The 57,671-nt window shown below is 71.2% G+C and carries 52 protein-coding genes and 2 tRNA genes (2 of these 54 only partly in view); 23 read left to right on the top strand and 31 right to left on the bottom strand.

Features of this window, described 5'->3' with window-relative positions:
• The 3 genes from NYZ95_RS12980 to leuC all read right to left on the bottom strand — a co-directional run.
• On the bottom strand, positions 1–235 hold the 5' end (the start) of the coding sequence (locus NYZ95_RS12980) for an HU family DNA-binding protein (protein WP_262851736.1). It extends 512 nt beyond the left edge of the window; the window shows 235 of its 747 coding nt (coding positions 1–235); the start codon lies at positions 233–235; the stop codon falls past the left edge of the window.
• Between the two features lie 265 nt (positions 236–500).
• Complete coding sequence (leuD, locus tag NYZ95_RS12975; protein ID WP_262851735.1) at positions 501–1,100, bottom strand: 3-isopropylmalate dehydratase small subunit; 600 nt, start codon at positions 1,098–1,100, stop codon at positions 501–503.
• A 17-nt stretch (positions 1,101–1,117) separates the two neighbouring features.
• Positions 1,118–2,524, bottom strand: a complete 1,407-nt coding sequence (gene leuC / locus NYZ95_RS12970) for a 3-isopropylmalate dehydratase large subunit (RefSeq protein WP_262851734.1) — start codon at positions 2,522–2,524, stop codon at positions 1,118–1,120.
• Positions 2,525–2,633: 109 nt separating this feature from the next.
• Between leuC and NYZ95_RS12965 the strand changes: the two genes are divergently transcribed.
• On the top strand, positions 2,634–3,353 hold the full coding sequence (locus NYZ95_RS12965) for an IclR family transcriptional regulator (protein WP_167007961.1): 720 nt from the start codon (positions 2,634–2,636) through the stop codon (positions 3,351–3,353).
• Positions 3,354–3,365: 12 nt separating this feature from the next.
• Here NYZ95_RS12965 and NYZ95_RS12960 read toward each other — a convergent pair whose 3' ends face one another.
• The 9 genes from NYZ95_RS12960 to recO form a co-directional block, all read right to left on the bottom strand.
• Entirely contained in the window at positions 3,366–3,845 is a 480-nt protein-coding gene (locus NYZ95_RS12960; RefSeq protein WP_262851733.1) for a methylated-DNA--[protein]-cysteine S-methyltransferase, read from the bottom strand.
• On the bottom strand, positions 3,842–5,332 hold the full coding sequence (locus NYZ95_RS12955) for a DNA-3-methyladenine glycosylase 2 family protein (protein WP_262851732.1): 1,491 nt from the start codon (positions 5,330–5,332) through the stop codon (positions 3,842–3,844). The genes NYZ95_RS12960 and NYZ95_RS12955 overlap by 4 nt, the downstream gene beginning before the upstream one ends.
• 141 nt (positions 5,333–5,473) lie before the next feature.
• Positions 5,474–5,546, bottom strand: a tRNA-Glu gene (locus tag NYZ95_RS12950).
• A gap of 45 nt (positions 5,547–5,591) precedes the next feature.
• A tRNA-Gln gene (locus NYZ95_RS12945) sits at positions 5,592–5,663 on the bottom strand.
• Between the two features lie 280 nt (positions 5,664–5,943).
• Positions 5,944–7,431 carry a glutamate--tRNA ligase gene (gltX, locus tag NYZ95_RS12940; RefSeq protein ID WP_262851731.1) on the bottom strand — a complete coding sequence of 496 codons (1,488 nt, stop codon included), beginning with the start codon at positions 7,429–7,431 and terminating at the stop codon, positions 5,944–5,946.
• On the bottom strand, positions 7,424–8,203 hold the full coding sequence (locus NYZ95_RS12935; RefSeq protein ID WP_262851730.1) for a fumarylacetoacetate hydrolase family protein: 780 nt from the start codon (positions 8,201–8,203) through the stop codon (positions 7,424–7,426). The genes gltX and NYZ95_RS12935 overlap by 8 nt, the downstream gene beginning before the upstream one ends.
• A gap of 10 nt (positions 8,204–8,213) precedes the next feature.
• A complete protein-coding gene (locus tag NYZ95_RS12930; RefSeq protein WP_262851729.1) occupies positions 8,214–8,573 on the bottom strand; it encodes a YchJ family protein in 360 nt (119 codons plus the stop codon).
• A complete protein-coding gene (locus NYZ95_RS12925) occupies positions 8,570–9,337 on the bottom strand; it encodes an isoprenyl transferase (RefSeq protein ID WP_262851728.1) in 768 nt (255 codons plus the stop codon). The genes NYZ95_RS12930 and NYZ95_RS12925 overlap by 4 nt, the downstream gene beginning before the upstream one ends.
• 34 nt (positions 9,338–9,371) lie before the next feature.
• Positions 9,372–10,100 carry a DNA repair protein RecO gene (gene recO / locus NYZ95_RS12920; RefSeq protein WP_262851727.1) on the bottom strand — a complete coding sequence of 243 codons (729 nt, stop codon included), beginning with the start codon at positions 10,098–10,100 and terminating at the stop codon, positions 9,372–9,374.
• A gap of 92 nt (positions 10,101–10,192) precedes the next feature.
• Between recO and NYZ95_RS12915 the strand changes: the two genes are divergently transcribed.
• Positions 10,193–10,801, top strand: coding sequence for a DUF305 domain-containing protein (locus NYZ95_RS12915; protein ID WP_262851726.1), 609 nt, complete (start codon positions 10,193–10,195; stop codon positions 10,799–10,801).
• Positions 10,802–10,804: 3 nt separating this feature from the next.
• Here the strand turns inward: NYZ95_RS12915 and NYZ95_RS12910 are convergent, their stop codons facing one another.
• Positions 10,805–11,194, bottom strand: coding sequence for a winged helix-turn-helix transcriptional regulator (locus NYZ95_RS12910; RefSeq protein ID WP_262851725.1), 390 nt, complete (start codon positions 11,192–11,194; stop codon positions 10,805–10,807).
• Between the two features lie 164 nt (positions 11,195–11,358).
• Between NYZ95_RS12910 and NYZ95_RS12905 the strand changes: the two genes are divergently transcribed.
• Together NYZ95_RS12905 and NYZ95_RS12900 are read left to right on the top strand one after the other, a co-directional pair.
• Positions 11,359–12,189 (top strand): alcohol dehydrogenase catalytic domain-containing protein, encoded by an 831-nt coding sequence (locus tag NYZ95_RS12905; protein ID WP_262851724.1) that lies wholly within the window; start codon positions 11,359–11,361, stop codon positions 12,187–12,189.
• 27 nt (positions 12,190–12,216) lie between these two features.
• A complete protein-coding gene (locus tag NYZ95_RS12900; protein ID WP_262851723.1) occupies positions 12,217–13,833 on the top strand; it encodes an MFS transporter in 1,617 nt (538 codons plus the stop codon).
• A 5-nt stretch (positions 13,834–13,838) separates the two neighbouring features.
• Here NYZ95_RS12900 and NYZ95_RS12895 read toward each other — a convergent pair whose 3' ends face one another.
• The gene (locus NYZ95_RS12895; protein WP_262851722.1) at positions 13,839–16,637 is read right to left on the bottom strand and encodes an Ig-like domain repeat protein; all 2,799 of its coding nucleotides are present in this window, start codon (positions 16,635–16,637) and stop codon (positions 13,839–13,841) included.
• Positions 16,638–17,107: 470 nt separating this feature from the next.
• Between NYZ95_RS12895 and NYZ95_RS12890 the strand changes: the two genes are divergently transcribed.
• A complete protein-coding gene (locus tag NYZ95_RS12890) occupies positions 17,108–19,744 on the top strand; it encodes an ATP-binding protein (RefSeq protein ID WP_262851721.1) in 2,637 nt (878 codons plus the stop codon).
• A gap of 67 nt (positions 19,745–19,811) precedes the next feature.
• A complete protein-coding gene (locus tag NYZ95_RS12885; protein ID WP_262851720.1) occupies positions 19,812–20,159 on the top strand; it encodes a hypothetical protein in 348 nt (115 codons plus the stop codon).
• A 38-nt stretch (positions 20,160–20,197) separates the two neighbouring features.
• Here NYZ95_RS12885 and leuA read toward each other — a convergent pair whose 3' ends face one another.
• Complete coding sequence (leuA, locus tag NYZ95_RS12880; RefSeq protein WP_262851719.1) at positions 20,198–21,913, bottom strand: 2-isopropylmalate synthase; 1,716 nt, start codon at positions 21,911–21,913, stop codon at positions 20,198–20,200.
• A 189-nt stretch (positions 21,914–22,102) separates the two neighbouring features.
• Between leuA and NYZ95_RS12875 the strand changes: the two genes are divergently transcribed.
• The 3 genes from NYZ95_RS12875 to NYZ95_RS12865 all read left to right on the top strand — a co-directional run bounded on the left by NYZ95_RS12875 (position 22,103) and on the right by NYZ95_RS12865 (position 24,485).
• Positions 22,103–22,597, top strand: a complete 495-nt coding sequence (locus NYZ95_RS12875; protein ID WP_262851718.1) for a flavodoxin family protein — start codon at positions 22,103–22,105, stop codon at positions 22,595–22,597.
• 34 nt (positions 22,598–22,631) lie between these two features.
• The gene (locus tag NYZ95_RS12870) at positions 22,632–23,459 is read left to right on the top strand and encodes a septum formation family protein (RefSeq protein ID WP_262851717.1); all 828 of its coding nucleotides are present in this window, start codon (positions 22,632–22,634) and stop codon (positions 23,457–23,459) included.
• A 117-nt stretch (positions 23,460–23,576) separates the two neighbouring features.
• Positions 23,577–24,485 carry a septum formation family protein gene (locus NYZ95_RS12865; protein ID WP_262851716.1) on the top strand — a complete coding sequence of 303 codons (909 nt, stop codon included), beginning with the start codon at positions 23,577–23,579 and terminating at the stop codon, positions 24,483–24,485.
• Between the two features lie 92 nt (positions 24,486–24,577).
• On the opposite strand, the gene era is transcribed toward NYZ95_RS12865, so the two are convergent.
• From era to hrcA, 7 genes are all read right to left on the bottom strand, one after another.
• A complete protein-coding gene (gene era / locus NYZ95_RS12860; RefSeq protein WP_262851715.1) occupies positions 24,578–25,495 on the bottom strand; it encodes a GTPase Era in 918 nt (305 codons plus the stop codon).
• The gene (locus NYZ95_RS12855; protein WP_262851714.1) at positions 25,492–25,848 is read right to left on the bottom strand and encodes a cytidine deaminase-like protein; all 357 of its coding nucleotides are present in this window, start codon (positions 25,846–25,848) and stop codon (positions 25,492–25,494) included. The genes era and NYZ95_RS12855 overlap by 4 nt, the downstream gene beginning before the upstream one ends.
• A gap of 24 nt (positions 25,849–25,872) precedes the next feature.
• Complete coding sequence (locus tag NYZ95_RS12850) at positions 25,873–27,180, bottom strand: hemolysin family protein (RefSeq protein ID WP_262851713.1); 1,308 nt, start codon at positions 27,178–27,180, stop codon at positions 25,873–25,875.
• Entirely contained in the window at positions 27,177–27,656 is a 480-nt protein-coding gene (gene ybeY / locus NYZ95_RS12845) for an rRNA maturation RNase YbeY (protein WP_262851712.1), read from the bottom strand. Before ybeY ends, NYZ95_RS12850 begins: the two co-directional genes overlap by 4 nt.
• Entirely contained in the window at positions 27,634–28,623 is a 990-nt protein-coding gene (locus tag NYZ95_RS12840) for a PhoH family protein (RefSeq protein ID WP_262851711.1), read from the bottom strand. Before NYZ95_RS12840 ends, ybeY begins: the two co-directional genes overlap by 23 nt.
• Positions 28,624–28,720: 97 nt before the next feature.
• Positions 28,721–29,863, bottom strand: a complete 1,143-nt coding sequence (dnaJ, locus tag NYZ95_RS12835; protein WP_262851710.1) for a molecular chaperone DnaJ — start codon at positions 29,861–29,863, stop codon at positions 28,721–28,723.
• 16 nt (positions 29,864–29,879) lie between these two features.
• Positions 29,880–30,899 carry a heat-inducible transcriptional repressor HrcA gene (gene hrcA, locus NYZ95_RS12830; protein ID WP_262852039.1) on the bottom strand — a complete coding sequence of 340 codons (1,020 nt, stop codon included), beginning with the start codon at positions 30,897–30,899 and terminating at the stop codon, positions 29,880–29,882.
• A 132-nt stretch (positions 30,900–31,031) separates the two neighbouring features.
• Between hrcA and NYZ95_RS12825 the strand changes: the two genes are divergently transcribed.
• Together NYZ95_RS12825 and hemW are read left to right on the top strand one after the other, a co-directional pair.
• Positions 31,032–31,886, top strand: a complete 855-nt coding sequence (locus NYZ95_RS12825; RefSeq protein WP_262852038.1) for a DUF3097 domain-containing protein — start codon at positions 31,032–31,034, stop codon at positions 31,884–31,886.
• Positions 31,887–31,931: 45 nt separating this feature from the next.
• The gene (gene hemW / locus NYZ95_RS12820) at positions 31,932–33,164 is read left to right on the top strand and encodes a radical SAM family heme chaperone HemW (RefSeq protein ID WP_262851709.1); all 1,233 of its coding nucleotides are present in this window, start codon (positions 31,932–31,934) and stop codon (positions 33,162–33,164) included.
• A 189-nt stretch (positions 33,165–33,353) separates the two neighbouring features.
• Here hemW and NYZ95_RS12815 read toward each other — a convergent pair whose 3' ends face one another.
• A complete protein-coding gene (locus NYZ95_RS12815) occupies positions 33,354–35,189 on the bottom strand; it encodes an AMP-dependent synthetase/ligase (RefSeq protein ID WP_262851708.1) in 1,836 nt (611 codons plus the stop codon).
• A 164-nt stretch (positions 35,190–35,353) separates the two neighbouring features.
• Complete coding sequence (gene lepA, locus NYZ95_RS12810) at positions 35,354–37,228, bottom strand: translation elongation factor 4 (RefSeq protein ID WP_262851707.1); 1,875 nt, start codon at positions 37,226–37,228, stop codon at positions 35,354–35,356.
• 73 nt (positions 37,229–37,301) lie between these two features.
• Between lepA and NYZ95_RS12805 the strand changes: the two genes are divergently transcribed.
• From NYZ95_RS12805 to rpsT, 3 genes are all read left to right on the top strand, one after another.
• A complete protein-coding gene (locus NYZ95_RS12805; protein ID WP_262851706.1) occupies positions 37,302–37,682 on the top strand; it encodes a YccF domain-containing protein in 381 nt (126 codons plus the stop codon).
• Between the two features lie 82 nt (positions 37,683–37,764).
• The gene (locus NYZ95_RS12800; RefSeq protein ID WP_262851705.1) at positions 37,765–37,989 is read left to right on the top strand and encodes a DUF6458 family protein; all 225 of its coding nucleotides are present in this window, start codon (positions 37,765–37,767) and stop codon (positions 37,987–37,989) included.
• A 177-nt stretch (positions 37,990–38,166) separates the two neighbouring features.
• Entirely contained in the window at positions 38,167–38,427 is a 261-nt protein-coding gene (gene rpsT, locus NYZ95_RS12795) for a 30S ribosomal protein S20 (RefSeq protein WP_262851704.1), read from the top strand.
• Between the two features lie 62 nt (positions 38,428–38,489).
• Here rpsT and holA read toward each other — a convergent pair whose 3' ends face one another.
• From holA to NYZ95_RS12775, 4 genes are all read right to left on the bottom strand, one after another.
• Positions 38,490–39,470, bottom strand: coding sequence for a DNA polymerase III subunit delta (gene holA, locus NYZ95_RS12790; protein ID WP_262851703.1), 981 nt, complete (start codon positions 39,468–39,470; stop codon positions 38,490–38,492).
• Positions 39,471–39,514: 44 nt separating this feature from the next.
• Positions 39,515–41,806 (bottom strand): ComEC/Rec2 family competence protein, encoded by a 2,292-nt coding sequence (locus NYZ95_RS12785; protein WP_262851702.1) that lies wholly within the window; start codon positions 41,804–41,806, stop codon positions 39,515–39,517.
• Positions 41,807–41,817: 11 nt separating this feature from the next.
• Positions 41,818–42,726, bottom strand: a complete 909-nt coding sequence (locus NYZ95_RS12780) for a ComEA family DNA-binding protein (protein ID WP_262851701.1) — start codon at positions 42,724–42,726, stop codon at positions 41,818–41,820.
• Between the two features lie 90 nt (positions 42,727–42,816).
• Positions 42,817–43,671, bottom strand: a complete 855-nt coding sequence (locus tag NYZ95_RS12775; RefSeq protein ID WP_262851700.1) for a DegV family protein — start codon at positions 43,669–43,671, stop codon at positions 42,817–42,819.
• 492 nt (positions 43,672–44,163) lie between these two features.
• On the opposite strand from NYZ95_RS12775, the gene NYZ95_RS12770 reads away from it, so the two are divergent.
• The 8 genes from NYZ95_RS12770 (at position 44,164) to araA (ending at position 53,754) form a co-directional block, all read left to right on the top strand.
• On the top strand, positions 44,164–45,138 hold the full coding sequence (locus tag NYZ95_RS12770; protein WP_262851699.1) for an ABC transporter substrate-binding protein: 975 nt from the start codon (positions 44,164–44,166) through the stop codon (positions 45,136–45,138).
• Between the two features lie 121 nt (positions 45,139–45,259).
• The gene (locus NYZ95_RS12765) at positions 45,260–46,831 is read left to right on the top strand and encodes a sugar ABC transporter ATP-binding protein (protein WP_262851698.1); all 1,572 of its coding nucleotides are present in this window, start codon (positions 45,260–45,262) and stop codon (positions 46,829–46,831) included.
• A complete protein-coding gene (locus NYZ95_RS12760) occupies positions 46,824–47,852 on the top strand; it encodes an ABC transporter permease (RefSeq protein WP_262851697.1) in 1,029 nt (342 codons plus the stop codon). The genes NYZ95_RS12765 and NYZ95_RS12760 overlap by 8 nt, the downstream gene beginning before the upstream one ends.
• Positions 47,849–48,865 carry a galactofuranose ABC transporter, permease protein YjfF gene (yjfF, locus tag NYZ95_RS12755; protein ID WP_262851696.1) on the top strand — a complete coding sequence of 339 codons (1,017 nt, stop codon included), beginning with the start codon at positions 47,849–47,851 and terminating at the stop codon, positions 48,863–48,865. The genes NYZ95_RS12760 and yjfF overlap by 4 nt, the downstream gene beginning before the upstream one ends.
• Positions 48,862–49,890 (top strand): LacI family DNA-binding transcriptional regulator, encoded by a 1,029-nt coding sequence (locus tag NYZ95_RS12750; protein WP_262851695.1) that lies wholly within the window; start codon positions 48,862–48,864, stop codon positions 49,888–49,890. The genes yjfF and NYZ95_RS12750 overlap by 4 nt, the downstream gene beginning before the upstream one ends.
• Positions 49,887–51,566, top strand: a complete 1,680-nt coding sequence (gene araB / locus NYZ95_RS12745) for a ribulokinase (RefSeq protein ID WP_262851694.1) — start codon at positions 49,887–49,889, stop codon at positions 51,564–51,566. Before NYZ95_RS12750 ends, araB begins: the two co-directional genes overlap by 4 nt.
• Positions 51,563–52,261: an L-ribulose-5-phosphate 4-epimerase gene (locus NYZ95_RS12740; RefSeq protein ID WP_262851693.1), complete on the top strand. Its 699-nt coding sequence runs from the start codon at positions 51,563–51,565 to the stop codon at positions 52,259–52,261. The genes araB and NYZ95_RS12740 overlap by 4 nt, the downstream gene beginning before the upstream one ends.
• Positions 52,258–53,754 (top strand): L-arabinose isomerase, encoded by a 1,497-nt coding sequence (gene araA / locus NYZ95_RS12735; RefSeq protein WP_262851692.1) that lies wholly within the window; start codon positions 52,258–52,260, stop codon positions 53,752–53,754. The genes NYZ95_RS12740 and araA overlap by 4 nt, the downstream gene beginning before the upstream one ends.
• On the opposite strand, the gene NYZ95_RS12730 is transcribed toward araA, so the two are convergent.
• Positions 53,730–54,386: a MerR family transcriptional regulator gene (locus tag NYZ95_RS12730; RefSeq protein WP_262851691.1), complete on the bottom strand. Its 657-nt coding sequence runs from the start codon at positions 54,384–54,386 to the stop codon at positions 53,730–53,732. The two genes, araA and NYZ95_RS12730, sit on opposite strands and share 25 nt — an antisense overlap.
• 89 nt (positions 54,387–54,475) lie before the next feature.
• Between NYZ95_RS12730 and NYZ95_RS12725 the strand changes: the two genes are divergently transcribed.
• Positions 54,476–54,889, top strand: a complete 414-nt coding sequence (locus NYZ95_RS12725; RefSeq protein WP_262851690.1) for a hypothetical protein — start codon at positions 54,476–54,478, stop codon at positions 54,887–54,889.
• Between the two features lie 15 nt (positions 54,890–54,904).
• Here the strand turns inward: NYZ95_RS12725 and leuS are convergent, their stop codons facing one another.
• Positions 54,905–57,382: a leucine--tRNA ligase gene (gene leuS / locus NYZ95_RS12720; protein ID WP_262851689.1), complete on the bottom strand. Its 2,478-nt coding sequence runs from the start codon at positions 57,380–57,382 to the stop codon at positions 54,905–54,907.
• Positions 57,383–57,544: 162 nt separating this feature from the next.
• Positions 57,545–57,671: the final stretch of a hypothetical protein gene (locus NYZ95_RS12715; RefSeq protein ID WP_262851688.1), read on the bottom strand. The gene runs 158 nt beyond the window's last position; 127 of the gene's 285 nt are visible here — the last part of the coding sequence; its start codon lies off the right edge, out of view — the gene reads right to left on this strand; it ends in the stop codon at positions 57,545–57,547.

Below are 57,671 nucleotides of genomic sequence, written 5' to 3'. Positions count from 1 at the left end.
ACTTCGGGATGGTCCGATCCGCGATCACGTGGATCTCCCCCGTCCGCGGGTTCCGGACCTCTCGGCCGGTGCGGATCGATTGTTGGAACGCTCCGAATCCGCTGATCACGATCCGGTCCCCGTTCGCCAGGCGAGCGGTGAGCGTCATGATCACTGCGTCGAGCGCACGACGAGCCTGCGCACGGTTTCCTTCGAAGGAAGCCGCGAGCACCTCGACGAACTCGCTCTTGTTCACTGGTTCCTCCCCGTGAACGACTCGACACTTCGCGTTTGACGGTAGGCAATCGCCTTGTCCGACTCAATCACCGTAGAGGCATTTGTCCGAACGTGTTGTCTTCGCGCGCGGGCCCACAGAGACCGACCGGCACGCGATTGGCGGGCGAGCCGCCACGAGACGCAAAAACCCGGTTCTCGGAAACCACCGTGGTTACGTGGTTTCCGAGAACCGGGTCCGAGACGAGCAGGCGAGCTCCGTCGCAGTCGCGCGGGATCGCGTCAGGTCACAACGTTGCCGGCTTGAACGACGGACGCGACGCCTCGTACGCACTGATCGCGTCTTCGTGCGAGAGCGTGAGGCCGATGTCGTCGAGTCCTTCGAGCAGACGCCAGCGGGTGTAGTCGTCGATGTCGAACGAGTCCTCGACGCGGCCCGGCCCCTCCCCGGCGACGACGGTGCGCTCGACGAGGTCGACGGTGATCGTCGTCCCGGGCTCGGCCTCGAGGAGCTCCCAGAGAGCGACGACCGTCTTCTCGTCGACCTGCGCGGCGAGCAGCCCCGCCTTGCCCGAGTTGCCTCGGAAGATGTCACCGAAGCGCGGAGAGATGACGACGGCGAACCCGTAGTTCTGGAGCGCCCACACCGCGTGCTCGCGCGAGGAGCCCGTGCCGAAGTCGGGACCCGCGACGAGCACCGTCGCGTCGGCGTACGCCGGCTGGTTGAGGACGAAGGACGGGTCCTTGCGCCACCCGGAGAAGAGCCCGTCCTCGAAGCCGGTGCGTGTGACGCGCTTGAGGTACTCGGCGGGGATGATCTGGTCGGTGTCGACGTTGCTGCGACGCAGCGGGGCGCCGACTCCGGTGTGCGTGCTGAACTTGTCCATGGCGGTCTCCGTGCGGGTCAGGCGTTGACGAGGTCGGCGGGCGAGGCGAGGTGGCCGAGGACCGCGGTCGCGGCGGCGACCTCCGGCGAGACGAGGTGCGTCCGGCCTCCCTTGCCCTGGCGCCCCTCGAAGTTGCGGTTGGACGTCGACGCGCTGCGCTCACCCGGGGCCAGCTGGTCGGGGTTCATCCCGAGGCACATCGAGCAGCCTGCACCGCGCCACTCCGCGCCGGCCTCCTTGAAGACGACGTCGAGCCCTTCCTCCTCGGCCTGCAGGCGCACCCGCACCGAGCCGGGGACGACGAGGAGCCTCGTCGAGTCGGCGACCTTGCGTCCCTCGATGACGGCGGCGGCGGCCCGCAGGTCTTCCATGCGACCGTTCGTGCAGGACCCGACGAAGACGGTGTCCACCGCGATGTCACGCATGGGCGTCCCGGCGGTCAGCCCCATGTAGTCGAGGGCGCGCTCGGCGGCGACGCGCTCGCTCGGGTCGTCGAAGTCCTCAGGCGACGGGACGGCGGCCGACAGCGGCACACCCTGGCCGGGGTTGGTCCCCCAGGTCACGAACGGCGTGACCTTCGAGGCGTCGAGGGTGACGACCTTGTCGAACTCCGCGTCGTCGTCGGTGACGAGGGTGCGCCAGTGGGCGACCGCGGCGTCCCAGTCGGCGCCCTGCGGCGCGTGCGGACGGTCCTTGAGGAAGGCGAAGGTCGTCTCGTCCGGCGCGATCATGCCGGCCTTGGCGCCCCACTCGATCGACATGTTGCAGATCGTCATCCGCGCCTCCATCGAGAGCTTGCGGATGGCCTCACCGCGGTACTCGACGATGTAGCCCTGTCCCCCACCGGTGGTCTCCTGGGTGATGAGCGCCAGGACGAGGTCCTTCGCGGACGTCCCCTCGGGAAGCTCGCCGACGACCTCGACGGCCATCGTCTTGGGACGCGCCTGCGGCAGCGTCTGCGTCGCGAGGACGTGCTCGACCTCGCTCGTGCCGATGCCGAAGGCGATCGCACCGAAGGCACCGTGGGTCGCCGTGTGGGAGTCGCCGCACACGACGGTCATGCCGGGCTGGGTCAGGCCGAGCTGGGGCCCGACGACGTGGACGATGCCCTGCTCGATGTCACCCATCGGGTGCAGGCGGACGCCGAACTCCTCGCAGTTGCGCCGCAGCGTCTCCACCTGCGTGCGGGAGACCGGGTCGGCGATCGGCTTGTCGAGGTCGGTCGTCGGGATGTTGTGGTCCTCGGTGGCGAGGGTCAGGTCGGGCCGCCGGACCTGACGACCGGCCAGCCGCAGACCGTCGAAGGCCTGAGGGCTCGTCACCTCGTGGATGAGATGGAGGTCGATGAAGAGAAGATCGGGCTCCCCCTCCGCGCGCCGCACGACATGCTCGTCCCACACCTTCTGCGCAAGGGTCTTGCCCATTGCTCTCTCCTCTTCCACGTGGTGCGCCGCCGCGAGGGCCGAAGCGAGCCTGGTGCGGGCTCGTCGACCCATGCTTGCATTTCACAATGCGAGACGGCAATATCAAGGCATGGACAACTCTAGCGGAGTCGGCGTGCTGGACAAAGCCGCACTGGTCTTGTCAGCACTGGAAGCGGGCCCGGCGACCCTCGCTGGCCTCGTGTCGAGTACCGGCCTCGCCCGCCCCACAGCACACCGGCTCGCCGTGGCGCTCGAGCACCACCGTCTCGTCGCCCGCGACATGCAGGGACGCTTCGTCCTCGGCCCTCGGCTCTCCGAGCTCTCCGCCGCGGCCGGGGAAGACCGTCTGCTCGCGGCCGCAGGCCCGGTCCTCGCCCGGCTGCGTGACATCACGGGCGAGTCGGCCCAGCTGTTCCGCCGGCAGGGTGACTACCGGGTGTGCGTCGCGGCCGCGGAGCGCCCGACCGGTCTGCGCGACACCGTGCCGGTCGGCAGCCAGCTGACGATGCGGGCCGGCTCGGCCGCGCAGATCCTGCTGGCCTGGGAGGACCCCGAGCGGATGAACCGCGGGCTCCAGAACGCCGCGTTCACCGCTGCCGCTCTGTCGCAGGTCCGCCGTCGCGGCTGGGCGCAGAGCGTCGGTGAGCGCGAGCCGGGGATCGCCTCGGTGTCGGCGAGCGTCCGCTCCCCTTCCGGCAAGGTCATCGCCGCCGTCTCGGTGTCCGGCCCCGTCGAGCGCCTCACGCGCCAACCCGGTCGCATGCACGCGCCGGCCGTCGTCGCCGCCGCGGAACGCCTCTCGCAGTCGCTGCGCCGCAACGGCGAGTAAGCCTCGCCCGGCTCAGAACAGCGCCGGGCCGCGCTCGAGGTCGAGCAAGGTCTGCTTGCGGTCGAGCCCGCCCGCGTACCCGGTGAGCGTGCCGTTGGCACCGACGACGCGGTGGCACGGGACGACCACCGGGATGGGGTTGGACGCGTTCGCCGAGCCGACCGCCCGGGCACCGAAGGGTCCGAGCGCGAGCCGCGCCGCGATCTCCCCGTACGTGGCGGTCTCGCCGTACGGGATCGCGACGAGCTCCTTCCAGACCGCCCGTTGGAAGGCCGAGCCCTTGCGCGGCTCCAGCGGGAGGTCGAAGTCGGTCCGCTCCCCCGCGAAGTACTCGCGCAGCTGCGTCACCGCCTGCTCGAGGATCGGGTCGCCCGGGGTGTCCGGCTCCTCGGGCCGCGCGTCGAAGTCGATCGCGACGACGGCCGACCCGTCGCTGTGGATGCGCAGGCCGCCGATCGGGGTGTCGACGTACGCGGTGTTCGTGACGGTCATGGCTGCCTCTCGGTCGGCGGGGTGTCGGCAAGGTTCCACAGGTGCATCGCGGCGTACGAGCGCCACGGGCTCCAGGCCGTGGTCGGGTCGTGCGTACGGGCCGGGGCGAGCCCCCGCGCATCGAGGCGTCGCCGGATCACGAGGTCGGTCGCGAGCATGACGTCGGGGTCGCGGGTGGCCCGCATCAGGACGTAGTCGGCCGTCCACGGGCCGATCCCCCGCAGCGCCACAAGGTCGCAGCGCAGCGCGGCGCGGTCGGCGCTCGCACTGACGTCGAGCTTGCCGACGGCGACCGCGTCCGAGACGCCCACGACGGTCGTGCCTCGCGAGCGCGGCATCCCCAGGCCCGCCGGGTCGACGGCGGCGAGCGCCTCCGGGTCGGGGAACACGTGGGTCAGCGCGTACGCGTCGGCGAGCGGGTGCGTCGCGGGCTCCAGCGGCGTGCCGTGGTCGCGGACGATCCGGCCGAGCGTGGTGCGCGCGCCGGCGACCGACACCTGCTGCCCCACGACGGCGCGGACGACGAGCTCGTACGGATCGACGTGGCCCGGGACGCGCATGCCCGGGATCGTCCGGACGGCATCGGCGAGCGCGGCGTCGGCCCCGAGGACACCGTCGATCGCCACCGGGTCCGCGTCGAGGTCGAACATGCTCCGGCAGCGCGCGACGGCGGTCATCATGTCGCGCAGATCGCTCAGCTCGAGGGCACAGGCGACGTGGTCGTCGGTCGGCGTCAGCGCGACGACCCCGGGGCCGTGCGGAAGGCGCAGCGTCCGCGCGTACGTCCCGTCGCGGACCGTCTCGAGGCCGGGGACCGCGCGCGCGGCGAGGAAGTCGAGCAGCGTCTCGTACGCGAAGGGCCGGCGCACGGCGAGGCGCAGCGTGATCCGCCCTGGAGTTGCACCGGGCGCGGCGCGGTCGCGGCGACGCGCACCGGCGCGCAGGGCGCTCGGCGTCGCGTCGTACACGGTCCGGAGCGTGTCGTTGAACTGCCGGACGGACGTGAACCCAGACGCGAACGCCACGTCGGTCACCGGGACCTCGGTCGTCTCCAGGAGGACGCGGGCGTAGTGGGCCCGGTTGCTCCGGGCGAGCGCGAGCGGGCCTGCCCCGAGCTCGTCGACGAGCATCCGGTGGACGTGGCGGGTGCTGTAGCCGAGGCGGTCGGCGAGCCCGGGCACCCCGCCCCTCTCGACCACGCCGTCGCGGATCAGCCGCATCGCCCGACCGACGGTGTCGGCGCGGACGTCCCACTCGGGCGACCCCGGCGCGGCATCGGGACGGCACCGGCGGCAGGCCCGGAAGCCGGCGTCGTGCGCCGCCGCAGCGGTCGTGTAGAAACGCACATTCTCGCGCTTCGGGGTCCTGGCGGGGCACGAGGGCCGGCAGTAGATGCCGGTGCTCGTGACCGCCGTGAAGAAGACGCCGTCGAACCGGGCGTCCTTCGCGCTCACTGCCCGGTAGCACCGGTCTTCGTCCCACCTCATGCCCACCAGCATGCCTGGCCGAGGAGACAGGAACTAGCGGGATTCGGACGTCACCGTGCGGGTTCGCTCCTCACGCCGACGGCGTACCCGAGGCCCGTAAACACCAAGGCGCCCGAGTCCTGAGGACTCGGGCGCCTGTTGTAGCCCCGACGGGATTCGAACCCGCGCTACCGCCTTGAGAGGGCGGCGTGCTAGGCCGCTACACAACGGGGCCGTGGTGATGAAAGAACCTTACCGGATGCTCCGGCGGGCTCCTTCGCTGGGGTACTAGGACTCGAACCTAGACTAACGGTGCCAGAAACCGACGGGCTGCCAATTACCCCATACCCCATGGCTTTGGCCCGAGCCCTTGCGGCCCCGAACCGAGAAGAACATTACCGGACGCGTTCGCCGGGCCCAAATCCGGGGGGCGGTTTCACGACGTCTCCGCAGGTCAGCGCCAGAGTACGTACGGCGTCGACCCCGCATCGGCTCACTGCGCCCGGCGACCCCTCCCGCCGCCGCGCGGCAGGGCGAGACGGCGTCGCGTCGTACGCCGAGTTGCGCCGCCCGGACGCGAACGACCCCGACGTGAGGATTCTCATGTCGGGGTCGTGGTGCGCGAGCGGACGTCAGCCCTCCAGCGCGCGGTCGAGACGGCTCAGCGTCCGCGCCTTGCCGAGCAGCTCGATCGACTCGAACAGCGGCGGCGAGACGCGACGGCCAGAGACGGCGACCCGCACGGGGCCGAACGCGTGCCGCGGCTTGAGCCCCAGCCCGTCGACCAGCGCCGCACGCAGCGCCGCTTCGATCGACGGAGTGTCGAACGGCTCCAGCGGCGCGAGCGCGTCGCGGGCGGCACGCACCACGGTGAGCCCGTCCTCCGTGAGCACCTTGGCCGCGTCGTCCGGGTCGACCTGGAAGCCGTCGTCGCTCACGAAGAGGAACGCGAGCATCTCCACGGCCTCGCTGAGGACCGTGATGCGCTCGTTGACCAGCGGGGTCGCCGCGGCGAGCAGCGCCAGCTCCTGGTCCGAGGGCTCGGCGCCGACCAGTCCGGCGTCCGCGAGGTACGGGACGAGGCGGGACGCGAGCTCCTCGACCGGCAGGTCGCGGATGTGCTGGGCGTTGATCGCCTCGCACTTCTTGGGGTCGAACTGTGCGGGGTTCGGGTTGACCCGCGAGATCTCGAACGCCTCGGCCATCTCCTGCAGCGAGAAGACCTCGCGGTCACCGCCGATCGACCAGCCGAGCAGCGCGAGGTAGTTGAGCAGCCCCTCGGGCAGGAAGCCGCGCTGCTTGTACTCGTCGAGGCCGCCACCGGGATCGCGCTTCGACAGCTTGCGGTTGCCCTGACCCATCACGAACGGCAGGTGACCGTACTCGGGGACGACGCCCTCGCCGAGCCCGAGCGCCACCAGGGCACGGTGCAGCGGGATCTGCCGCGGGGTCGAGCTCAGCAGGTCCTCGCCGCGCAGCACGTGGGTGATGCCCATCATCGCGTCGTCGACCGGGTTGGTCAGCGTGTAGAGCGGCTGCCCGTTGGCCCGCACGATCACGTAGTCGGAGACGTGCTCCGGCTCGAACGTCACCTCACCGCGCACGAGGTCGGTGAAGGTGATCGCCTCGTCGGGCATGCGGAAGCGGATGACCGGCTTGCGGCCCTCGGCCTCGTACGCGGCCCGCTGCTCGTCGGTGAGGTCGCGGTGCAGGCCGTCGTAGCCGCTGGAACGGCCCTCGGCACGCGCCTGCTCACGCCGCTGCTCGAGCTCCTCGGGCGTGTCGTACGCGTAGTAGGCATAGCCGGCCTCGACCAGCTTCTCGGCGACCTGGGCGTAGAGACCCATACGCTCGGACTGCCGGTACGGCCCGAAGTCGCCTCCGACCTCCGGCCCTTCGTCCCAGTCGAGACCGAGCCAGCGCAGCGCGTCGAGCAGTCCCTGGTAGGACTCCTCCGAGTCGCGCGCGGCGTCGGTGTCCTCGACGCGGAAGACGAAGCTGCCGCCGTTGTGACGGGCGAACGCCCAGTTGAACAGTGCGGTCCGTACGTTGCCGACGTGCAGGTTGCCCGTCGGGGACGGGCAGAAGCGCACGCGGACAGCGCGGTTGGACTCAGTCACGGGATACCACCTTGTTGGTCAGCGTTCCGATGCCCTCGACGGTGACGCTGACCTCGTCACCAGGGTTCATGGGACCGACACCCTCAGGGGTGCCGGTGAGGATGACGTCGCCCGGGAGCAGCGTCATGAAGCTCGAGACGTACGCAATGAGCTCGGGGACCTTGAAGATCATCTGGTCGGTCGAGCCGTCCTGGACCACGCGGTCGCCCACGGTCGTCGTGACCCGCAGGTCCGTGATGTCGAGGTCGGTCTCGATCCACGGCCCGATCGGGCAGAAGCCGTCGGAGCCCTTGGCACGGGTCCACTGGCCGTCGGTCCGCTGGAGGTCGCGCGCCGTGACGTCGTTGGCGACGGTGTAGCCGTGGATCACCTTCGCGGCGTCCTCGACCGGGACGTCCTTGCAGATCCTGCCGATCACGACGGCGAGCTCGCCCTCGTACTGGAGGTCCTCGGTGAAGCCGGGGTAAAGGATCGGGTCGCCGGGACCGACGACGCTGGTGTTGGGCTTGAGGAAGACCAGCGGCTCGGACGGCACCTCGTTGCCGAGCTCGGCAGCGTGGGCGGCGTAGTTGCGGCCGATGCCGATCACCTTGCTCCGCGGGAGCACCGGCGCCAGGAGGCGGACGTCGTCCAGAGACAGCTTCTCGCCGGTGAGCTGGACGCCTGCATAGAGGGGGTCGCCGGTGATCGCCGCGACCACGGGGACGCCGTCGGCCTCGCCGATGACGCCGAAGCGGGGGTCTTCGTCGGTCGTGAATCTCGCGATACGCACGGGGTTCAGCCTATCCGTCGAGGTAGAACCAGCGGCCCGCGCGGCGCGCGAAGCGGCTGCGCTCGTGCAGGACCCCGGCACCGTCCGCCGTCCGGTAGTGCGCGGCGAACTCGACCTCGTCCCCGTCGGCCTCCAGGATCTCCAGGCGCTCCCACGTGAGCCCGGGCGTCGGCGGCACCGCGTCCGGACGCGTCCGGGGGTGCCACGTGCGGAAGACGTAGTCCCGGTCGTCGCGGGCGTACGCGGCGTAGCGCGAGCGCATCAGCTCCTCGGGCGTTGCCGCCTGGTGCTCCCCGCGGTGCAGCGGGCCGCAGCAGGCGTCGTACGACTCGCCCGAGCCGCACGGGCACGGGGTGGTGAATACGCTCACGCCGAGCCGTACCGGCGGTTGCGGCGGGCGTACTCCTCGATGGCCTCCCACAGCGCCCGCCGGTCGACGTCGGGCCAGGCGATGTCGGAGAACACCATCTCGGCGTACGCCGCCTGCCACGGGAGGAAGTTGCTCGTCCGCTGCTCCCCCGACGTGCGCCAGAACAGGTCGACGTCGGGCATGTCGGGCTCGTCGAGGTAGCGGGCGAAGAGCGTCTCGTCGATCTTGGCCGCCTTGACCTTGCCCGCCACGACGTCGCGGGCGAGCGCGGCGGCGGCGTCGGCGATCTCGGCCCGCCCGCCGTAGTTGACGCACATCGTGAGGGTGAGCACGTCGTTGTCCTTGGTGAGCTCCTCGGCGATCTCGAGCTCCTTGATGACGCTGCCCCACAGCCGCGGACGCCGGCCAGCCCACCGCACGCGTACGCCGAGCTCGTGCATCTCGTCACGGCGGCGGCGGATCACGTCACGGTTGAAGCCCATGAGGAAGCGCACCTCGTCGGGCGAGCGCTTCCAGTTCTCGGTCGAGAAGGCGTACGCCGAGATCCACTTCACGCCGATCTCGATGCCGCCCTCGACGACGTCGAACAGCGAGGACTCCCCCGCCTCGTGGCCGGCCGTCCGCGGGAGCCCGCGCTGCTTCGCCCAGCGGCCGTTGCCGTCCATGACGATCGCGACGTGCTGCGGGACCTGGTCGAGCGGGAGCGCGGGGGCGGTGGCACCGGACGGGTGGGGTGTCGGGCGGCGTACGGGAAGGCGCGTCACGCCACCATTCTCCCCCGTCGCCGTCGCACCGGGCTCAGCGGTCGACGTAGTCGAGCGAGCGCAGGCCGCGCTCGAGGTGCCACTGGAGGTACGTCGCGACGAGGCCGCTCGCCTCCCGCCGCGCGCGCTCCCCCGAGGCCTCCGCCTGCGGCCACAGACCGCTGAGCAGCGCGGCCAGAAGGACGACGGTGTCGGGAGACGGGTTGGCGGATCCGGGGAGGCGGCAGTCGGTGCAGAGCATCCCGCCCGCGCCCGCGTTGAACGCGCGGTGCGGACCCTGGACGCCGCAGCGTGCGCACGCGTCGAAGCTCGGGGCGTACCCCGCGATCGCGAGCGAGCGCAGGAGGAACGAGTCGAGGATCAGCCCGCTGGGATGGCGTCGGTCGGCGAGTGCGCGCAGCGCCCCGACGAGGAGGAGGTACTGCTGCGCGGCCGGGTGCCCGTCCTCGCCGACGAGCCGGTCCGCGGACTCGAGCATGGAGGTGCCGCAGGTGTAGGCGCCGTAGTCGTTGCCGAGCCGCCCCGCGTACGCGTCGAGCGTCTCGACCTGGGTGATGACGTCGAGGGTGCGTCCTTCGGCGAGCTGCAGGTCGACGTGCATGAACGGCTCGAGCCTCGAGCCGAAGCGCGAGCTCGTCCGGCGCACCCCGCGGGCGACCGCACGGACCCGTCCGTGGTGGCGGGTCAGGAGCGTGACGATGCGGTCCGCCTCACCCAGCTTCTGGGTGCGGAGGACGACGGCCTCGTCGCGGTACAACGCCACGGCACCATTCTGCCGGGTCGTTCGTCGTACGGGTGGAGGCCACTCGGATCCCGGGGGTTGAGGTCTATACCCCCTAGGGGTATGTTGTCGCCATGCTCACCTCCACCGCACGCCGTCGCGCCGCCGCCCTCATCGCCACCGTCGCCCTCGGACTCGGCGCCTCTGCGTGCAGCTCCGGTGACGACTCCGGCAAAGACCACGGTGAGCACGGCTCCAGCCAGTCCGAGGCCCAGTCCGCCGACGTGACGTTCGCGCAGGAGATGATCCCCCACCACCGGCAGGCGCTCGAGATGGCAGCCCTCGCCCCCGGGCGTGCCGGCGCGGAGGTCACCGCGCTCGCGGAACGCATCAGCGCCGCGCAGGACCCGGAGATCGAGACGCTGACCCGCTGGCTGAAGGAGCGCGGCGAGAAGGTGCCGTCCGCCGACGACGCCGGGACAGAGGTTCACGGCGAGCACGGTACGGACGGTGGCGCCGACGGGATGATGTCGCCTGCGGACCTCGAGCACCTCGCGAGCCTGTCGGGCGAGGCGTTCGACGAGGAGTTCCTGCGGCAGATGATCGCCCACCACGAAGGGGCGATCACGATGGCCGAGGCCGCGCTCCGCGACGGCAGCGACCCGGAGATCTCCACGCTGGCGCAGCAGATCTCCGACGCCCAGCGCGCTGAGGTCGACGAGATGCAGGACCTGTCGGAGTGACCCCTAGGGCCGGGCGGCGGCGTCGTAGGCCGCCCGGGCCGCGTCGACCTGCGGCATGTGGACCTCTGCCCAGTCCTTGAGCGCGCAGACCACCGCGAGGAGCGACCGCCCCAGCTCCGTCAGCGAGTAGTCGACGCGGATCGGCACGGTGGGCGTGACACGACGGTCGACGATGCCGTCGCGTTCGAGGTTGCGCAGGGTCTGGGTGAGCATCTTCTGACTAACGCCCTCGATCGTGCTGGCGAGCTGCGAGTAGCGGAGCTCCCCGTGGACGCCGAGCGCGGCGATCGTCAGGCTCGCCCACTTGTCGCCGATCGTGTCCAGCAGGCGACGGCTCGGACAGTGGGCGCTGAAGGCGTTGAACGCGGGCGCGTCAGCAGTCGTCTCAGGCACGGGCCCACCTCCGGGTGCGTTGGCCACTTCACAGTGCGTACTTCCCAAAAGAGAGTAGATCTCTGACAGTGAGAGGACAAGCCCGCCTCGTCCACTCAGGAGATCCCATGCACGTCCTCGTCTCACGTTCCGGCCAGCCGACCCCGAGCTGGGAGGAGAGGGCCTTGCCCTCTCTTCGCCCGGACGACGTCCAGGTCCAGGTCGCCGCCGCCGGGTGGACCTTCTTCGACAGCTTCGTCGCGGCCGACCACGCGACCCTCGGGCTGCCCGACCTCATCGGGCTCGGCTTCGACTTCTCGGGGACGGTGGTCGCCGTCGGAGTCGACGTCACCGACCTCGCCGTCGGCGACCGGGTAGCCGGCCTGCACGCCGACCCCACCGCCCCTGCACGTGCCCACGCCGAGCACGTCGTCGTCCCCTCGACGCACGTCGCCCCGCTCCCGGCGGGGCTCGACCTCGAGACCGCGGCGGCGATCCCCCTCAACGCCCTCGCGGCCCGGCAGGCGCTCGACCTCCTCGGCGCGCCGCGCGGGTCTCTCCTCGTGATCGGCGCCGCAGGCGGTGTCGGTACGTGGGCGACCGCGCTCGCCGTGCGCGAGGGATGGACGGTCGACGCGCTCGTCAAGCCCGGGACCGAGCACCTGGTGGACCCGCTGGGCGCCAAGACGGCACTCACCGCGGCGCGCGGACGCAGCTACGACGCGGCGATCGACGCTGCCGGGCTGCAGCAGGCCAGCCTCGCGTACGTCGCCGACGGCGGACGGTTCGTGGGTGTCAAGCCGGGGTGGCCGGTCCCCCCGGAGCGCGACATCGCGGTCTCCGCGATCACGACGACCGCGGACGGACCGGCGTTGAGCGCCCTGCTGCCCCTGGCTGCGGACGGGACCGTCCCCGTCCGGATCGCGGGTCGACGCCCGCTGAGCGAGGCCGCGGCTGCGTACGCCGAGGCGGCGGACGCGCCGGGATCAGCCGGGCGTTGGATCCTCGTCCCCTGAGCTCCGAAACGCTGTTACGATCCGCCGGTGAGTGACACCCCGATCTCCCGCCGCCAGTGGCTCGCGATGCTGACGCTGTCCCTCGGCGTCTCGCTGGTCGTCATGGACATGACGATCGTCAACGTGGCCGTCCCCGTCATCATCGACGACCTCGGCCTGACGGCCGCGGGCGCGCAGTGGATGAACGCGATCTATCTCCTGATGCTCGCCTCGCTGCTGCTCGCGGCCGGTCGGCTCGGCGACCGGATCGGGCGCCGCAAGGTCTACGCCGTGGGCCTCGTCCTGTTCATGGTGGCCAGCCTCAGCGCCGGCGCGGCTCAGAACCAGGAGATGCTGATCGCGGCCCGCTTCGTGCAGGGCCTGGGCGCCGCCATGATCGTGCCCGCCTCACTCTCGACCTTGAACGCGACCTTCCAGGGGCGCGCCCGGGCGATCGCGTTCGCGATCTGGGGGTCGACCGTCGGCGGCATGGTCGCGGTCGGCCCGCTGCTCGGCGGCTGGCTCGCGACCGAGTCGACGTGGCGATGGGCGTTCTGGATCAATGTGCCGTTCGGTCTGCTCGCCCTCGTGGGCATCATGAAGGTCGTCGGCGAGACCCGGGACGACGACATCCGTCCGGGTACGGACCTGCCCGGCCTCCTCCTCTCGACGCTGGGGCTCGGAGGCGTGGTGTTCGCGCTCATCGAGGGCCAGTACTTCGGGTGGTGGCGCCAGGACTCCGGCGCCCTCTCTCCCGTCCCGGTCTCGCTCGCCCTCGGGCTGGCGCTCCTGGTCGCGTTCGTCGTGGTCGAGCGGCGTCGGGCCCGCGCCGGCGCGGTGACCCTGGTCGACCTCGGGCTGCTGCGCTTCCGCTCGCTCCGGTACGGGTCGCTCGCGGCCATGGTCGTGGCCCTGGGCGAGATCGGGCTCATCTTCACGCTCCCGCTGCTGCTGCAGGGCGCACTGGGCTACACCCCGCTCGGCACCGGCGTCCTCGTGCTGTGGCTCGCGATCGGCACGTTCCTCGCCTCCGGCGCCACCCCGCCGCTCACGCACCGACTCGGTCAGCGTGCCGTGATCCGCATCGGCCTGGTCCTCGAGGTCGTGGCCATCGCGGGGACGGCGCTGGTCATCAGCGCCGACGTCAGCGGCCCGGTGATCGCGTCCCTGCTCTTCCTGTACGGCATCGGCGTCGGCATGGCGACCGCGCAGCTGACCAGCGCGATCCTCATCGACATCCCCGTCGGGTCGAGCGGTCAGGCGTCGGGGTTCCTGACGACGGTCCGCCAGCTCGGCTCCGCCCTCGGCATCGCCGTACTCGGCGGCCTGCTCATCTCGACCCTCGCGTCTCAGACCGGCGACGCGCTCGCGCGCACCGACGTCCCGACCTCCCAGCAGGACGACCTCGTCGCGGTGGTGCGTGACAGCGCGGGCGCCGTGATCCCGGAGCTCGTGGACGACCCGGCGACCGCCGAGGCCGGCCGTGCCGCCGAGGAGTCCCTGATCACCGCCAGCAAGGTCACCACCGGTGTCGCCGCCCTCATCCTCGTCGCCGGCCTCGCGGCAACCCTGGCCCTGCCCGCCGACCCGTCGTCGCCTCGCCGCGTCGCCGGCGGCGCCGACCAGCCGAGCCGCCGACGGCGCCGCAACGCCACCAGCGCCTGACGAGGTCAGCGGCGCCGTACGACGACGACACGCGAGGTCGACGGGGCGACCGACGGTCGCTTCGAGCCGACGTAGTCCACCCGGATCGCGTGCCGCCCCCTCGTCAGCTTCCTTGCGGCCAGACGCAGGGCGTACGTCCCGTCGGCTCGGACGCTGCCCCGCACCATCCGACGCCCGTCGATGACCAGCCACACCCGACGTACTGTCAACGCGGCGGAGGGCCGTCCGGCGATCCTGACCGAGCCCGTCACCTCGAGCCGGTCACGACGTCGGAGCACGGCACGGTCGGTCCTGGCGCGCACCACGGCACGGTGGCGACGTACCGTCTGGACGACGGTCGGCGAGGTGGCTCCGGCGAGCGGCGCTCCGCTCGCCGGCAAGAAGGCCACGGAGACCCGGTTCTTTCCCACCTCGAAGCGGGAGGTCCGCAACGTCGCGACGCCGTCGCCGTCGACGACCCGCGACCCGAGCGCGCGTCCGTCGGCAAAGAACCGGACCGTCCCCCGGATGTCGGCTCCACGCGCCGTGACCTTTGCCCGCAGGGCCACCTGGTCGCCGGCAGCGACGACCGTGCGGGACGTCCGCACCGCGACCGACGTCGATGCTGCGGCCACGGTCACCGGCCGATCGACGCTGGTCGACGACGCGTACGGGTCGGTCCCGTCGTAGGAGGCGCCGAACAAGAACCGTTCGCCGGCGCTCAGCCCGCGTACGGTCGTCTTCGCCACGCCGGCGCGTAGCGCGACCGGCTCACCCAGCGGACGGCCGTGGTCGGTGAACTGCACGGTCCCGACCGGAACACCGCCGGACGAGCGCACCTGCGCGGCCAGCTCCAACATTCCACCGGCCACCGCGGCCCCGGTGACGTCCACGCGCGTGGTCGTCGGGAGCTCGCTGACGTCGACCAGGCGTTGGTCGCTGGACGACGACGCGTACGTGCCGTCGCCGAGGTAGCGGGCCGAGAGGTCGTGCCTGCCGGTGGCCGCGAATCCCGGCAGCGTGACCTGGGCGCTCCCGTCGCCGTCCAGCTCGGCAGGCCTGCCGAGGGGGGTCCCGCCGTCGTAGATCCGTACGGTACCGGTGGGCGCGTCGCCGTCACCCGCGACGACGACCCGTGCCGTCGTCTCGGTCTGCGCCCTCGTGCTGCTCGGGACCCGCAGGGTCGTGGTCGACGCCGCCTTCGTGACCGTCGTCCTCGTACGGTTGCTCACCGCCGCGCCCACGCTCCCGTCACCGAGGTACGTGGCGTCGAGATCGTGGACGCCCGGTGCGAGGCGTACCCACTTCCGGGCCGTGCCGTCGGCGCCCAACGCGACGTCGGTGAGCACGACCCCGTTGTCGTGGATCGTCACCGTGCCGCTCGGCGGTGAGGTCGCTCCCTCGGCGCGTGCCTCGACCGACAGCACGGTGTCCTTGGTCGCCGTCGTGCCTGGATTCTCCACCGACAGCCGCAGCACGGTCTCCTTGGGACCGGTCTGGTTCGGCGCACGCTCGGACCGGGTGGCGTCGGTCGCCACCGCGAACGATTCGATGCTGTCGAAGCGGTTGGCATTCGCGACGTCGGTCACCCCGACGTACAGGTGGTAGGGCCCCACCCACTCGACGATCTCGTCGTCGGTGACGTCGTCCCCGGTCACCGTGTAGTTCTTCTTCGTCGCGCCTGGGATCGGCGACGGCGCCTCACTGCCGCGCTGGCGGTACCACTGATAGATCAGGTTCACGCCGGGCGCGGGCGAGCCGATGGACCGTGGCTCCTCCCACCATGCGGGGTCCGCGTTCGCCGTGAGGACGTCTCCGGGGATCGGCCCTGCGTCAGGCGCGGTGGTGTTGGTGACGGAGACCTGTCGCCCCTCGGCGAGGACCGTGGCGGGGTCCGCGTCGCACATCTTCTGGCCCCAGCTGTTATGCACCGCCAGCGTCGTGTCCGGCGCGGACGCGTTCGCGCGTGCCGCGTACGGGATCGCGAGCTCGACGACGTCCTTGGTCTCCCACGGGTGGGCGGAGCCGGGCCGGGCATTCATGCGCCACGACGACGTCCCGAGCACCGAGGCGGTCGCGAGGGTGGCGGTGGCGAAGCGTCGCGGCGGGATCGTCCACTGGACGTCCTGAGAGACGGTGGTGCTGTCCGTCCAGGTCCGGCCGTACGCGACCGACGCGGTCACCTTCAGCTCGTACTTGAAGAAGGCCGAGTCCTTGCCGAAGCTGAACGTGTTCTCGACCGCGAGACTGGTCGTCACCGACGAGCTGATCTCGCTGGTGGCGCTAGCGCCGATCGTCGTCGACATCGGCTCTGAGCCGCCGTTGTAGATCGACTGCGGTCCGCCGCCGCTCGCGCAACCCGTCGCGCGAATGACCGGCTGCGGTCGCGCGTCGATCGTCAGCTGGTCGATCCGGTCCCAGTCCGAGAGGACGACCCCGCTCGTCCTGTCACGCAGCTGGAGCGCACAGTCGGTCTTCAGAAAGGCGCACCGCTGTGCAGCGAACTCCATCGCGGAGCCCAGGACCCGCGCGGTCAGACGATCCTTCTCGCCCTGCGTCTTCTGAGCCCGGTCAGGATCGTTGTCGAAGTCCTTGAACTCGAACTTCTGGTTCGGCGAATCGTTGCAGGGACGGACCTCGATGTCCGCCACCAGGTGGCCGAGCTGGAGACACCGTTCGTCGAGACCCCTGCGCTCTGCAGACTTGAGGTAGAAGTACTCCGAACTCGACGGCGAGTCCCACGCAGTCCAGCTCGCGGTGTCGACCACATCGCGGTCGGTCCACGCCTGCCCCGAGGCGGGTTCAAAGTAGAACGCCTGCGACATCGCGGCGGCACAGTTTTCCCACCTTTGCGGGCTACCCGCGTCTAGACACCAGATCGGAAGGGGGCCATCGTGCGCGGCGATGTAAAAAGTCCCCTCCCAGGGCGGGTCCCCGGACACTCCGCCGGGCTTCGTCACGACCGGGATCAGATCGAGCGGGAAACCGTCGAGACGCAATGTTCCGCCGTTGCTCGACACGAGATAGAGGCACTCGAACGCGCCGACGCAGTTCGGCGGCGGGTCCGCTGCCGCCGGTGGCGACACCCCGACCAGGGTGGCGGCCCCGGCGACGCAGGCCGCCAGGAGTCCGACGACGCGACGACGCGCTGAGTAGGTCATGGCGGTCCCCTTCTCGCTCGCGTGGCAGGTCGCAGCCACGGCGCGCCGAACGTAACCACGAACCGTTCTGACAACGTTCTGACGCGAGAAGGCACCCCGAGATACCGTCGCCGCGAGGAGACGAAGGGGAACCGATGGGAGACCTGGGCGACGCGCGCCTCCCCACTCTGCTGGGCCCACGGAGCATGCCGCACCACGACCCGGGCCCCGGGCTCTCGCGCCGCGCTACGGTCGTCCTGGCCGTTCTCGCGCTGGCCGACCACCGCGTCCCCCGCGCTCGACTCGCCGCCCTGCTGTGGCCCGGCTCTGCACCGTCCACCGGGCGCGGCAACCTGCGGGTCGTCGTGAACGAGATCCGGCAGCACGCACCCGGACTCCTCCTGACCGACCGCGAGTCGCTCGCGATCGACGCGGACCAGCGAGAACGGCTGGACGTCGTGCGCTTCCAGCGACTCGCCCGCCGCGCGCTCGCGCTGCACACCGTGACCGATGTGTCCGCTCGAGGTGCGCTGCACGAGGCCGCAGACGCCTACACCGGGGACCTGCTCGCCGATCTCGCGCCACCCAGTGCGCCGTCGGCCGACTGGGTCGAACGCGAGCAGGACCGTCTGCGCGCGGCGGCCGTACGAGTGCTGATCGCGTCGGTCGACGCCGATCTGGAGGCAGGCCCCGACGCCTCCACGCGACGGCGCGCCGAGCACCTCACGGCGCTCGCTCCGCTCTCGGAGCCTGCGCACGGATGCCTCCTGCGTACGCTGGCCGCCCTCGGTGACCCGGAGACCGCGCTCGCCATGCACGCCGCCTGGGTCCGGCGGTCTGAGGCCGAGCTTGGGATCGCGCCGTCCCCGCAGACCCGTGCGGTCGTCGAGCAGATCGCCCGGGGGCGAGGTGTCGGGGCCGTCCCCGAGGTGCGCCGCCTCCTGCCGCCACGCCGTAGCCTCGTGGGGCGCGAGCGCGACCTCACCGCGATCGAGTCGCTGCTCGCTGACGGCCATCGTCTGGTGACGCTCGTGGGACCGGCCGGCGTCGGGAAGTCGGCGCTCGCGAACGAGATGGCCCACCGTCGCCGCGAGGAGCTCGGTGAGCCCGTCGCCGTGGTGGACGGCGAGGACGTGGACGATCTCGGAGGCCTCGTCGCCGCGGTCGCGACCGCGGTCGGCGCCGCGCCGGACAGCCTCACGAGCGAAGCCCTCGCCGACCAGCTTCACGAACGCAGCCTGCTGCTCGTGCTCGACGGGATCGACGACCTCGTCGAGCACGGGCCCGCGATCGCCGCTCTGGTCGACGCGTGCCCGTACCTCGTCGTGCTGGCCACCATCCAGACACCGCTCGGGCAAGATGCCGAGGCTGTGCACCCGGTCGTCCCCCTCGCGATCCCGGCGGAGACCACCGATGCTGCGGCGCTCGCCCGTTCGCCCGCCGTGCGCCTGTTCCTCGTCCGCGCCGAGCGGGCCGGGGTCCGCCTCGCACGTGATCGGTCCACGCTCGCGACCGTGCGGTCCCTCTGCCAGCACGTCGACGGGCTTCCTCTCGGGGTCGAGCTGGCGGCAGCGCGGGCCGCCGTGCTCGGTGTGGACGGCGTCTTGGCCGCGCTGGAGTCCGGCGACGGGGATCAAGTCATGGATCTTCTCGGTCCCGGCCGCACCGCTGCTCGCAGCCGGGGCCTGTACGCCGCGCTCGCTGCCGCCACACGACGTCTCCCCGACCGCACTCAAACGGTCTTCCGCAGGCTCGCTACGCTGCGCGGCGCCGTCGATCTGGAGACGGTACGCACGGTGTGCGGCGACGGGGACAGCGTGCTGGACGACGTCGCCGACCTCGTCGACCGTCGCCTCGTGCTCCGCGTCGTCGGCGTCGGCGGGACGGTCCGTTTCCGCCAGCTCGAGACGACCCGCGCGTTCGCGAGCAAGCTGCTCGACGACAGCGGCGAACGACCCGTGATCGAGGAACGTGCCGCCGTCACCGCGCTCGCCCGCCTCGCCGCGACATGGCCGCCCTCGCAGCTGGGGCAGGAGGGCGCCGATCCGCAGACGATCGAGACCTTGCCGGTCGTACGCCGGTTCCGGGCCGACCTTCCCGCGGTGCGGGCCGCACTCGCGTGGTGTCATCACCACGGCAGGGCCGGGCAGGCGGCGCATGCGCTCGCTTCCGGCGGGTCGGTGTGGTGGGTCGCCGGTGCGACGAGCGAAGGACTGCGGGAGGTCGACCGTGTCGTCGCGTCCGCAGCGGACCTGTCGGACGTCCAGGAAGCGCAGTGCCGGCTCGTCCGCGCGGCGTTGCTGGTGGAGCTCGGCGGCGACGAGAACCTCGCACGGGCACGCCACGATGTCGACGCCGCCGTGGACGTGGTGCTCCGCGACAGCGACCCCGAGATGCGTACGGCCCTGCTTGTGGGCGCGGTGCGGGTGGACTGCGCGACCGGCGCCCGAGCGCGCGCCGAGGAGCTCGCGCGGGTGATCGAGGACGCCGAGGGCGACCCGCGCTGGCGCATCGCCGCGCGTTTCATCCTCGCCCATCCCCAGGGCCACCCCGACCCGTCGATCGCCGTCCAGTCCCTCGCGGACGTGCTCGCCGACGCGCGGGCGTACCGGTACCAGCGGATGGAGCTGATGTGTTCCTTCGTGCTGCGCATGCTCGGCCCCGCCGCCGACGGGATCGACGAACCGCTCCCCGACCTCGACGAGATGCTCGCGATGGCCAGCGCGAACGGTGACGAGCAGGCTGAGATGTGGCTGCTCGCCGGGCTCGGCCTGCGCGCGGCTCGAAGGTGACCTCGCGACGGCCGTCGTCCGGCTGGAGCGGGCGATCGACCTCGCACGTCGAACGGGGTACCGATCCGTGCTCGTCCTCGGTGCCGCCGGCGCCGTTCAGGTGGTCTCGGACGCCGTCTCACCCGACGGCCGACCCGACCGGGCGCTGCGCGACGCGGCGGTCGTGTGCGGCGCGCTCGGCGAGCAGCCAGCCCTGATCCTCAGCACCGTCCCTGGTCCTCTCGCCGACGCGTACCGGTCCGTCGCAGCGACGCTCGAGTCCGACCCGCGTCTGGCCGAGTCCCTCCGTGCCGGCCGCCGCACCGGCTTCCCCCGCACGGTCGCCCTCGCGCACGCCCTGCTGCGTGAACGCGCACGAGCCACCTTGGCCGACGAGGTCGAGTCAGGAGAGCCGTCACCCAGCGTGCGGCGGTGACGGCACTCCTGCCGAGAGACCCTTCGGTGCCCGCGGGGTCAGCCGCGGGCGGCCGCGGCGCGGTTCGCAGCGGAGAGGACGGCCTTGAGCGAGGCGGTCACGATGTTCGGGTCGACACCGACGCCCCACACGATCTGGTCGCCGATCTCACACTCGACGTACGCCGCTGCGGCCGCGTCGCCACCCGACGACAGCGCGTGCTCGGCGTAGTCGAGGACCCGTACGCTGCCGTTGACCGAGGCGATCGCGTCGACGAACGCCGCGACCGGGCCGTTACCCTCGCCCTTGATCGACTGCACCTCGTCCCCGATCCGGACGTCGACGACGAGCTCGTCGAGGCCGTCCTGGATCGTCGACGACCGGAACGCCTCGAGGGCGTACGGGGTGGTCCGCTGGAGGTACTCGGCGGAGAACGCCTCCCAGATCTGCTCGACCGACATCTCGCCGGCCTCGCCCTCGGTCATCGACTGGACGACGCGGCTGAACTCGATCTGGAGCCGACGGGGCAGGTCCATCTTGTGCTCGGACTTCATGATGTACGCGACGCCGCCCTTGCCGGACTGGCTGTTGACGCGGATCACGGCCTCGTACGAACGCCCGACGTCGTGCGGGTCGATCGGCAGGTACGGCGCCTCCCACGGCATCTCCGACACGTCGATGCCGCGCTCGGCCGCCTGCCGCTCGAGGTCCTCCAGGCCCTTCTTGATCGCGTCCTGGTGCGAGCCCGAGAAGGCGGTGTAGACGAGGTCGCCCGCGTACGGGTGGCGCGGGTGGACCGGCAGGCCGGTGCAGTACTCGACGGTCCGGCGTACCTCGTCGATGTCGGAGAAGTCGATCTGCGGGTCGATCCCCTGGCTGAAGAGGTTCATCCCCAGCGTCACCAGGTCGACGTTGCCCGTGCGCTCGCCGTGCCCGAAGAGGCAGCCCTCCACGCGGTCGGCGCCGGCCATCATGGCCAGCTCCGTCGCGGCGACGGCGGTGCCCCGGTCGTTGTGGGGGTGCAGCGAGATCGCGACGTGCTCACGACGCGAGATGTTGCGGCCGAAGTACTCGATCTGGTCGGCGTACGTGTTGGGCGTCGCCATCTCGACGGTGGCCGGCAGGTTGAGGATGATCTCGCGGCCGTCCTCGGGCTGCCAGACGTCCATCACCGCCTCGCACACCTCGATCGAGAAGTCGAGCTCGGCGCCGGTGAAGATCTCCGGCGAGTACTGGTAGCCGAAGTCGGTGCCCTGCAGGTACTCCTCGGCGTACTTCATCACCAGCTCGGTGCCGCGTACCGCGATCGCGCGGCACTCGTTGCGGTCCACGCCGAAGACGACGCGCCGGAACAGCGGCGCCACCGCGTTGTAGAGGTGGATGTTCGCGTTCTTCGCGCCGGCCAGCGACTGGGCCGTGCGCTCGATGAGGTCCTCACGCGCCTGGGTCAGGACGGAGATCGTCACGTCGTCGGGGACCAGGTCGTCCTCGATCAGGTGGCGGACGAACGCGAAGTCGGTCTCGCTCGCGCTGGGGAAGCCGACCTCGATCTCCTTGTAGCCCATCCGTACGAGCATGTCGAACATGCGGCGCTTGCGGGCGGGAGTCATCGGGTCGATCAGGGCCTGGTTGCCGTCGCGGAGATCGGTCGAGAGCCAGCGGGGGGCCTCGGTGATCGTCTGGGACGGCCAGGTGCGGTCAGGCAGGTCGATCGGTGGGAAAGCGGGGTAGCGCGCGAACGGCATGCCGCTGGGCTGCTGAGGGGAGATGGCCATGGTGGGTCCTCGCTCGGAAGGGCTCGTCTGAGATGAGAGGCGCCGCGGTGCGGCGACGGCCGGCCATGACGAACGCCGCGACGAGGGGGGTCCGACCTAGTGCGAACCCTCGCCGCGGCACCGAAGGAGGAGGCGCGCGATGTACATGGCTGACGTCAGCATAGCCCACACCGCCGCTAGTCTCGCCAGATGTCCACGCTGCTGATCGTGCACCACTCCCCGACCCCGACCGTCCAGGAGCTGACGGACGCCGTGCTCGCCGGCGCCCACGATCCCGCACTCTCCGGCGTCGAGGTGGCGGTACAGCCCGCACTCGAGGCGCGGGCGGACGACGTGCTGACGGCCGACGGGCTGCTCCTCGGTACGACGGCCAACTTCGGCTATATGAGCGGCGCCCTGAAGCATTTCTTCGACACCATCTTCCTCGAGGCCGGAGGCGCGCTGAGCGACGACGGCTCCGCGGGCGGCAAGAAGGCCGGGGTGCGCCACACCAAGCCGTACGGCCTGTGGGTGCACGGCCGCTACGACACGACCGGCGCCGTCCGGGCGGTCCAGTCGATCGTCGGCGCCCTCCCCTGGACGCAGGCGGCGCCCGTGCTGGAGGTGCTCGGGGACGTCGGCGAGCCTGAGCGCGACCGGGCGTACGAGCTCGGGGCGACGCTGGCGGCGCTGCTGACTGCGTGATGCCGGCCGGCCGGTCTCGACCTACCGTGATCGGGTGGATGCTCGGAGCCACTGGACCTTCAGACCGCTTGCCCTGCTCGCGGCCGTCGCGCTGACGCTCGCGGGCTGCAGCGGCGACGACCCCGGGCGCGGCGACGCGACGACGCCGAGCGCGTCCCCTGAGCCAGCAGCCCCACCGGCAGCAGGGTCGTGCTACCGGCTCACCCAGCCGCAGCTCGACGAGGCGCACGTGGACGCCGCCGCCGTGCCGTGCAGCCAGCCCCACACCACGCAGACGTACGCGGTGACGACGCTGTCGGGCATCACCTCACCAGACGACGCTGCGGCGATCGCGGCGACAGCCGAGCGCCTGTGCCGAGCGGGCCTGCGCGGGTACGTGGCAGCCACGGCCGGCAGGCTCGCGCTCTCGCGGGTCACCCACGCCTGGTTCGTCCCCACCCAGGAGGACCTCGAGGCCGGCGCGCGGTGGTTGCGCTGCGACGTCGCCGTCCTGCGGACCGACACCACGCTCGTGAACCTCCCTGCCAGTGCGCGCGGACTCCTGCGTCGCGACTCCGCGCTGAACCGGTTTGGACGGTGCGCACGGACGAACGCGGCCGGTATCGCCTCCGGCCAGGGCGGACGGGTGTGTGCGCTCCCTCACACCTGGCGTGCGATCTCCGCCCAGAGGCTCGGCGCAGCGGCCGACCCGTACCCGGGCCGCGCCGTCCGCGGCAACGTGCTCGGGCGCTGCGAGGGCGTGGCGCGCGACTACACCGGCAACTCCACCGGTGACATCGCCGTCGCCTGGCGGCCGCCGTCGCGCGCGCAGTGGGTGGCCGGCGACCGTTTCGGCCTGTGCTGGACGCAGACCCGCGACTGATCCCGTCGCCGCGCGACGCCGGACGAGCCGCGGGGTGTGAACGACACAGGTTTCCCTCCCCTCCTCCCCCGTACACTGGCTGCCGTTCGTACTGCTGATCCCCCGGGAGGACGTACCGTGCCGGCTCTCCGCCGACCCCGAACCCGTGCCCGCAACCCGCTGTTGGGCGCGGTCGGCGCTGCGGCGCTGGTGCTCGTCACCGCCTGCGGCTCGGCAGGCGACCTGGCCGGCGCCGCGCCCGACGCGGACGGCTCGACGACACCGCCCGTACGCTCGCTGCCGCCGACGTCCCCGACGTCACCGTCGCCCACCCCGACGGCCGAGCCGGTGGCGGCGCCCAAGAGCGGTGAGTGCCGCAAGCCGGGCACGGTCGACGTCGCGCTGCGGGTCACCGACGACGACGCGTCCCCGGTGGCGTGCGCCGGGGCGACCTCGGTGACCTACCTCGTCCGCACGATGAGCCCCGCCGTCAAGGCGGCCGTCACCACGTACGACACGACGCAGATCCTCCGTACGGCCCGTCCGGTCTGCGAGAAGGCCGCCGCCCGCTGGCTCGGCACCGACGTCGCGACCCTCAAGCAGTCGCAGTTCGGGTTCGTCGTGGGCGTCCCGAGCGCGGCTCAGACGGCCGAGGGCGCCGGCTGGATGCGCTGCGACCTGGTGCTGTCGGCCAACAGCACGCGGCTGGCGGCGCTTCCCGCCAAGACCAAGAACGCGCTCAAGGGCAAGCGCGCTGCCGGCTTCATGCAGTGCGTCCGTGGCGACATCCGCAAGGCGACGGGCACGGTGGTCTGCTCGACCCGTCATCAGTGGCGCGGGGTCGACACGGTCCGGCTGGGCGCGGCGAAGGCGAAGTACCCCGGCACTAAGAAGGTCCAGGCGACGATGCGCGACCGCTGCCCGGCGGGCGTACGCCGCTACCTCGACACCCGCGGATCGTTCGACTACGGCTACATCTCCCCCAGCCGCGCCGCCTGGCAGCGCGGCGAGCGGTGGGGCGTCTGCTTCGCCAAGACCAAGAAGTAGCCCGCGAGAGACCCCCACCACCCCCGCGAGAGACCTCAGCCACCCTCGCGAGAGGCGTGGCTCGCGAGCGTGCGCGCGGTGGCTCGCGAGCGTCAGAAGCCGAGGCGGCGCAGCTGCTTGGGATCGCGCTGCCAGTCCTTGGCGACCTTGACGCGCAGGTCCAGGAACACCGGCGTCCCGAGGATCCGCTCGATCTGGCCGCGTGAGTCCGACCCGATCTGGCGCAGGCGCGAACCCCCCTTGCCGATCACGATGCCCTTCTGGCTGTCGCGCTCGACGAAGATGGTCGCCCGCACGTCGACGAGGGGCTTGTCCTCAGGGCGGTCCTCGCGCGGGACCATCTCCTCGACGACGACGGCGATGGAGTGCGGAAGCTCGTCGCGTACGCCCTCCAGCGAGGCCTCGCGGATCACCTCGGCGACCAGCGTCTCCTCCGGCTCGTCGGTGAGGTGGCCCTCCGGGTACAGCGGGACGCCTTCGGGCAGCTCGGCGATCAGGAGGTCGCGCAGGTGCTCGACCTGATACCCCGAAACCGCCGAGACGGGTACGACGTGCGCCCACTCCACGCCGAGCTCGTCCCCGGTCGCGGCGATGGAGGCGAGGTGCTCGACGAGACGCTCCGGTGCGACCTTGTCCGACTTGGTGGCCAGCGCCAGCATCGGGGTGCGCCGGATCTTGGCGAGCTCGCCGATGAGGTAGCGGTCGCCAGGGCCGATCCGCTGGTCGGCGGGCAGGCAGACGCCGATCACGTCGACCTCGGCCCAGGTGCTGCGGACGAGATCGTTGAGGCGCTCGCCCAGCAGGGTGCGGGGGCGGTGCAGGCCCGGGGTGTCGACGAGCACGAGCTGCCCGTCGGGCCGGTGGACCAGACCGCGGATCACGTGGCGCGTCGTCTGCGGACGCGACGACGTGATCGCGACCTTCTCACCGACGAGCGCGTTGGTCAGCGTCGACTTGCCGGCGTTCGGACGCCCGACGAAGCAGGCGAAGCCCGACCGGAAGCCGCTCACGAGGCGACCCGCGTGTGCGGCGTGCCTTGCGCGTCGGCCACGAGGACCGGGACGCCGGGACCAGCGAGGTCGCGCACCGCTGCCAGGTCGACGTCGCTCACGCCCTCCCCGTCGGTGCTCAGCGCCGCCGCCTCCAGACCGGTCGCGCCCGAGGACACGGCCATCGCCACCGCCAGCTGGAGTGCCGTCACCGAGAACGACGGCAGCGCGACCGTCGCCGCCGCGTACGTACGGCCGTCCTGGTCGCGAACCGACGCGCCTTCGGGCGCGCGGGTCCTCGCACGCGTCGCGCGGGCGAGGGTGAGGATCTTGCGGTCCTCCGGGTCGTCGACGGTGAGGGGTGCGGAAACCATGCCGTCCAGGGTATCGGCGCTCACTCAGCCCGACGCACTCGCGCCGACGGACTCCTCAGCGCCACCGCCGGAGACCTCCCTGCTGACGAGCACGGTGCCGATCCGGTTGCGGCGGCCCCGCGGCGCCTCCGCGACGAAACGCAACCCGTCCAGCAGCACCTCGCTGCCGGCGATCGGGACCTTGCCGAGGTGCTTGGCCATGAGCCCGCCGACGGAGTCGACGTCGTCGTCCTCGATCGGGACCCCGAAGAGCTCCTGGAGGTCGTCGACGTCGAAGCGGGCGCTGATCCTCACCGACCCGTTCGCGAGGTGCTCGACGTCGTCGGGAGGGGCGTCGTACTCGTCGGTGATCTCGCCGACGATCTCCTCGAGGATGTCCTCGATCGTCACCATGCCCGCCGTGCCGCCGTACTCGTCGACGACGATGGCCACGTGCGTGCGCTGTGCCTGCATCTCGCGCAGCAGCTCGGCCGCGGGCTTGGAGTCGGGGACGTACAGGCAGGGCCGCATCACCGACTCGACGCGCTCCGTCGCCTCGGCGTCACGGTTGTCGAAGACGCGCTTCGTGATGTCCTTGAGGTACGCCATCCCGACCACGTCGTCGAGGCTGTCGCCCGTGACGGGGATGCGGGAGTAGCCGCTGCGCAGCGCCAGCGACATCGCCTGGCGGAGCTTCTTGGTGCGCTCGATGAACACGACGTCCGTCCGCGGCACCATCACCTCGCGGACGACGGTGTCGCCGAGCTCGAAGACGGAGTGGATCATCTGCCGCTCACCGGACTCGATCAACGCGCTCTGCTCGGCAAGATCCACGAGCTCACGCAGCTCCGCCTCTGACGAGAACGGCCCCTCGCGGAACCCCTTGCCGGGCGTGAGGGCGTTGCCGATCGCGATGAGGACGCGCGGGACGGGCCCGAGGATGCGGGTGATCGCGATGAGCAGCCCCGCGGAGAGCAGCGCGACGCGTTCGGAGTTCTGGCGGCCGAGCGTCCGAGGGCCGACGCCGATCGCGACGTACGACACGACCGACATCACGAGCGTGGCGAGCAGGAGCTGCTGCCAGAGCCCGTCGATGGCGCGGGCGAACACCACCGCGACGAGCACGACCGCACCTGTCTCGGCGATGATGCGCAGCAGCAGGGCGGTGTTGATGTACGGCGCGGGATCGCGAACGACCCGCGCGACGCGCGTCGCGCCGGATCGCCCCTCGGCGACGAGCTCGTCCACGCGTGCCTTCGAGAACGTGGAGAGTGCCGCGTCGACACTGGCGAGCAGCCCGGCGAGGCCGACGAGCGCGACCGCGATGACCACCAACGCGACGTCGATGGTCATCGCGAGGGCTCCGCCTCACGCCACCGGGCGAGGAGCGTGTCCTGGAGGGCGAACATCTCCTGGTGCTCCTCGGGCTCGGCGTGGTCGTAGCCGAGGAGGTGCAGGATGCCGTGGACGGTCAGCAGCTCGAGGTGGTCGCGCACGACCAGTCCCTCGGACGCCGCGTCCTTGGCCGCCACCTCGGGGCACAAGAGCATGTCACCGAGGTAGCCCTCCTCGGCCTCCAGGTCGTCGGACCCGGGCCGCAGCTCGTCCATCGGGAAGGACAGGACGTCGGTCGGTCCCTTCTTGTCCATCCACTTCTCGTTGTACTCGGCCATCGTGCCCGGGTCGACGACGATCATCGTCATCTCGGTGGCGGGGGCCAGCCGCATCTGCGTCATCACGAAACGCGACAGGCGGGTCAGGCGCTCGACGTCGACCGGCTCCCCGGACTCGTCGCGCCAGCTCGACTCATCGAGTACGTCGACGTTCACGACCCTCGTCCTCGTACTCGTCGTAGGCGGCCACGATGCGGCCCACCAGCTTGTGACGGACCACGTCGGCCGACGTCAGCGTCGGGAAGGAGATGTCGCGGACACCGTCGAGGATCTCGCGCACGACCCGCAGCCCGCTGCGGGTGCCGCCCGGCAGGTCGATCTGCGTGATGTCGCCGGTGACGACCATCTTGGACCCGAAGCCGAGCCGGGTGAGGAACATCTTCATCTGCTCGGGCGAGGTGTTCTGGGCCTCGTCGAGGATGATGAACGCGTCGTTGAGCGTCCGCCCGCGCATGTACGCCAGCGGGGCGACCTCGATCGTCCCGGCGGCGAGCAGCTTGGGGATCGTCTCGGGGTCGAGCATGTCGTGGAGCGCGTCGTAGAGCGGCCGCAGGTAAGGGTCGATCTTCTCGCTGAGCGTGCCAGGGAGGAAGCCGAGGTTCTCGCCGGCCTCGACCGCCGGGCGCGTGAGGATGATCCGGTTGACGTCCTTGGCCTGCAGCGCCTGGACGGCCTTCGCCATGGCCAGGTACGTCTTGCCGGTGCCGGCGGGTCCGATCCCGAAGACGATCGTGTGCTTGTCGATCGCGTCGACGTAGCGCTTCTGGTTGAGCGTCTTCGGACGGATCGTGCGGCCCCGGTTGGACAGGATGTTGAGGCTGAGGACGTCGGCGGGACGCTCCTCGGTCTCGGTCCGCAAGATCGCGATGCTGCGCTCGATCGTCTCGGGCGTCAGGCCCTGGCCGGTCCGGATCATCGTCACCAGCTCCTCGAGGAGCCGCTCGACCAGCGCCGACTCGGCCGCCGTCGCACGGATGGAGACCTGGTTGCCACGGACGTGCACGTCGGCGTCGAAGCTCGACTCGATCAGACGGAGGAACTCGTCGGCGGGGCCGAGCAGCGCCACCATCGGGATGCTCGCCGGGATCGTGACGGTGTGCTGCAAGGGTTCAGGCGTACTCATCGGCACCCCCGTGGGGGCAGTTCTCCTTCGCTCGGTCGGAACCCGACCATGGTATGCGGCCCAGCGGCTCGCGTGCGACCACGAAATTCACCGGCCCTCAGCGGAACGCGTCCCGGATCCGGCCGAACACGCCGCGGTGCGGCGCGGCGAACTCCGCGTCGACCCGCTCCTCGCCGCGTGCCACGGCCAGCTGCGTGAGGAGCTCGCGCTGCGCCTCGTCGAGCTTGGTGGGCGTCTCCACGACGACCCTCACCTTGAGGTCGCCGCGACCGACGCCCCGCAGGTGCGGCACGCCACGGCCACGGATCGTCACGGTCTCACCGGACTGTGTGCCGGCCGCGATGTCGAAGCCGATCGTGCGCTCAGCGCCCTCGACGTCGGCATCGGCCTCGAGCGTCGGCAGGTCGATCTGCGTGCCGAGCGCCGCCGCGGTCATCGGCACCCGTACGTCGCAGTAGAGGTCGTCGTCGGACCGGGTGAAGACCTGGTGCGGCTCGACCTCGATCTCGACGTAGAGGTCCGCGGCAGGTCCCCCTCCGGGGCCGACCTCGCCCTCGCCGGTGAGCTGGATGCGGGTTCCGGTGTCGACACCGGCCGGCACCTTGATCGTGAGCGTGCGGCGGGCGCGGACCCGGCCGTCGCCGGAGCACTCCTCGCACGGGTTGACGATGACCGAGCCGTAACCCCCGCAGGTCGGGCACGGCCGGGCCGTCCGGATGTCGCCGAGGAACGAGCGCTGCACGTGCTGCACCTCGCCGTGGCCCTGGCAGGTCTGGCACATGACGGGGTCGGCCCCGTCGGCCGAGCCGTTGCCGTGGCAGGTGCCGCACACGACGGCCGTGTCGACCTTGAGCTCGCGGGTCGTGCCGAACGCGGCGTCGGCCAGCGGCACCGAGATGCGGATCAGCGCGTCGCTGCCGCGGCGCGTACGCCCGCGCGGGCCGCGCTGGGCCTGCTGGCCGAAGAACGCGTCCATGATGTCGCTGAACGAGAACCCGGCGCCGAAGCCGCCGCCGGCGGAGTTGCCGAGGGGGTCGCCACCGCGGTCGTAGAACGCGCGCTTCTCGGGGTCGGACAGCACCTCGTACGCGACGGTGACCGTCTTGAACCGCTCCTGCGCCTCCGGGTCGGGGTTGACGTCGGGGTGCAGGCTGCGTGCGAGCTTGCGGTACGCCTTCTTGATCTCCTCAGGTGTCGCGTCGCGGCTCACCCCGAGGGTCCCGTAGTAGTCCTGGCTCATGCGTCCTTGTCTGTTCTCAATCGCTGAGGGTCTGGCCGACGTACCGGGCGACGGCACGTACGGCTGCCATGGTGCCCGGATAGTCCATGCGGGTAGGTCCGACGACGCCGAGGGTCGCCAGCGGCTCGTCCGTGCTCCCGTACGCCGTCGCGACGACCGAGGTCGACGACAGCTCCTCGTACGGCTGCTCCGCGCCGATGCGCACGGTGAGCAGGCTCGGCGACGTCGCCTCGCCCAGGAGTTTGAGCAGCACCACGTGCTCCTCCAGCGCCTCGAGCACCGGCTTGATGGAGGTGTCGAAGTCGGCTCCGAAACGCGCCAGGTTGGCGGCGCCGCCGACCGCGACGCGCTCGTCGGCGCGCTCGTCGGAGAACGCCCGCGTCATCGTGGCGACCACCGCGGTCACGATCGGGCGCTCCTCGGGGCGGAAGGTCGTGATGAGGTCGGCGACCGTCGTCGAGGCGTCCGAGAGCCGCTGACCGACGGCGGCCGCGATGATCTTGCCGCGCAGCTCACCGAGCAGGTGCTCGCCGGGCTCCTCAGGCAGCTCGACGATGCGCTGGTCGACGCGCCCCGAGCTGGTGATGAGCACGACGAGGACGCGCGCCCGGTCCATCGGGACGAGCTCGACGTGCCGCACCGTGGAGCGGGTGAGGGTCGGGTACTGGACGAGGGCGACCTGGTGCGTGAGCTGCGACAAGAGCCGCACGCTGCGCTGAACCACGTCGTCGACGTCCACGGCGCCGTCGAGGAACGACTCGATCGCGCGCCGCTCGGGGATGCTGAGGCGGCGTACGGACGCGAGCCGGTCGACGAAGAGCCGATAGCCCTTGTCGGTCGGGATGCGGCCCGCACTGGTGTGGGGCTGGGCGATGAAGCCCTGCTCCTCGAGGACCGCCATGTCGTTGCGGACCGTCGCCGGAGACACCCCGAGCTGGTGCCGGTCGACCAGCGTCTTGGAGCCGACGGGCTCGCGCGTCGCCACGTAGTCCTCGACGATCGCGCGCAGGACCGCCAGCTTGCGTTCGTCGAGCACGACCTCCACCGCCTTGTCCCTTCTCGCGCGCCTGGCACTCGTGTGCCGTGAGTGCCAGTCTAGCCAGCCCGGCCAGCATCGTGGAGGTCCGGCGGCGTGTGGCGTCCCGCCGGGCCGAGCACCTCGACTAGGTTGCTCCTCGTGGCTCACGACCGTTACGGCTCCGACGTTCTCGCAGGCGACTGGCGCGTCCCCAAGCGGGGTCGCTCCACCGAGGTCGAGGCGGAGGTCGGGATGGTGCTCGAGGAGGTCACCACCGACTTCTGCGGCGCGGTCACCCGCACCGACCGCGACCTCGGGACGGTCGAGCTGGAGGACCGGCGGGGCAAGCGGCGGACGTTCCCGCTGGGCCCAGGCTTCCTCCTCGAGGGCAAGCCGGTCATCCTCAGCGCACCCGCACGCGCGGCGGCGCCCGCGCGTGCGACACGGACGGCATCGGGCTCGGTCGCGGTCCACGACGCGAAGGCCCGTGTCGCCCGCGCGAGCCGGATCTACGTCGAGGGCCGCCACGACGCCGAGCTCGTCGAGAAGGTGTGGGGCGACGACCTGCGGATCGAGGGTGTCGCCGTCGAGTACCTCGAGGGCGTCGACGACCTCCCGTCGGTGGTCGCGCAGTTCAAGCCCGGACCCGGTCGCCGGCTCGGCGTGCTCGTCGACCACCTCGTGCCCGGCTCGAAGGAGTCCCGGATCGCCGCCTCGGTCGTGCGCGGCCCGTACAAGGAGCACGTGCTCGTCGTCGGCCACCCGTACGTCGACGTGTGGCAAGGCGTGAAGCCCGAACGCCTCGGGCTGGAGAAGTGGCCGGTCATTCCCCGCCAGATGTCCTGGAAGCACGGGATCTGCCAGGCCCTCGGCTGGCCCCACCGCAGCCAGGCCGACATCGCCCACGCCTGGAAGCGCATCCTCGGCTCGGTCCGCTCGTACGCCGACCTCGAGCCGGCGCTGCTCGGACGGGTCGAGGAGCTCATCGACTTCGTCACCACCTGAGCCGCCGCGCCCGGCCGGTTGGGGCGCGGCTGCGACACTGGAGGTATGCCGTCGACGTTGCCCGAGGGTGAAGCAGTCCCCACCGACGGCTCTCTCCCCACCCGCTCCCTGGAGAAGCTCGGAGAGGCGCCGTTCGGCGCGTACGTCCACGTGCCGTTCTGCGTCACCCGCTGCGGCTACTGCGACTTCAACACCTACACGTCCTCCGAGCTCGGCCCGGGCGCCTCGCACGAGTCGTACGCCGACACCGTGCTCGCCGAGATCGATCTCGCGGCGCGGGTCCTGGAGCGTGCCGGTCGCTCGCTGCCGGAGATCGAGACGGTGTTCGTCGGCGGCGGGACGCCCACGCTGCTCGCCTCCGACGACCTCGGACGCATCCTGGAGGCGCTCGACAAGACCTTCGGCCTCGCCGACGGCTACGAGGCGACGACGGAGGCCAACCCCGACAGCGTGACTCCGGAGTCGCTCGCGACCCTGCGGGCGCGGGGCTTCACCCGCGTCTCGTACGGGATGCAGTCCGCGGTGCCGCACGTGCTCGCCACCCTCGATCGCACCCACGACCCCGCCCGGCTGCCCGACGTCGTGCGGTGGGCGCGCGAGGCGGGGTTCGAGCAGGTCAGCGTGGACCTCATCTACGGCACGCCCGGGGAGTCGCTCGCGGACTGGGAGCGCTCGCTCGAGACCGCTCTCGCGCTCGACCCGGACCACGTCAGCGCGTACGCCCTGATCGTCGAGGACGGCACCGCGCTCGCCCGCCGCGTGGCACGTGGCGAGATCGCGGCGCCGGACGACGACCTCATGGCCGACATGTACGCCGCGGCGGACGCGCAGCTCGGCGGCGCCGGGCTCTCCTGGTACGAGCTGTCGAACTGGGCGCGCGACGACGCGGCCCGTTGCCGCCACAACGAGCTCTACTGGACCGGGGCGGACTGGTGGGGCTTCGGACCGGGGGCGCACAGCCACGTCGCCGGGACCCGCTGGTGGAACGTCAAGCACCCTGCGGCGTACGCCAGGCGACTCGCCGAAGGGGTCTCGCCCGGTCACGGTCGCGAGGTGCTCGACGCCGAGACCCGACGCGTCGAGCAGGTGCTGCTCGAGTCACGGCTGCGCGACGGGATGCCGCTGGAGCGGCTCGACGCGGCGGGGCGCGCCGCAGTCGGCGGACTCGTGGCCGAAGGCCTCGTCGAGCCCGCGCCGCTGGACGAGCGTGGCTCGCTCGTCCTGACGCTGTCCGGGCGCCTGCTCGCCGACGCGGTCGTACGCCGCCTGCTGCCGTAGCCGGGGGCACCACCCGCTTCCGACAGGCTGGGGTACCCGAGTGCAGCCGCACCGACCCGAGCGTGCAGAGTCGGGTCGGTGGTGCTTCGGTCGGGCACCCCAGCGTGCGCCTGCCGGGGTCCACTGCGCGGGAGCATGAGGAGGGGCCGCACCGCGTCGCGGTACGGCCCCTCCTCGTGCGCGTGGGGATCAGGCCTCGGCGTAGAACCCGTCGAGCACGTGCTGGAACTTGTCCTCGACGTACTTGCGCTTGAGCTTGAGGCTCGGCGTCAGCTCGCCCTCCTCGACCGTGAGGTCGTGGTCGAGCACGACCCACTTCTTGACCGTCTCCCAGCGGTTGAGCTTGGAGTTGAGCTCGTCGACGTAGCCCTCGATCGCCTTCCGCATCTCGGGCGAAGACACGATCTCGGCGTACGACTTGCCGGCGAGACCGTGGTTCTCGGCGAACAGCGTCGCGGCGTCGGGATCGATCGTGATCAGGGCCGAGACGAAGTTGCGGTTGTTGCCGTAGACCACCATCTGGCTGGCCAGCGGGCACACTCCCTTGAACATGCCCTCGATGTAGGACGGCGCCACGTACTTGCCGCCCGAGGTCTTGAACAGGTCCTTCTTGCGGTCGGTGATCTTGAGGAACCCGTCGGAGTCGATCTCACCGATGTCACCGGTCGCCAGCCACCCGTCCTCGGTGATCGCGGACGCCGACTCGGTCTCGAGGTTGTGGTAGCCCTGCATGACGCCGGGGCCCTTGATCATGATCTCGCCGTCGTCGGCGATCTTGACCTCGGTGCCGGGCATCGGCAGGCCGACCGTCCCGAGCTTGTACTGGTCGGGGTGGTTGACGAACGAGCCCGCCGCGCTCTCCGTCAGGCCGTAGCCCTCGAGGATGAGGATGCCGGCGGCCTCGAACCACTCCGCGACCTCCTGCGACAGCGCCGACGCCCCGGAGATGAAGAAGCGGATGCGTCCGCCGAAGCGCTCGCGCACCTTGGACAGGACGATCTTGTCGCCGATCTTGTACTGGAGGCGCAGGCCGGCCGGGACGGGCTTGCCCTCGCGCTCGAGCTGCTTGACCTGCGCGGCGACCTTGGTGGCCCAGGTGAAGAGCTTGAGCTTGACGCCGCCCTCCTCCTCCATCATGCCGACGATGCGCCCGTACGCCTTCTCGAAGATGCGCGGCGCGGCACCCATGAACGTCGGCTTCACGACGGCGAGGTTGTCGACGATCTTGGGGATGCGTCCGTCGATGGCGGTCGCGAACCCGACACGCAGCTGCGTCGACAGCAGCACCTTGCCGAACGAGTGCGCCATCGGCAGCCAGAGGTACTGGAGGTCGTCGATCGTGAGGTAGCCGCCCGCCGCGACGGCCGCGCCCTCGTACGTCCAGGAGTCGTGCGTGAGCCGGACACCCTTCGGGCGGCCGGTCGTGCCGGAGGTGTAGATCAGCGTCGCCAGGTGCTCGGACTGGATGCCTGCGACACGGTCCTCGACGGCCGTCGGCTGCTCGGCCAGCAGCTTGGAACCGAGCTCCTCGAGCTCGCCGAGCGAGATGACCCAGTCGCCGTCGCCGTCGCCGTCGAACAGCACGACCTTCATCACGTCGGGCAGCTCGCTGCGCTTCTCCTGCAGCTTCGCGAGCTGCGTGGCGTCTTCGGCGAAGACGACGCGGCTGGCGGAGTCGGCGAGGATGTAGGCGACGTCGGGCGAGGCCGTCGTCGGGTAGACCGTGGTGGTCGCCGCGCCCGCCGCCATGATCGCGAGGTCGGCGAGGATCCACTCGTACCGGGTCCCCGAGGCGATAGCGACGCGCTCCTCGGGCTCGATCCCCAGCGAGATCAGACCCGCCGCGATGCGCGACACGATCTCACCGGTCTCGCCCCAGGTCAGGGAGCGCCAGTTCTCGCCGACAGGGTGCCGGTAGGCCTCACGGTTGGGGGTCTCACGGACTCGGGAGTAGAACAGCTCGCCGACGTTCTTTGCACGCGAGTCGACGACTTTCATCTGCTCGGGTGTCGGGGCGTTGGCCATCAGGAGTGCACCTCATCGCTGGGAGTTGGTAGGAGTGATGGGGATCACGGGATGGCCAGAATCGTACGCGATCGCTGTGACTGCGGGCACACTCCAGGGGCAATCGAGACCTTTCCGCGACACGGGCCCCGACCGACCGCTCCCCCTCACGACGAGAGAGGCGCCTACTTCTTGCCCTTGTCCCCCGAGTCGCCGGTCGAGAGCGCGGCGACGAAGGCCTCCTGAGGCACCTCGACCCGGCCGACCATCTTCATCCGCTTCTTGCCTTCCTTCTGCTTCTCGAGCAGCTTGCGCTTACGGCTGATGTCGCCGCCGTAGCACTTGGCGAGCACGTCCTTGCGAATCGCGCGGATGGTCTCGCGCGCGATGACGCGCGCGCCGATGGCCGCCTGGATCGGCACCTCGAACTGCTGGCGCGGGATGAGCTCCTTGAGCTTCTGCGCGAGCGCGACGCCGTAGGAGTACGCGTTGTCGCGGTGCACGATGGCGCTGAACGCGTCGACCGGGTCTCCCTGCAGCAGGATGTCGACCTTCACGAGGTCGGCGGCCTGCTCGCCCGTGGTCTCGTAGTCGAGCGAGGCGTAACCCTTCGTCCGGCTCTTGAGGTGGTCGAAGAAGTCGAAGACGATCTCGGCCAGCGGCAGCGTGTAGCGGATCTCGACGCGGTCCGACGAGAGGTAGTCCATCCCGAGCAGGGTCCCGCGGCGGGTCTGGCACAGCTCCATCACCGGACCGATGAAGTCGGTCGGCGTCAGCACGGTCGCCCGCACCACAGGCTCGTACACCTCGGAGATCTTGCCGGTCGGGTACTCGCTCGGGTTGGTGACCCGGTGCTCGGACCCGTCCTCCATGACGACGCGGTAGACGACGTTGGGGGTGGTCGAGATCAGGTCGAGGTTGAACTCGCGCTCGAGCCGCTCGCGCACGATCTCCATGTGGAGGAGGCCGAGGAAGCCGATGCGGAAGCCGAACCCGAGCGCTCCGGAGGTCTCGGGCTCGTACTGGAGCGCGGCGTCGTTGAGCTGGAGCTTGTCGAGCGCGTCGCGCAGCGTCGGGTAGTCGTCGCCGTCCATCGGGTAGAGGCCGGCGAACACCATCGGATTCGGGTGGCGGTAGCCCCCGAGCGCCTGCGTCGCGGGCTTGCTCGCCGACGTCACCGTGTCACCGACACGCGACTGGCGGACCTCCTTCACGCCCGTGATGAGGTAGCCGACCTCGCCGACGCCGATGCGGTCGGCCTTCTTCGGCTCCGGCGAGATCACGCCCACCTCGAGCATCTCGTGGACGGCCCCCGTCGACATCATCTTGATCTTGTCGCGGTGCGAGAGGTGGCCGTCGATCACGCGGACGTACGTGACGACGCCCCGGTAGGTGTCGTACACCGAGTCGAAGATCATCGCGCGCGCCGAGGCGTCGGGATCGCCGACCGGAGCAGGGATCTGGTCGACGACGGCGTTGAGGACGTCCTCGACGCCGACGCCGGTCTTGGCCGAGACCCGCAGCACCTCGTCGGGCTCGCAACCGACCAGGTGCGCCAGCTCCTCGGCGAACTTCTCCGGCTGCGCGCTCGGGAGGTCGATCTTGTTGAGCACCGGGATGACGTGCAGGTCGGCGTCGAGCGCGAGGTACAGGTTGGCCAGCGTCTGGGCCTCGATGCCCTGCGCGGCGTCGACGAGCAGGATCGCGCCCTCGCAGGCGGCGAGGCTGCGGCTCACCTCGTACGTGAAGTCGACGTGCCCGGGGGTGTCGATGAGGTTGAGGACGTACGTGGTGCCGGCGTCCTCGCCCGTCGACTTGGTGAACGGCAGCCGGACGGCCTGGCTCTTGATGGTGATCCCGCGCTCGCGCTCGATGTCCATCCGGTCGAGGTACTGCGCGCGCATCGCGCGGTCGTCGACGACCCCGGTGTGCTGCAGCATCCGGTCGGCCAGCGTGGACTTGCCGTGGTCGATGTGCGCGATGATGCAGAAGTTGCGGAGGATCGCGGGGTCGGTCGCGCCCGGAGCGGGTGCCGACGAGGAAGCAGCGGTCTTGGCCATGATGCCTCCCATCCTCCCATGTCACGGCCCCGTTCCCGAACGCGTACGTGGTCGCCGTCCCTACGATGGCGAGGTGAACGTGATCCTCAACATCATCTGGCTCGTGCTCAGCGGGATCTGGCTCGCGATCGGCTACGCGGTCGCCGGGGTGGTGCTCTGCATCACGATCATCGGCATCCCCTGGGGCATCGCCTCGTTCCGGATCGCCTCGTACGCGTTGTGGCCCTTCGGCCGCACCACGGAGCCCAATCCTCAGGCGGGCGTGCCGTCGATGATCGGCAACGTGATCTGGCTGGTGCTCGCGGGCATCTGGCTCGCGATCGGCCACGTCGTGAGCGGGATCGCGCTCTGCCTGACGATCATCGGCATCCCGCTCGGCATCGCCAACTTCAAGATGGTGCCGATCTCGCTGATGCCGCTCGGCTACCGGATCGTGCCCGTGGACGGGCGCTGAGATCCCGGACAACCGAGGTTTGGGCCGAAGACGGCGAGGGTACGGAAGGGATGCCCTCATCGTCGACCAGGAAGGACCTGTCGTGGTCATCGGACTCGGCATCGTTCTCATCGTTCTCGGCCTCATCTTCGCGCTCGACGTCATCAACATCGACACGAGCCTCATCGACACCGGGACGCTCGGCTGGATCCTGCTCATCGCGGGCATCGTCGCCGTGGTCGTCTCGCTGATCGTCAACCAGCAGCGCTCCAGGTCCACCCACGTGGTCGAGGAGCGCCGCGACGGTGGATACCCGCCCCCGCGGTAAGTCACCGAGTCAGCACGAAGCGGCCCTCGCCCTGCGGAACCGCAGGCGGGGCCGCTTCGTGTCCCGGACAGGTGGAGCGCTTTTGGACCGCACCAGGCGCGCTGCTACAGTGGGTGGTCGCGTGTCCGTGTCCGCGCGCGCACCTATCCACTTCGACAGAACAACGAGGCTTGCCCCGTGGCAAACATCAAGTCGCAGATCAAGCGCAACCGGCAGAACGAGCGTGCCCGCGAGCGCAACAAGGCTGTGCGGTCCGAGCTGAAGACCGCCGTCCGCCGCTTCACCGAGGCCGTCGAGGCCGGCAACACCGACGACGCCAAGGAGTTCGCCAAGGCGGCGAACCGCAAGCTGGACAAGGCTGCCTCCAAGGGCGTCATCCACAAGAACCAGGCGGCGAACCGCAAGTCGTCGATCTCGAAGAAGGCTGCCGCTCTCTGAGCACCTGACCTTCGCTTCCGAACGGCGCCTCTCGTGACGAGAGGCGCCGTTCGTGCGTGTGGTCAGCGCACGCGGGCCGCGACGACGCCGAGCACCATCCGCTCCAGCGCGTACTCCGGGTCCGACGCGCCCTTCACGTCGAGGTCCGCGCGCGCGACCGCGCCGATGGCGGTCGTGATGCCCGTGCTGTCCCAGCCCTTGAGCTGGGCGCGCAGCCGCTTGAGGCGGAACGGTGGCGCGCCCACCTCGCGGGCGAGCTCGGCCTCGCGCAGCCCCTTGCTGGACGCGACCCCGTAGCGCGCCAGGGAGCGCAGGCCGGACGCTAACGCCGACGTGATGAGCACCGGCGCGACGTTGTTGTTGATCGCCCACCGCAGCTGCTCGAGCGCGAGCGCGGCGTCACCGTCGATCGCCGCGTCGGCGATGTCGAAGCCCTTCACCTCCGCCCGCCCGCCGAAGTACTGGCGGACGAGGTCGAGCGAGATCTTGTCCCGCCGACCGTCTGCCCGGGTGGCGGCGTCGACCAGCTGGTCGGCAGCGCCGGCGAGAGAACGGAGGTCGTGCCCCACGGCGGCGACGAGGTAGCCGGCGGCCTCCTCCGTGATCGAGGCACCGAGCTGTCGCACCTCGGTCGAGACCCACCGCGTCACCTCCCACGGCTTGGGCGCGGTGGTCGTGACCTCCTGGACGGCCCCGAGCTTGCGGAGCTTGTCGAGGACCCCCTTGCCCTTCTGGCCACCGCCGTGCGTCAGCACGACCGCCACCTCGGCCGAAGGCGCGGCGGCGTACGCGAGGAGCTCGTCGGCGACCGTCGCGTCGAGCGACTCGATGCCGCGGACGACGACGGCGCTGTGCGATGAGAACAGCGACGGGCTCGTCAGGCCGGCGAGCTCCCCCGGCACGAGCGCGGAGCCGTCGACCTCCGAGACCGAGGTCTCGGGGTCCTCCTGCTGGATCTGCGTGAGAGCACGGCGCATCGCGCGGTCGGTGAGGAACTCGACTCCGCCGGTCACCAGGACGAGGGTGCTGAACAAGGACGCCATCGCAGGCCAGCATGCCACGCGTCGCAGACGTCGCGGCGGGCGGTTCACCGGCGGATGCCACCGACCTCGCCGTCCCGGACGACCACGGCGACGTCTCCCCCGAGATCTGTCCTCAGGACCGTCGCGCCTGCCCCGGTGAGCACCTCGAGCGTCCCCGGGGCGGGATGGCCGTACGTGTTGTCGCGGCCCGCGCTCACGGTCGCCCACCGTGCACCGAGTCCGACGAGCCAGGCGTCGTCCTGGTGGGCGCTGCCGTGGTGCGGGACCTTGAGGACGTCGACGCGCAGGTCCGGGTACGCCCGCCGGAGCGCAGCCTGACCGGGTGGCTCGACGTCGCCGGTGAGGAGGATCCGCACGCCGCGGGACTCGGCGAGGAGCACGACGCTCGCGTCGTTCGCCTCGTCCTCGGAGACCGTGGGGCGTCCCTCGGCACGCACCGGTGCCAGCACGGTGAGGGTGAGCTCGCCGACTCGCCAGCGCTCCCCGCCGGCGAGTGGGCGGACCTCGGCGGTGCCGGGCGGCGGGCGGCTCGGGCCCACCCCGACCCACCCGACCTCGCGTCCGCGGAGCACCCCCGCGAGGCCGTCCACGTGGTCGGCGTGGGCGTGGGTGAGGACCACCATCGGCACCGTGCGTACGCCGAGGTCGTCGAGGCACCGTCCGGCCGCGACGGGATCGGGACCGGCGTCGACGACGACGGCCGACGACGGCCCGGTCCGCAGGACGGTCGCATCGCCCTGCCCGACGTCGCACGCGACCATCACCCATCCCCGTGGGGGCCAGCCCGGGCGCAGCGGCGCGACGACGAGGACGGTGACGAGCGCGCCGGCGAGCACGGCGGGCAGCGGGCGGCGCAGGAGCAGGTGCCCTGAAACCGCGACCACCGCGCACGCGACGACCAGCGCGGCCACGACGACGGGTCCGTCACCGACCACCGCGGCCGCTCCCGGCAGAGCCGCCGCCCGCCTCCCGACGAGCACGATCCAGCCCGCAGGCAACGCCGTCACGAAGCCCACGCCGGTGCCGAACGGAGCCCACGCGAGACCGGCGAGCCCTCCCGTGAGCCCGAGGACGGTCGCGGGTCCGACGGCAGGCGCGACGACGAGGTTGGCGACGACCGCGACCAGGGAGACCTCACCGGACAGCGCCGCGACCGGTGCGGTGCAGGCGAGCTGAGCCGCGGCCGGGACGGCGATCGCCTCTGCCAGCCATCGAGGCATCCAACGGGCGAGGGCGTCGCGCCACACCGGCGCGAGGAGGATGATCCCGCCGGTCGCGAGCGCGGACAGCAGGAAGCCCGCCGACGTGGCGAGCCAGGGATCGACCAGCACGACGACGACCACCGCCAAGGCGAGGCACCGCGCGCCGCGTCGGCGCCCACCGGTGCTGAGGCCGGCGACGCCGACGAGCCCCATCACCGCCGCGCGCACGACGGACGGCTCCGGGCGGGCGAGGAGCACGTAGCCGAGGGTCGCGACGACGGCGAGCACGACGCGGGCACGCGGACCGGCTCCCAGCGGTCGCGCCAGCGCGAGGAGGAAGCCGACCAAGAGGGTGAGGTTGGTCCCCGAGACCGCGAGCAGGTGGGTGAGCCCGCTCGTACGGAAGTCGTCGCGCAGCCCGTCGGACAGCGCGTGGTCGTCACCGTGGACCAACGCGGGCACGAGCGCGGCGACGTCGGGTGACCGGTAGGCGACCGCTGCGCTGATCGCCTCACGCAGGTGCTGTGCGCCGTCCCACCACCACGCGGGGTCGCCGTCGGGACGCCCGGAGATCGCGCTCACCGACAGTGTCGCCGAGGTGGCCGAGTCGTCGGCGACCTGCAACCGCCCCGACGCCTCGACCTCCTGCCCGATCCTCAGCGCGGGCGGGTCTCCACGGATCCAGGCCGTGACGGGGCTGCGCAGGCGCCATGCCGCACCGCGGGCCTCGACGTGCCGCACCGTCAGCCGAAGCACGGTCGAGCTGCCGAACGTCCCGCGCACCTGCCGGGGATCGGACGCGACGACCGCTTCGACCTCGACGGTCGCCCCGTCTGCGGCCAGGTCGGGGACCACGCCGGAGCGGTGGCTCGACGCCCGGAACGCACCGAGCAGGAGCGCGGCGACGAGGAGCACGAGCACCAGCGCGACCCAGGCCGCCCGCCGCCGCGCGGGAGCCACGCCGAGCACCGCGAGCGCAGCCCCCGCCGCCGCGCCTGCCGAGGCGAGGAGCGCCACCGGCAGCGGCACCCGTACGGCGACGACGGCACCGGCCCACGCCGCGACCGCCGGGGCGATCATGCGCAGGTCGGTGGGGTCACCGCGTCCGGCGAGGCCCGTCGCGGATCGGAGCACCGCGCGCGACGTCAGACCGTGACGAGGGCGCGCAGCTTGGCCAGGGTCGCCTCGCCGATGCCGTCGACCTCGAGGAGCTCGTCGACCGAGGTGAACCGTCCGTGGTCGGTGCGCCACGCCAGGATCGCCTGCGCGGTCACCGGTCCGACCTGGGGAAGGGTGTCCAGCTCCTCCAGGGTCGCCGTGTTGAGGTTGACGACGGCGCCGCCCGGAGCGCCTGGGGAGGCACCGCCCGGTGCGGGGCCGGAGGGCACGGAGACGGCCGGCAGGCCGACGACGATCTGCTCGCCGTCCACGAGGACGCGCGCAAGGTTGAGGGAGGTCAGCTCCGCACCTCGCCGCGCCCCGCCCGCCGCCTCGAGCGCGTCCACCACCCGAGAGCCCACGGGGAGCGTGACGATCCCCGGACGACGCACCTTGCCGGCGACGTCGACGACGACCTCGGAGGGCGCCGCCGTCGGCGCGGCGGGCGCGCCCGGCTCGGCGGGCGCGGTCGGTGAGGATCCGGCGACCGGGCTCGACAGCGCCACGGGCTCGGCCGTCACGACCTCGGGCTGGGCTCTCTGGACCCACCAGAGCACTGCTCCGCCGGCTACCAGCACCACGGCGGCGACCACCACGACGTGCGACAGCGTCGTCCCGTCCCCGAGCACCGAACGGAGCGGGTTCGGGAGACGGTCCACGGCGTCGGATCCCCACCGCGAAGCGGTGACGGCGGCACCCGCGCGGTGCCGGGCCGGCAGGCGCCTGTCGTCGAGCCCGGCGTTGTCGAGCCCGGTGTCGTCGAAGAGGTCCTCGACCTCCTCGTCCCGCTCGCCGCTCGGGCGCGTCGGGGGGTCGAGCCGGCTCAGCTCGCGCGCGAGCAGCTCGAGCCGTCGGCGTGCGGCCTCGCTCGTCCTGTCTGCTCCCCGTCGGTCCACCTGAGGAACGCTAGAGCGATCGGCCGCCGGCTCGCTGCCGTCCATCGCCGGCCTGTGGACAAGCGCCGTCGGCGGGACCTGAGGACGAGGTCAGCCGATCGGGACGCGGGCCGAGACGGTGACCGCGAGCAGACCGGGGCCGACGTGCGCGCCGATCACGGCGCCGACCTCCATCAGGTCGACGGTCGGGAGGTTCAGCGACTCCGACAGCCGGTCCGCGAGCGCCTGCGCCTCTGCGGCGGCATCGAGGTGCTGGACCGCCACGTCGACCTGGTCGCCGGCCTCTGCTGCCGCCTCGGCCGTGAGCTCCTCGAGCCGGGCGATCGCACGCGCCGACGTACGGACCTTCTCGATCGGGCGCACGCGTCCGTCCTCCACCCCGAGGATGGGCTTGACCGACAGGGCCGACCCGAGCAGGGCCGAGGCGGCGCCGATGCGGCCGCCCTTCCTGAGGTGCTCGAGGGTCGCGACGTAGAAGTACGTCGTCGCGCGCTCGGACCGGTCGCGTGCTGCCTTCGCCACGTCCTCGGCCGAGTGGCCGGCGTCGCGGGCGGCCGCCGCCGTCAGCACGGCGTACCCCGTCGCCATCCCGACCTGAAGGCTGTCGACGCAGGTCACCGGCACCGCGCACTGCTGGGCGGCGAGCTGCGCCGACTCGAGGGTCGCGGAGACACGGGAGCTGAGGTGGATGGAGACGATCTCCTGCGCGCCCTGCTCGACCAGGTCGGCGTAGACCTGGGAGAAGCGCTCGGGAGCGGGCCTCGACGTGCTCACCGCTCGCCCCGAGCGGAGGGCACGCGCCAGGTCCGCCGGGCCGACCTCCACGCCCTCCGTGTACGAGCGGGCGTCGACGACGACCTCGAGCGGGACGACCGTGACATCGTGGGCCGCCGCGACGTCGACCGGCAGCGACGCCGTGGAGTCGGTGACGATGGCGAGGGTCATGGGGCGAGGGTAGTCGGAATCCGCGCGCCCACGCGGCTTCCCGAAGAACCCTCCCTCGAGCGTACGGTCGGGGTGCGCAGACGAGTCGATCGCTGGCGAGCGCTTCCGATATGTGATCGTTAACAGCCGCAGCGCCCTCCCGCGCCTCCTTGCACGCCGGAAGCTCGCCGTACAGACGGCCCCACGCCCGAAGATCCACACTGACGCCCGACCGGAGGGGACGTCCGTGGCCACCTATCTACGCAGGTCAGCACCCCTTCTGCCGCACCGTCGCCGTCGTACCGCGCCGCGAGCGCGCGCTCCGCGACCGCCTCTCGGCAGGAGAAGGAATCGATCAGGCCTTGACGGCTCCGAATGTGAGCGTTAACAATCTTCTCCATCGATGTGATGCCCATCACATGAATGAGCCGGGAGCAGATGTCCGCCTGCCCCCTCGCCCGCACCGGACACGGTGCCGGGCTCCGTAGACGGAGGAATCTCATGATCAGGAGAATGAGCGCAGTCGCCGTAGGCGCCGTGCTCGTCGGGAGCCTCGCCGCGTGCGGGGGCGGCGGCAGCAGCGACGCGTCGGACGACGACAGCATCACCATGGGCTTCGCCCAGGTCGGCGCAGAGAGCGGGTGGCGGACCGCCAACACCAAGTCCATCAAGGACACCGCGAAGCAGGAGGGCGTGACCCTCAAGTTCTCCGACGCCCAGCAGAAGCAGGAGAACCAGATCAAGGCCATCCGGTCCTACATCCAGCAGAAGGTCGACGTGATCGCCTTCAGCCCCGTGGTCGAGACCGGCTGGGACACCGTCCTCCAGGAGGCCAAGCGGGCGAAGATCCCCGTGATCCTCACCGACCGCTCCGTCGACTCCGACGACACCTCGCTGTACGAGACGTTCCTCGGCTCCGACTTCGTCCTCGAGGGCGAGAAGGCCGGCGACTGGCTGGTCGAGAACGCCGACGAGGCCGACACCGACAAGAACGGCGCGGTCAAGGTCGTCCAGCTGGAGGGAACGACCGGCGCCGCACCGGCCATCGACCGCGCGGAAGGCTTCAAGGAGAAGATCTCCGCCGACCCGCGGATCGAGATCACCGCCTCCCAGACCGGCGACTTCACGCGTGACGGCGGCAAGAAGGTCATGGAGTCGTTCCTGAAGTCCCAGCCCGACATCGACGTCGTCTACGCCCACAACGACGACATGGGGCTCGGCGCGATCGAGGCGATCGAGGCGGCCGGGAAGACACCCGGGACCGACATCAAGATCATCACCGTCGACGCCGTCAAGGACGGGATGACCGCGCTCGCCGCCGGGAAGATCAACTTCATCGTCGAGTGCAACCCGCTGCTCGGCCCGCAGCTGATGGACCTGGCGAAGAAGGTCGTCAACGGCGAGGACGTCCCTGAGCGGGTCGTCACCGAGGAGACGACCTTCGACCAGGAGCAGGCCAAGGCCGCACTCCCCGACCGCCAGTACTGAGTGTCGCTCCCCCGCACTCGCACGGCCGAGGTGCCGGGCCGCGTCACACCGCCCCGGCACCCTCGGCCCACTCCCCCGACAGCGCTCCACCGACCCTGAGGACGGGATCGAGATGACCCACATGTCCGCCGACGCCCAGCCCTCTCCCGGGCCGTCGGTCGAGGGTGCACGGCACGGCGAGCCGGTCGTCGAGATGACCGGGATCACCCTCACCTTCCCCGGCGTCACGGCGCTCGACGACGTCTCGTTCCGGATGTACCCCGGCGAGGTCCACGCTCTGATGGGCGAGAACGGCGCCGGGAAGTCCACGCTCATCAAGGCGCTGACAGGCGTCTACACGATCGACGCCGGCACGATCCGGATCGACGGCGAGGAACGCCAGCTCACGGGGACGGCCGCTGCGCAGGACGCGGGCGTGAGCACCGTCTACCAAGAGGTCAACCTCTGCACGAACCTCACCGTCGCCGAGAACATGCTGCTCGGCCGTGAACCACGGCGGCTCGGGCGGATCGACCACCGGCGGATGTACCGGCGCGCGGGTGACGTGCTCGCCCGTCTTGGCCTGGACATCTCGCCCAGGTCGCGGCTGGGAGACCACCCGATCGCCGTGCAGCAGCTGGTCGCGATCGGGCGCGCGGTCGACATCGACGCCCGGGTGCTCGTCCTCGACGAGCCGACCGCCAGCCTCGACAGCGAGGAGGTCGCCACGCTCTTCGAGGTCATCGACTCGCTCCGTTCGCAGGGCGTGGCGATCCTCTTCGTCTCCCACTTCCTCGACCAGGTCTTCGCGATCTCCGACCGGATGACGGTGCTGCGCAACGGTCGGCTCGTCGGCGAGCACCTCGCACGCGACGTCACCCGCCTGGAGGTCGTCGAGGAGATGCTGGGCCGTGAGCTGGAGGTCCTCGAGCGCCTGGACCGTGAGCCCTCCCGTCAACCGGACGACCGTCGTACGCCGGTGCTGCGCGCGAGCGGGATCGGCCGTCGAGGGTCGCTGGCACCCGTCGACCTCGAGGTCTACGACGGCGAGGTGATCGGCATCGCCGGTCTCCTCGGCTCGGGCCGCACCGAGCTCGCACGGCTGCTCTTCGGCGCCGACCCCGCGGACAGCGGGACGGTCGAGGTGCGTGGGCATCGTGTGCACCTGCGTTCACCGCGCAAGGCCGTCGACCACAAGATCGGGTTCTCCAGCGAGAACCGTCGCGCCGAGGGTGTGGTCGGCGACCTCACCGTGGCCGAGAACATGCTGCTGAGCCTCCAGGCCGCCCGGGGCTGGTTGCGACCGGTGCCGGCCCGCACCCGTGAGCAGCTCGTGGCGAAGTACGTCGAGGCGCTCGACATCCGACCGGCCGACCCGCAGGCGCTCATGCGCAACCTCAGCGGCGGCAACCAGCAGAAGGTGCTGCTCTCCCGCTGGCTGATCATGCAGCCCGACCTGCTCCTCCTCGACGAGCCCACCCGCGGGATCGACGTCGGCGCGAAGGCGCAGATCCAGCAGGTCGTCGACGACCTCGCGCGCGCCGGGATGGGCGTCGTCTTCATCTCGGCCGAGCTGGAGGAGGTGCTCCGCCTGAGCGACCGGCTGGTCGTCATGCGTGACCGTCACAAGGTCGACGAGCTCGCGAACACCCAGACCACGACGTCGGACCTGATGGCGATCATCGCCCGTGACGAGGAGGCCGCTCGTGCGTGACCTGCCTCGGCACCGCCTCTTCTGGCCGGTCCTCGCCCTGACCCTGCTGCTGGTGGTCAACGTCGTCGCGACGCCGTCCTTCGTGCAGGTCCGGATGCAGGACGGGCACCTGTACGGGAGCCTCGTCGACATCCTGCGCAACGGCGCCCCGGTGCTTCTCGTCGCGCTCGGGATGACGCTGGTGATCGCGACGCGCGGCATCGACCTGTCCGTCGGCGCGATCGCCGCGATCGCCGGGGCCGTCGCCTGCGTGCACATCGCCGGGTCCGGCGACCCGGGCTCGGCGGGGACGGCGATCACCGCGATCGCGCTGGCGCTGGCGGTGTGCGTCCTGCTCGGTCTCTGGAACGGCTTCCTCGTCTCCGTGCTGGGGATCCAGCCGATCATCGCGACGCTGGTCCTCATGACCGCCGGACGCGGTCTGGCGATGCTGGTGACCGGCGGCCAGATCACCACGGTGAACAACTCCTTCTTCAAGGCGGTCGGCACCGGCTACGTCTTCACGCTGCCGGTCGCGATCCTCCTCTCGCTCGGCGTCCTCGCGGTCACGGCGCTGGTCACCCGCCGGACGGCGCTCGGCATGCTGGTCGAGGCGGTCGGCATCAACCCGGAGGCGAGCAGGCTCGCCGGCGTACGCTCGCGCACCATCCTGTGGACCGTGTACGTCTTCTCCGCCTTCTGCGCGGGCCTCGCCGGTCTGATGATCGCCGCCAACACCAGCGCCGCGGACGCGAACAACGCCGGCCTGTGGATCGAGCTCGACGCGATCCTCGCCGTGGTGATCGGGGGCACGTCGTTGGCCGGCGGCCGCTTCTCGCTCACGGGGACGCTCGTCGGCGCGCTCTTCATCGCCACGCTGGCGACCACCGTCCCGACGATCGGGATCCCGTCAGAGACCAACTACCTCTTCAAGGCCGTCGTCGTGATCGCGGTGTGCCTCCTCCAGTCGCCCAAGGCGCGTGCGGCGGTGTGGCGTCGCGGGCGCAGGCGTCCGTCGACGGTGAAAGCAGGGCGAGCATGAGCACGGCCACCACGCCCCGTACCTCGCAGCGCTCCTTCGCGGACCGCGTGAAGGGCTACTCCCCTCCCTCGTCCGTGATGCCCGTGCTGGCGACCTTCGCCCTGCTCGTCGGGATGTTCGGGGTCGGGTCGATCCGGTACGAGGGGTTCGCGTCGCCGCAGGTCGTCCTCAACCTCTTCGTCGACAACGCCTTCCTCATCGTCCTCGCCGTCGGGATGACGTTCGTCATCCTCACGGGCGGCATCGACCTCTCGGTCGGCTCCGTGGTGGCGCTCTCGACGATGATCGCGGCGGCGACGCTGCGCGCGGGCTGGCCACCGCTGCTGGCGGTCCTCGCCGTGCTGCTCACCGGGACCTTGCTGGGTCTGGCGATGGGCCTGGTCATCCACTACTTCGAGGTCCAGCCGTTCATCGCGACGCTCGCCGGCATGTTCCTCGCCCGCGGCCTGTGCTACCTCATCAGCGTCGAGTCGATCCCGATCAAGGACGACACCTTCCAGTCGCTGTCGGCCGCGTCGATCACACTCCCCGGAGAGCTGTACGTGACACCGACCGTGCTGATCGCCCTCCTGGTGGTGATCGTCGCGGCCTGGGTGCTGCACCTGACACGCTTCGGCCGCACCGTCTACGCGGTCGGAGGGAGCGAGACCTCGGCGATGCTCATGGGGCTGGCGGTCGCGCGCGTCCAGGTGGGCGTGTACGCCATCAGCGGGTTCTGCTCCGCGCTCGGCGGGCTCCTCTTCTCCCTCTACATGCTCTCGGGCTACAGCCTCCACGCCGTCGGCATGGAGCTGGACGCGATCGCCGCGGTGGTGATCGGGGGCACGCTGTTGACCGGCGGGTACGGCCTGGTCGTCGGCTCGCTCCTCGGCGTCCTGGTCCTCGGCACGATCCAGACCTTCATCTCCTTCGACGGGACACTGAGCTCGTGGTGGACCAAGATCTCGATCGGTGCGCTGCTGCTCGTCTTCGTCGTCCTGCAACGCTTCTTCACCCGCCGGGGGGCCTCGTGAGTTCCGACCGTCAGACACCGCCCGTGATGGCCGACGTCGCCCGTGCGGCCGGCGTCTCTCACCAGACGGTCTCGCGCGTCATCAACGGATCACCGAACATCCGGCCGTCGACCCGCGAGCGCGTCGAGTCGGCCATCCGCGCACTCGGCTACCGCCCGAACACCGCCGCCCGCGCGCTGGTGACCCGCCGGTCGTCGACGATCGGCATCATCAGCACCGGGAGCGGGCTGTACGGGCCGGCGAGCATCCAGCGCACGGTCGAGGACGCGGCGCGCAGCGCGGGCTGGTTCGCGGGGTCGGTGAGTCTCGCGACCGTCACGGAGTCGACCCTCACCGACGCCATCGACCACCTGCTCCGCCAGGCCGTCGAGGGGATCGTCATGATCGCAGGACAGGTCGAGGCACTGGAGCTCGTGAGCCGCCAGGACTTCGGCGTCCCGTTCGTGGTCGTCGAGGGCGACCTCTCCAAGGCGTCGAACGTCGTGGGGGTCGACCAGCACGCGGGGGCGTTCGCGGCGACCACCCATCTCGTCGAGCTGGGGCACACCCGCATCGCCCACGTGCGCGGGCCGCGCAGCTGGACCGAGGCCGACGGGCGCGAGTCGGGGTGGCGTGATGCCCTCGCGGCGGCCGGTCTCGAGCCGGGCGTGCTGCTGCACGGCGACTGGTCGGCACGCAGCGGCTACGCGGCGGGGCGGACCCTCGTCGCCGACGGGGACACCACGGCCGTCTTCGTCGCCAACGACCAGATGGCGATCGGCCTGCTCCGCGCGTACCACGAGGGTGGCCGCCCTGCGCCGCGCCACGTGAGCGTGGTGGGCTTCGACGACACCCCCGAGGCCGAGTACCTCCAGCCCCCTCTGACGACGGTTCGCCAGGACTTCGCCGAGGTCGGCCGACGGGCCATCGCGTTCCTCGACGCGAGCATCAAGGGTCTGGAGCCGCACCTGGAGCGGCTCGTGCCGCCCGACGTGATCCTGCGTTCGAGCACCGCACGCCCCTACCGGCCGGAGGTGTCGGCATGAGCAGGGCCGAGTACGTCGTGGGCGTCGACTTCGGGACGCTCTCCGGCCGCGCGCTCGTGGTCGCCGTCGAGGACGGCACAGAGGTCGCGAGCGCGGAGTCGGTCTACGCCCATGGCGTCCTGACCGACGCGCTGCCGGGTCGTGCCGGCCGGAGGCTGCCGGCCGACTGGGCGCTGCAGGTGCCCTCGGACTACGTCGACGTCCTGCGCCACGCCGTCCCGGAGGCCGTCCGCAAGGCCGGCATCGACCCGGCGGACGTGATCGCGATCGGGACGGACTTCACCGCGTGCACCGTGCTCCCCACGACCCGCGACGGCACGCCGCTGTGCGAGCTGCCCGCCTTCGCCGACCAACCGCACGCCTACGTGAAGCTCTGGAAGCACCACGCCGCGCAGCCCCAGGCCGACCGCATCAACGCCCTCGCCGCCGAGCGTGGTGAGCCGTGGCTCGGTCGGTACGGCGGCCTCATCTCGTCGGAGTGGGAGTTCGCCAAGGGGCTGCAGGTCCTCGAGGAGGCTCCCGAGGTCTACGCCGCCATGGACTGCTGGGTGGAGGCCGCCGACTGGATCGTGTGGCAGCTGTGCGGCACGTACGTGCGCAACGCGTGCGCGACCGGCTACAAGGCGATCTACCAGGACGGCCGCTTCCCGGCCACGGACTTCCTCACCGCCCTCCACCCGTCGTTCGGTGGTTTCGTCGAGGACCGCCTCGCCCAGACCGTCGCGCAGCTCGGCGACCGCGCCGGGACCCTCACCCGCGAGGCCGCCGCGTGGACCGGGCTGCCGGAGGGCATCCCTGTCGCCGTCGGCAACGTCGACGCGCACGTGAGCGCACCGGCCGCGCAGGCCGTCGACGACGGCCAGATGGTCGCGATCATGGGGACCTCCACCTGCCACGTGATGAGCTCGTCGGTCCTGCGCGAGGTCCCGGGCATGTGTGGTGTCGTCGACGGAGGCATCGTGCCGGGACTCTGGGGGTACGAGGCGGGGCAGAGCGGGGTCGGCGACATCTTCGGCTGGTTCGCCGAGCACGCCGCGCCTGCGTACGTCTACGAGGCTGCCGCGGCGGGCGGGATGAGCGTGCACGACTACCTCTCCGGGCTCGCGGCGGAGCAGGTGGTCGGCGAGCACGGCCTCGTGGCGCTGGACTGGCACAACGGCAACCGCTCGGTGCTCGTGGACCACGGGCTCTCCGGTGTGGTGGTCGGACAGACCCTCGCGACCCGCCCCGAGGACGTCTACCGTGCCCTCGTCGAGGCGACCGCGTTCGGCACCCGGACCATCATCGAGGCCTTCGTCGGCAGCGGGGTTCCGGTCGAAGAGCTGGTGATCGCCGGCGGGCTGGCGCGCAACTCCCTGCTCATGCAGATCTACTCCGACGTGACCCGGCTCCCGCTGTCCGTGGTCGGGTCGGCCCAAGGCCCCGCCTTGGGCGCCGCACTCCATGCCGCCGTCGCGGCCGGCGCGTACGCGGACATACGTGCCGCTGCGAAGGCGATGGGGTCGGTGCGCAAGGCGGTCTACGTCCCCGACGAGGCGCGTGCGCGCGCGTACGACCGGCTGTACGCCGAGTACGTCGCGCTGCACGACTACTTCGGTCGCGGCGGCAACGACGTGATGCACCGGCTGCGCGCGCTGCGCGCGGAGGCGTCACGCGAGGAGAGGGAGGATCGATGACCGTGGTGGACGAGGTGCGTCGCACCATCGAAAGGCTCCGGGAGGAGGTGTGCGCGCTGCACGCGCATCTCACGCGGTACGACCTGGTCGTGTGGACCGCGGGGAACGTCTCGGCCCGCGTGCCGGGCGAGGACGCGCTGGTGATCAAGCCCAGCGGCGTCGCGTACGACGACCTCACGCCGGCGTCGCTCGTCGTCACCGACCTGCACGGACGGCTCCTCGAGGGCGACCTGTTCCCCTCGAGCGACACCGCGGCGCACGCGTACGTCTACCGGCACCGACCCGACGTCGGCGGCATCGTCCACACCCACTCGACCTACGCGACCGCGTGGGCCGCACGGGGCGAGCCCATCCCGTGCGCCCTGACGATGATCGCCGACGAGTTCGGCGGCGAGATCCCCGTCGGCCCGTTCGCGCTGATCGGTGACGACGCCATCGGGCGCGGCATCGTCGAGACGCTCGCACGGAGCCGGTCTCGCGCGGTCCTCATGCGCAACCACGGCGTCTTCGCCGTCGGCGCCACCGCCACCGAGGCGGTCAAGGCGGCGGTGATGTGCGAGGACGTCGCGCGCACCGTGCACATCAGCCGGCAGGTCGGCGAACCCACCCTGATCGCGGCCGAGGACGTCGACCGTCTCTACGAGCGCTACCAGAACGTCTACGGCCAGGACCCACGAGAGCGAGACCACCGATGACCGACCGCGTGCTGTGGTTCCTGACCGGGAGCCAGTCCCTCTACGGCGAGGAGACCCTCCACCAGGTCGCCGTGCAGTCGCGGGAGATCGCGGCCCTCCTCGACGAGACGGAGGATCTCGCGCTGCCCGTCGTGTGGAAGCCCGTCCTCACGTCGTCCGACGCGATCCGTCGTCTCCTCCTCGAGGCAAACGCGGACGACGGGTGCGTCGGGGTCGTCGCGTGGATGCACACCTTCTCGCCGGCCAAGATGTGGATCTCCGGTCTCGACGTCCTGGCGAAGCCGCTCCTGCACCTGCACACCCAGCACCACGTCGAGATCCCGTGGGCCACCTTGGACATGGACTTCATGAACCTCAACCAGGCCGCGCACGGCGACCGCGAGTTCGGGTTCGTGCAGACGCGTCTCGGGGTCGCGCGCAAGACGGTTGCCGGTCACGTCACGGACCCCGGGGTCCGCAGCCGGGTGGCCAGCTGGGCACGCGCGGCGGCAGGCGCGGCCGCGCTCCGCACCCTGCGCGTGGCTCGCTTCGGCGACAACATGCGGGACGTCGCCGTCACGGAGGGTGACAAGGTCGAGGCCGAGCTGCGCCTGGGCGTCTCGGTGAACGGGTACGGCGTGAACGACCTCGTCGCCGTCGTCGACGATGTCGCGGAGGAGGACGTCACGAAGCTGGTCGCGGAGTACGAAGACCTGTACGACGTCTCGCCCTCGCTGCGCGCAGGCGGCGGCCGGCACGACGCGCTGCGCTACGCAGCGCGCCTCGAGGCGGGGTTGCGGGCATTCCTCGTCCAGGGAGGCTTCGGAGCGTTCACGACGAGCTTCGAGGACCTCGGCGGGTTGCGGCAGCTGCCGGGGCTCGCGGTCCAGCGCCTGATGGCGGAGGGCTACGGCTTCGGCGCCGAGGGCGACTGGAAGACGGCGGCACTCGTGCACGCGACGAAGACCATGGCGGAGGGGCGGCCAGGCGGCACGTCGTTCATGGAGGACTACACCTACCACCTGGCGCCAGGGAACATGAAGTCTCTCGGAGCCCACATGCTCGAGGTCTGCCCGAGCATCACCTCCCAGCGTCCGACCGTCGAGGTGCACCCGCTGTCGATGGGGGGACGGGAGGACCCCGTACGCCTGCGTTTCGTGGCCGATCCCGGGACGGGCCTCGTCGTCGGGCTCTCCGACCAGGGCGACCGTTTCCGCCTGACCGCCAACGACGTCACGCTGGTCGAGCCGGACGAGCCGCTGCCTGCGCTGCCGGTCGCCTGCGCCGTGTGGCAGGCGCAGCCCTCGCTCACGACGGCCGCGGAGGCGTGGCTGATGACCGGCGGCCCCCACCACACCGTCCTCACCACGGCCGTCGGCTTCGAGGAGTTCGACGACCTGGCCGAGATCCTGCGGACCGAGATCGTCCACATCGACGCCTCGACGACGACCCGCGCGCTGCGCCACGAGCTGCGCTGGAACCAGGCGTACTACCGGTTGGCCGCCGGCTTCTGACCGTCGCCGCCGCGCTCTTCGCGCTCCCGGAAGAGCGCGGCGTGGGTGAGCCGCCGCAGGGCGAGGATGATCGGCTCCAGCAGCACGGTCCCGAGCACCACGTCCTGGACGACGTCCGCGACCTGCTGCGGTTGTCGTGTGCGGCTGTGCCTGATCGACGCGACCTCCCTGCGGGCGAGGCCGACGACGTCGTCGGCGTACCGGCGCAGCGCGTCGACGTCCAGGGGTCGTCCCGCCGCCTCGAGGCCGGCCAGGGCTGCGTCGAGCTGGGCGACCGCCACCGCATCGGGCTCGTAGGCCAGACCGATCGCGTCCAGCGCGGCGCTCGCGCGCGTGAAGGGCGGCTCGGTCCGGACGTACGGCGGCAGGGCCGCGAGCGCCGCGCCGACCGCCTCGTACGGGTCGGGGTCCGGGTCGTCGACCGCGGCGAGGACCTGACGGACCTTCGCCAGCGGGAGTCCGCCGACCTCGACGAGCGAGCGGATGAGCCGCAGCCGACGGAGGTGGCTCTGGTCGTACGACGCCTGGGTCGCGCTGGTCGCCTGGCCGGGCGGGAGGAGGCCGTCGCGCAGGTAGTACTTCACCGTGGCGACCGGCACGCCGGCGGCGCCGGCAAGCTCCGAGATCCGCATGGCCCCTCCTCGGGAAATGACCTTGACCAACTGGAGAGTAGCACTATCTAATATTGGATAGTTCTACTCTCTAATCCGAAGGAGCACTCATGGACGCCGCTTCGACCCTCACCGCAGGCATCGTCGTGCTGACGGTGATCACCATCGAGACCGGTGGCATGTTCCTCTTGCGCGTCGTCCGCGGCAAGCAGCCGGCCAACGCGCTGCAGACCTCGTTCTTCCGCGCCGGGCACGCGCACGCGGGCGTGCTCGTCATCCTCGGTCTCGTGACCCTGCTGCTCACGAACGCGAGCGACGTCGCCGACCCCTGGAAGTGGGTCGGCCCGCTCGGAGTGCTGGCAGCGGCGATCCTGATGCCCGCCGGCTTCTTCCTGTCGGCGCTGGGCCGCGACCCGCAGCGACCCGGTCGCCTGATCACGCTCGTGTGGGCAGGCGCCGCCGTGCTCGCCCTCGGGCTGGCCACCACGGGAGTCGGGCTCGTGGTGGCCGGCGCGAGCGCGTGAGAGCGCGAGCGCGGATCAGATCACGATGTTGACGAGCTTCGGGGCGCGGATGATCACCTTGCGGATCTCCGCGCCCTCGAGGTGACGCGCCACGTTCGGCTCGGCCAGCGCCAGCGCCTCGAGCTCCTCGTCGGAGATCGACGGAGGCACCTCGATCTTGCCGCGCACCTTGCCCTTGACCTGGATGACACAGGTGACCGCGTCGTCGACCAGCAGCGCCGGATCCACCGCAGGCCACGCCTGCTGCGACACCGACGGCGCGTGGCCGAGCTCGGCCCACATCTCCTCGGCGACGTACGGCGCGACCGTGCTCAGCAGGATCGCGGTGACCTCCGCGGCCTCCCGCACGGCCGGGTCGGCCGCGCCGGCACCGGAGTCGATGGCCTTGCGGGTGGCGTTGACCAGCTCCATCACGCGCGCGACGACGACGTTGAAACGCTTCGAGTCGAACAGCTGCTCGCACTCGGCCACCGTCTTGTGCGTGACCCTCCGCAGGGCGACGTCGCCCGCGGCGGGATCAGCGCCGGCCTCGCTCGCGACCTCGTGCGCGACGCGCCACGCCCGCTGGAGGAACTTCGACGAGCCGGCGGGTGACACGTCCGCCCAGTCGATGTCGTCCTCGGGCGGGCCCGCGAAGACCAGCGTCAGGCGCACCGCGTCCACGCCGAACTCCTCGATCTGCTGACCGAGGTCGACGCCGTTGCCGAGCGACTTGCTCATCGCCTTGCCCGCGTTGATCACCTGTCCCTGGTTGATCAAGGCCTTGAACGGCTCGACGAAGTTGACCAGCCCCATGTCGTACAGCGCCTTGGTGAAGAAGCGGCTGTAGAGGAGGTGCAGGATCGCGTGCTCCACGCCACCGACGTACATGTCGGCCGGCATCCACGCGTTGACGTCCTCGGTGTCGAACGGCACGTCGGTGCGTCCCGGCGAGGTGTAGCGCAGGAAGTACCACGAGGAGTCGACGAAGGTGTCCATCGTGTCGGTGTCGCGCGTGGCCGCTCCCCCGCACTGGGGGCAGGTGGTGTTGACCCACTCGGTCGCCGCGGCCAGCGGCGAGGTGCCCTTGGGCGCGAGCTCGGCGCCGGTCAGGTACGGCAGCTCCACCGGCAGCTGGTCGTCCGGCACCGCGACCTCGCCGCAGTCCGGGCAGTGCACGATCGGGATCGGGCAGCCCCAGTAGCGCTGGCGGCTGAGCAGCCAGTCGCGCAGGCGGTAGTTGACCGTGCCCTCGCCGACACCGTCCGCGTCGAGCTTCGCGATGGTCGCCGCGATGCCCTCGGCCTTGTCGCTGATGCCCTCCAGCGCGGGCGAGTTGACGTACGCACCGTCACCGGTGGTGGCGACGCCGCTCTCCTCGGGGTTCTCCTCCCCCGGCACGTCCACGACGCGGCGCACGGGCAGGCCGTACGTCCGGGCGAAGTCGAGGTCACGCTGGTCGTGCGCCGGGACGGCCATCACGGCGCCCGTGCCGTAGTCGGCCAGCACGTAGTCAGCGGCCCACACCGGCATCGCCTCGCCAGTCAGCGGGTTGGTGGCGTGCACGCCCAGGAAGACGCCCGTCTTCGGACGCTCGGTGGACTGGCGCTCGATCTCGGTCGCCTGCTTCGTGCGCTCGAGGTACTCCTCGAACGCGGCCCGCTGGTCGTCGGAGACGATCTCGGCGGCCAGCTTCGCGTCGGGCGCCACCACCATGAACGTCGCGCCGTACAGGGTGTCGGGGCGAGTCGTGAAGACCCGGACGGGCTCCTCACGGCCCTCGACCGCGAAGTCGACCCACGCGCCCTCGGAGCGGCCGATCCAGTTGCGCTGCATCGTCAGGACGCGCTCGGGCCAGGTGCCCTCGAGGTCGTCCATGTCGTCGAGCAGGCGCTGGGCGTAGTCGGTGATCTTGAAGTACCACTGGGTCAGCTCGCGCTTGGTGACGACGGCGCCGCAGCGCTCGCAGAACCCCTGCACGACCTGCTCGTTGGCGAGCACGGTCTGGTCGTTCGGGCACCAGTTGACGTACGAGGCCTTGCGGTAGGCGAGGCCCCGCTCGAACAGGCGCAGGAATAGCCACTGCGTCCAGCGGTAGTACTCCGGGTCGGACGTGTGCAGGCGCCGCGTCCAGTCGAAGCTCACGCCGTAGCGGCGGATCGACTCGGCCTGCGTCTCGATGTTGTCGTACGTGTAGGTGGCCGGGTTCTCGTTGCGCTTGATCGCCGCGTTCTCCGCGGGCAGGCCGAAGGAGTCCCAGCCGATCGGGTTGAGGACGTCGTAGCCCTTCAGGCGCCAGTAGCGCGCGAGCACGTCGTGCAGCGCGAACACCTCGCCGTGCCCCATGTGGAGGTCGCCCGACGGGTAGGGGAACATCGTCAGCGCGTAGCGGCGCTCACGCCCGGAGTCGGTGCCGTCGGCGTCGTACGGCCGAAGCTCCTCCCACACCGCGCGCCACTTGTCCTGGGTCGCGCGGACGTCGTACGACGCCGCTTCCGCGTGCTGGGTGCTCACCTGGGTCTCCTCCGAAAATCTCTCGTACGGCCCCGTACACAGAACAGCCCCTCACGCAGAGGGGCTGCCGCGCTGACCGGGTGGTCGTCAGCGCGGCTCGACAAGGAGTTCGCCGTACATGGAGTCCATGCTAGCGCGGGTGCCGGCGGCGTCGTCCAGGCGTTACTCGGGGCCGGCCTTGCGGTCGTCCAGCGCCTCGGGCGGAACGTCCTCGACCACGAGCGGCTTGAGGACGGCCCAGGCGATGAAGACCGCCGCGACGCCGAGGAGGATCAGCCCGTTCACGAGG

It is taken from the genome of Mumia quercus (assembly GCF_025506335.1).
In the GTDB taxonomy this organism is placed as follows: domain Bacteria; phylum Actinomycetota; class Actinomycetes; order Propionibacteriales; family Nocardioidaceae; genus Mumia; species Mumia quercus.
Note: the sequence above shows the minus strand (reverse complement) of the source record. Positions and strands in the feature narration are given on the sequence as shown.

Excerpts from the sequence above, each read along its gene's own strand:
- NYZ95_RS12960 (WP_262851733.1), bottom strand. The coding sequence starts at position 3,845 with ATGACCGTCACGAACACCGCGTACGTCGACACCCCGATCGGCGGCCTG.
- araB (WP_262851694.1), top strand. The coding sequence starts at position 49,887 with ATGAGCAGGGCCGAGTACGTCGTGGGCGTCGACTTCGGGACGCTCTCC.
- lepA (WP_262851707.1), bottom strand. The coding sequence starts at position 37,228 with ATGGCCAAGACCGCTGCTTCCTCGTCGGCACCCGCTCCGGGCGCGACC.
- leuA (WP_262851719.1), bottom strand. The coding sequence starts at position 21,913 with ATGGCCATCTCCCCTCAGCAGCCCAGCGGCATGCCGTTCGCGCGCTAC.
- NYZ95_RS12740 (WP_262851693.1), top strand. The coding sequence starts at position 51,563 with ATGACCGTGGTGGACGAGGTGCGTCGCACCATCGAAAGGCTCCGGGAG.
- NYZ95_RS12855 (WP_262851714.1), bottom strand. The coding sequence starts at position 25,848 with ATGGTTTCCGCACCCCTCACCGTCGACGACCCGGAGGACCGCAAGATC.
- NYZ95_RS12770 (WP_262851699.1), top strand. The coding sequence starts at position 44,164 with ATGAGCGCAGTCGCCGTAGGCGCCGTGCTCGTCGGGAGCCTCGCCGCG.
- NYZ95_RS12815 (WP_262851708.1), bottom strand. The coding sequence starts at position 35,189 with ATGGCCAACGCCCCGACACCCGAGCAGATGAAAGTCGTCGACTCGCGT.
- araA (WP_262851692.1), top strand. The coding sequence starts at position 52,258 with ATGACCGACCGCGTGCTGTGGTTCCTGACCGGGAGCCAGTCCCTCTAC.
- NYZ95_RS12840 (WP_262851711.1), bottom strand. The coding sequence starts at position 28,623 with ATGAGTACGCCTGAACCCTTGCAGCACACCGTCACGATCCCGGCGAGC.
- NYZ95_RS12850 (WP_262851713.1), bottom strand. The coding sequence starts at position 27,180 with ATGACCATCGACGTCGCGTTGGTGGTCATCGCGGTCGCGCTCGTCGGC.
- NYZ95_RS12915 (WP_262851726.1), top strand. The coding sequence starts at position 10,193 with ATGCTCACCTCCACCGCACGCCGTCGCGCCGCCGCCCTCATCGCCACC.
- yjfF (WP_262851696.1), top strand. The coding sequence starts at position 47,849 with ATGAGCACGGCCACCACGCCCCGTACCTCGCAGCGCTCCTTCGCGGAC.
- NYZ95_RS12875 (WP_262851718.1), top strand. The coding sequence starts at position 22,103 with ATGTCCACGCTGCTGATCGTGCACCACTCCCCGACCCCGACCGTCCAG.
- NYZ95_RS12965 (WP_167007961.1), top strand. The coding sequence starts at position 2,634 with ATGGACAACTCTAGCGGAGTCGGCGTGCTGGACAAAGCCGCACTGGTC.
- NYZ95_RS12765 (WP_262851698.1), top strand. The coding sequence starts at position 45,260 with ATGTCCGCCGACGCCCAGCCCTCTCCCGGGCCGTCGGTCGAGGGTGCA.
- holA (WP_262851703.1), bottom strand. The coding sequence starts at position 39,470 with ATGGCGTCCTTGTTCAGCACCCTCGTCCTGGTGACCGGCGGAGTCGAG.
- NYZ95_RS12775 (WP_262851700.1), bottom strand. The coding sequence starts at position 43,671 with ATGACCCTCGCCATCGTCACCGACTCCACGGCGTCGCTGCCGGTCGAC.
- NYZ95_RS12895 (WP_262851722.1), bottom strand. The coding sequence starts at position 16,637 with ATGTCGCAGGCGTTCTACTTTGAACCCGCCTCGGGGCAGGCGTGGACC.
- NYZ95_RS12725 (WP_262851690.1), top strand. The coding sequence starts at position 54,476 with ATGGACGCCGCTTCGACCCTCACCGCAGGCATCGTCGTGCTGACGGTG.
- NYZ95_RS12955 (WP_262851732.1), bottom strand. The coding sequence starts at position 5,332 with ATGAGGTGGGACGAAGACCGGTGCTACCGGGCAGTGAGCGCGAAGGAC.
- NYZ95_RS12730 (WP_262851691.1), bottom strand. The coding sequence starts at position 54,386 with ATGCGGATCTCGGAGCTTGCCGGCGCCGCCGGCGTGCCGGTCGCCACG.
- hemW (WP_262851709.1), top strand. The coding sequence starts at position 31,932 with ATGCCGTCGACGTTGCCCGAGGGTGAAGCAGTCCCCACCGACGGCTCT.
- dnaJ (WP_262851710.1), bottom strand. The coding sequence starts at position 29,863 with ATGAGCCAGGACTACTACGGGACCCTCGGGGTGAGCCGCGACGCGACA.
- leuC (WP_262851734.1), bottom strand. The coding sequence starts at position 2,524 with ATGGGCAAGACCCTTGCGCAGAAGGTGTGGGACGAGCATGTCGTGCGG.
- leuD (WP_262851735.1), bottom strand. The coding sequence starts at position 1,100 with ATGGACAAGTTCAGCACGCACACCGGAGTCGGCGCCCCGCTGCGTCGC.
- NYZ95_RS12890 (WP_262851721.1), top strand. The coding sequence starts at position 17,108 with ATGGGAGACCTGGGCGACGCGCGCCTCCCCACTCTGCTGGGCCCACGG.